The sequence below is a fragment of the Variovorax sp. GW822-FHT04E09 genome (assembly GCF_058800845.1).
This window is the reverse complement of the sequence record NZ_JBXAMR010000007.1, coordinates 57,386-113,153: the sequence shown is the minus strand read 5'-3', so window position 1 is coordinate 113,153 and position 55,768 is coordinate 57,386. Positions and strand designations below refer to the sequence as shown.

The 55,768-nt window shown below is 68.4% G+C and carries 50 protein-coding genes and 1 tRNA gene (2 of these 51 cut by a window edge); 30 read left to right on the top strand and 21 right to left on the bottom strand.

Features of this window, described 5'->3' with window-relative positions:
- Together AC1RL8_RS25135 and AC1RL8_RS25130 are read right to left on the bottom strand one after the other, a co-directional pair.
- Positions 1-651, bottom strand: the 5' portion of a protein-coding gene (locus AC1RL8_RS25135; protein ID WP_159272894.1) for a sugar ABC transporter ATP-binding protein. 948 nt of this gene lie to the left of the window's left edge; the window shows 651 of its 1,599 coding nt (coding positions 1-651); its start codon is at positions 649-651; the stop codon falls past the left edge of the window.
- 61 nt (positions 652-712) lie between these two features.
- The gene (locus AC1RL8_RS25130; protein ID WP_492686532.1) at positions 713-1,666 is read right to left on the bottom strand and encodes a sugar ABC transporter substrate-binding protein; all 954 of its coding nucleotides are present in this window, start codon (positions 1,664-1,666) and stop codon (positions 713-715) included.
- Between the two features lie 262 nt (positions 1,667-1,928).
- Between AC1RL8_RS25130 and ychF the strand changes: the two genes are divergently transcribed.
- Positions 1,929-3,020 carry a redox-regulated ATPase YchF gene (gene ychF, locus AC1RL8_RS25125; RefSeq protein ID WP_062479140.1) on the top strand — a complete coding sequence of 364 codons (1,092 nt, stop codon included), beginning with the start codon at positions 1,929-1,931 and terminating at the stop codon, positions 3,018-3,020.
- A gap of 132 nt (positions 3,021-3,152) precedes the next feature.
- Here the strand turns inward: ychF and AC1RL8_RS25120 are convergent, their stop codons facing one another.
- A complete protein-coding gene (locus AC1RL8_RS25120) occupies positions 3,153-4,142 on the bottom strand; it encodes a trypsin-like peptidase domain-containing protein (RefSeq protein ID WP_492686533.1) in 990 nt (329 codons plus the stop codon).
- A 134-nt stretch (positions 4,143-4,276) separates the two neighbouring features.
- Here AC1RL8_RS25120 and AC1RL8_RS25115 point away from each other — a divergent pair, with 134 nt between their 5' ends.
- Positions 4,277-4,951, top strand: a complete 675-nt coding sequence (locus AC1RL8_RS25115; protein WP_070062765.1) for a glutathione S-transferase — start codon at positions 4,277-4,279, stop codon at positions 4,949-4,951.
- Positions 4,952-4,970: 19 nt separating this feature from the next.
- On the opposite strand, the gene AC1RL8_RS25110 is transcribed toward AC1RL8_RS25115, so the two are convergent.
- Entirely contained in the window at positions 4,971-5,441 is a 471-nt protein-coding gene (locus AC1RL8_RS25110) for a YqaA family protein (RefSeq protein WP_062479132.1), read from the bottom strand.
- A gap of 183 nt (positions 5,442-5,624) precedes the next feature.
- Here AC1RL8_RS25110 and dusB point away from each other — a divergent pair, with 183 nt between their 5' ends.
- Genes dusB through purH form a run of 3 tightly spaced genes read left to right on the top strand, consistent with a single transcriptional unit; the run spans position 5,625 to position 8,568 of the window.
- Positions 5,625-6,683, top strand: a complete 1,059-nt coding sequence (dusB, locus tag AC1RL8_RS25105; RefSeq protein WP_070062764.1) for a tRNA dihydrouridine synthase DusB — start codon at positions 5,625-5,627, stop codon at positions 6,681-6,683.
- Positions 6,684-6,707: 24 nt separating this feature from the next.
- Positions 6,708-6,944, top strand: a complete 237-nt coding sequence (locus AC1RL8_RS25100; RefSeq protein WP_056577757.1) for a Fis family transcriptional regulator — start codon at positions 6,708-6,710, stop codon at positions 6,942-6,944.
- A 16-nt stretch (positions 6,945-6,960) separates the two neighbouring features.
- Positions 6,961-8,568, top strand: coding sequence for a bifunctional phosphoribosylaminoimidazolecarboxamide formyltransferase/IMP cyclohydrolase (gene purH / locus AC1RL8_RS25095; protein ID WP_492686534.1), 1,608 nt, complete (start codon positions 6,961-6,963; stop codon positions 8,566-8,568).
- A gap of 72 nt (positions 8,569-8,640) precedes the next feature.
- Here the strand turns inward: purH and AC1RL8_RS25090 are convergent, their stop codons facing one another.
- Complete coding sequence (locus AC1RL8_RS25090) at positions 8,641-9,117, bottom strand: hypothetical protein (RefSeq protein WP_062479124.1); 477 nt, start codon at positions 9,115-9,117, stop codon at positions 8,641-8,643.
- 143 nt (positions 9,118-9,260) lie between these two features.
- Positions 9,261-10,157: a LysR substrate-binding domain-containing protein gene (locus AC1RL8_RS25085; RefSeq protein WP_062479122.1), complete on the bottom strand. Its 897-nt coding sequence runs from the start codon at positions 10,155-10,157 to the stop codon at positions 9,261-9,263.
- A gap of 159 nt (positions 10,158-10,316) precedes the next feature.
- On the opposite strand from AC1RL8_RS25085, the gene AC1RL8_RS25080 reads away from it, so the two are divergent.
- Both AC1RL8_RS25080 and AC1RL8_RS25075 read left to right on the top strand, forming a co-directional pair.
- The gene (locus AC1RL8_RS25080) at positions 10,317-11,306 is read left to right on the top strand and encodes a Bug family tripartite tricarboxylate transporter substrate binding protein (protein WP_492686535.1); all 990 of its coding nucleotides are present in this window, start codon (positions 10,317-10,319) and stop codon (positions 11,304-11,306) included.
- A 45-nt stretch (positions 11,307-11,351) separates the two neighbouring features.
- Positions 11,352-12,758: an amidase family protein gene (locus tag AC1RL8_RS25075; RefSeq protein ID WP_492686536.1), complete on the top strand. Its 1,407-nt coding sequence runs from the start codon at positions 11,352-11,354 to the stop codon at positions 12,756-12,758.
- Between the two features lie 16 nt (positions 12,759-12,774).
- Here the strand turns inward: AC1RL8_RS25075 and hemL are convergent, their stop codons facing one another.
- Entirely contained in the window at positions 12,775-14,055 is a 1,281-nt protein-coding gene (hemL, locus tag AC1RL8_RS25070; RefSeq protein ID WP_070062759.1) for a glutamate-1-semialdehyde 2,1-aminomutase, read from the bottom strand.
- Entirely contained in the window at positions 14,055-15,020 is a 966-nt protein-coding gene (gene thiD / locus AC1RL8_RS25065; RefSeq protein ID WP_492686537.1) for a bifunctional hydroxymethylpyrimidine kinase/phosphomethylpyrimidine kinase, read from the bottom strand. Before thiD ends, hemL begins: the two co-directional genes overlap by 1 nt.
- A 111-nt stretch (positions 15,021-15,131) precedes the next feature.
- On the opposite strand from thiD, the gene AC1RL8_RS25060 reads away from it, so the two are divergent.
- The 6 genes from AC1RL8_RS25060 to AC1RL8_RS25035 all read left to right on the top strand — a co-directional run bounded on the left by AC1RL8_RS25060 (position 15,132) and on the right by AC1RL8_RS25035 (position 25,116).
- On the top strand, positions 15,132-15,302 hold the full coding sequence (locus tag AC1RL8_RS25060) for a rubredoxin (RefSeq protein ID WP_007838397.1): 171 nt from the start codon (positions 15,132-15,134) through the stop codon (positions 15,300-15,302).
- A gap of 81 nt (positions 15,303-15,383) precedes the next feature.
- On the top strand, positions 15,384-15,782 hold the full coding sequence (locus AC1RL8_RS25055) for a response regulator (RefSeq protein WP_021012487.1): 399 nt from the start codon (positions 15,384-15,386) through the stop codon (positions 15,780-15,782).
- Positions 15,782-16,147, top strand: coding sequence for a response regulator (locus AC1RL8_RS25050; RefSeq protein WP_062479114.1), 366 nt, complete (start codon positions 15,782-15,784; stop codon positions 16,145-16,147). Before AC1RL8_RS25055 ends, AC1RL8_RS25050 begins: the two co-directional genes overlap by 1 nt.
- 19 nt (positions 16,148-16,166) lie before the next feature.
- Positions 16,167-16,700, top strand: a complete 534-nt coding sequence (locus tag AC1RL8_RS25045) for a chemotaxis protein CheW (RefSeq protein WP_062479111.1) — start codon at positions 16,167-16,169, stop codon at positions 16,698-16,700.
- A gap of 42 nt (positions 16,701-16,742) precedes the next feature.
- Complete coding sequence (locus AC1RL8_RS25040) at positions 16,743-19,070, top strand: methyl-accepting chemotaxis protein (protein WP_095948039.1); 2,328 nt, start codon at positions 16,743-16,745, stop codon at positions 19,068-19,070.
- Between the two features lie 31 nt (positions 19,071-19,101).
- Positions 19,102-25,116, top strand: coding sequence for a hybrid sensor histidine kinase/response regulator (locus tag AC1RL8_RS25035; RefSeq protein WP_492686538.1), 6,015 nt, complete (start codon positions 19,102-19,104; stop codon positions 25,114-25,116).
- 68 nt (positions 25,117-25,184) lie between these two features.
- Here the strand turns inward: AC1RL8_RS25035 and AC1RL8_RS25030 are convergent, their stop codons facing one another.
- Complete coding sequence (locus tag AC1RL8_RS25030) at positions 25,185-26,687, bottom strand: cryptochrome/photolyase family protein (RefSeq protein ID WP_492686539.1); 1,503 nt, start codon at positions 26,685-26,687, stop codon at positions 25,185-25,187.
- On the opposite strand from AC1RL8_RS25030, the gene AC1RL8_RS25025 reads away from it, so the two are divergent.
- The 6 genes from AC1RL8_RS25025 to AC1RL8_RS25000 are packed head-to-tail and all read left to right on the top strand — an operon-like array spanning position 26,688 to position 31,278.
- Positions 26,688-27,287, top strand: coding sequence for a YqgE/AlgH family protein (locus AC1RL8_RS25025; protein ID WP_095948042.1), 600 nt, complete (start codon positions 26,688-26,690; stop codon positions 27,285-27,287). It abuts the gene before it with no gap.
- Positions 27,284-27,736 (top strand): Holliday junction resolvase RuvX, encoded by a 453-nt coding sequence (ruvX, locus tag AC1RL8_RS25020; RefSeq protein WP_070062755.1) that lies wholly within the window; start codon positions 27,284-27,286, stop codon positions 27,734-27,736. The genes AC1RL8_RS25025 and ruvX overlap by 4 nt, the downstream gene beginning before the upstream one ends.
- Complete coding sequence (gene pyrR, locus AC1RL8_RS25015) at positions 27,733-28,230, top strand: bifunctional pyr operon transcriptional regulator/uracil phosphoribosyltransferase PyrR (protein WP_492686540.1); 498 nt, start codon at positions 27,733-27,735, stop codon at positions 28,228-28,230. The genes ruvX and pyrR overlap by 4 nt, the downstream gene beginning before the upstream one ends.
- On the top strand, positions 28,230-29,192 hold the full coding sequence (locus AC1RL8_RS25010) for an aspartate carbamoyltransferase catalytic subunit (protein WP_056577783.1): 963 nt from the start codon (positions 28,230-28,232) through the stop codon (positions 29,190-29,192). Before pyrR ends, AC1RL8_RS25010 begins: the two co-directional genes overlap by 1 nt.
- Entirely contained in the window at positions 29,189-30,472 is a 1,284-nt protein-coding gene (locus AC1RL8_RS25005) for a dihydroorotase (protein ID WP_492686541.1), read from the top strand. Before AC1RL8_RS25010 ends, AC1RL8_RS25005 begins: the two co-directional genes overlap by 4 nt.
- A 59-nt stretch (positions 30,473-30,531) precedes the next feature.
- Positions 30,532-31,278 carry a lysophospholipid acyltransferase family protein gene (locus AC1RL8_RS25000; protein WP_492686542.1) on the top strand — a complete coding sequence of 249 codons (747 nt, stop codon included), beginning with the start codon at positions 30,532-30,534 and terminating at the stop codon, positions 31,276-31,278.
- A gap of 295 nt (positions 31,279-31,573) precedes the next feature.
- Here the strand turns inward: AC1RL8_RS25000 and AC1RL8_RS24995 are convergent, their stop codons facing one another.
- Positions 31,574-32,371, bottom strand: coding sequence for an IclR family transcriptional regulator (locus AC1RL8_RS24995; protein ID WP_070062752.1), 798 nt, complete (start codon positions 32,369-32,371; stop codon positions 31,574-31,576).
- 191 nt (positions 32,372-32,562) lie between these two features.
- Between AC1RL8_RS24995 and AC1RL8_RS24990 the strand changes: the two genes are divergently transcribed.
- Genes AC1RL8_RS24990 through AC1RL8_RS24945 form a run of 10 tightly spaced genes read left to right on the top strand, consistent with a single transcriptional unit; the run spans position 32,563 to position 43,708 of the window.
- On the top strand, positions 32,563-34,317 hold the full coding sequence (locus tag AC1RL8_RS24990; RefSeq protein WP_492686543.1) for an FAD-dependent oxidoreductase: 1,755 nt from the start codon (positions 32,563-32,565) through the stop codon (positions 34,315-34,317).
- Positions 34,318-34,350: 33 nt separating this feature from the next.
- Positions 34,351-35,127 (top strand): SDR family NAD(P)-dependent oxidoreductase, encoded by a 777-nt coding sequence (locus AC1RL8_RS24985; protein ID WP_095746777.1) that lies wholly within the window; start codon positions 34,351-34,353, stop codon positions 35,125-35,127.
- Positions 35,128-35,187: 60 nt separating this feature from the next.
- The gene (locus tag AC1RL8_RS24980; protein ID WP_492686544.1) at positions 35,188-36,387 is read left to right on the top strand and encodes an ABC transporter substrate-binding protein; all 1,200 of its coding nucleotides are present in this window, start codon (positions 35,188-35,190) and stop codon (positions 36,385-36,387) included.
- A gap of 56 nt (positions 36,388-36,443) precedes the next feature.
- Entirely contained in the window at positions 36,444-37,367 is a 924-nt protein-coding gene (locus AC1RL8_RS24975) for a branched-chain amino acid ABC transporter permease (protein WP_492686545.1), read from the top strand.
- Positions 37,364-39,145, top strand: a complete 1,782-nt coding sequence (locus AC1RL8_RS24970; RefSeq protein ID WP_099792889.1) for a branched-chain amino acid ABC transporter ATP-binding protein/permease — start codon at positions 37,364-37,366, stop codon at positions 39,143-39,145. The genes AC1RL8_RS24975 and AC1RL8_RS24970 overlap by 4 nt, the downstream gene beginning before the upstream one ends.
- A gap of 20 nt (positions 39,146-39,165) precedes the next feature.
- On the top strand, positions 39,166-39,876 hold the full coding sequence (locus AC1RL8_RS24965; protein ID WP_095746774.1) for an ABC transporter ATP-binding protein: 711 nt from the start codon (positions 39,166-39,168) through the stop codon (positions 39,874-39,876).
- Positions 39,877-39,904: 28 nt separating this feature from the next.
- Entirely contained in the window at positions 39,905-40,873 is a 969-nt protein-coding gene (locus AC1RL8_RS24960; protein WP_341887071.1) for an MBL fold metallo-hydrolase, read from the top strand.
- A 1-nt stretch (position 40,874) separates the two neighbouring features.
- Positions 40,875-41,798, top strand: a complete 924-nt coding sequence (locus tag AC1RL8_RS24955; protein ID WP_492686546.1) for a DMT family transporter — start codon at positions 40,875-40,877, stop codon at positions 41,796-41,798.
- Between the two features lie 9 nt (positions 41,799-41,807).
- Positions 41,808-42,992 carry an NADH:flavin oxidoreductase/NADH oxidase gene (locus AC1RL8_RS24950; RefSeq protein ID WP_492686547.1) on the top strand — a complete coding sequence of 395 codons (1,185 nt, stop codon included), beginning with the start codon at positions 41,808-41,810 and terminating at the stop codon, positions 42,990-42,992.
- The gene (locus AC1RL8_RS24945) at positions 42,989-43,708 is read left to right on the top strand and encodes an EthD domain-containing protein (protein WP_492686548.1); all 720 of its coding nucleotides are present in this window, start codon (positions 42,989-42,991) and stop codon (positions 43,706-43,708) included. Before AC1RL8_RS24950 ends, AC1RL8_RS24945 begins: the two co-directional genes overlap by 4 nt.
- Here AC1RL8_RS24945 and AC1RL8_RS24940 read toward each other — a convergent pair.
- On the bottom strand, positions 43,671-44,072 hold the full coding sequence (locus tag AC1RL8_RS24940; RefSeq protein ID WP_206167807.1) for a hypothetical protein: 402 nt from the start codon (positions 44,070-44,072) through the stop codon (positions 43,671-43,673). The two genes, AC1RL8_RS24945 and AC1RL8_RS24940, sit on opposite strands and share 38 nt — an antisense overlap.
- 210 nt (positions 44,073-44,282) lie before the next feature.
- Between AC1RL8_RS24940 and AC1RL8_RS24935 the strand changes: the two genes are divergently transcribed.
- Positions 44,283-44,798, top strand: coding sequence for a hypothetical protein (locus tag AC1RL8_RS24935; protein WP_492686549.1), 516 nt, complete (start codon positions 44,283-44,285; stop codon positions 44,796-44,798).
- 177 nt (positions 44,799-44,975) lie between these two features.
- Here the strand turns inward: AC1RL8_RS24935 and AC1RL8_RS24930 are convergent, their stop codons facing one another.
- The 10 genes from AC1RL8_RS24930 to AC1RL8_RS24885 all read right to left on the bottom strand — a co-directional run.
- A complete protein-coding gene (locus AC1RL8_RS24930) occupies positions 44,976-45,401 on the bottom strand; it encodes a surface-adhesin E family protein (RefSeq protein WP_492686550.1) in 426 nt (141 codons plus the stop codon).
- Between the two features lie 222 nt (positions 45,402-45,623).
- Positions 45,624-45,911 (bottom strand): zinc-ribbon domain-containing protein, encoded by a 288-nt coding sequence (locus AC1RL8_RS24925; protein ID WP_492686551.1) that lies wholly within the window; start codon positions 45,909-45,911, stop codon positions 45,624-45,626.
- Between the two features lie 541 nt (positions 45,912-46,452).
- A tRNA-Arg gene (locus AC1RL8_RS24920) sits at positions 46,453-46,527 on the bottom strand.
- Between the two features lie 73 nt (positions 46,528-46,600).
- Positions 46,601-47,236: a hypothetical protein gene (locus tag AC1RL8_RS24915; RefSeq protein ID WP_492686552.1), complete on the bottom strand. Its 636-nt coding sequence runs from the start codon at positions 47,234-47,236 to the stop codon at positions 46,601-46,603.
- Positions 47,237-47,304: 68 nt separating this feature from the next.
- Positions 47,305-51,399 (bottom strand): translocation/assembly module TamB domain-containing protein, encoded by a 4,095-nt coding sequence (locus AC1RL8_RS24910; protein WP_492686553.1) that lies wholly within the window; start codon positions 51,397-51,399, stop codon positions 47,305-47,307.
- Between the two features lie 8 nt (positions 51,400-51,407).
- Entirely contained in the window at positions 51,408-53,339 is a 1,932-nt protein-coding gene (locus tag AC1RL8_RS24905; protein ID WP_492686554.1) for an autotransporter assembly complex protein TamA, read from the bottom strand.
- A 58-nt stretch (positions 53,340-53,397) separates the two neighbouring features.
- Complete coding sequence (locus AC1RL8_RS24900) at positions 53,398-54,585, bottom strand: vWA domain-containing protein (RefSeq protein ID WP_489061630.1); 1,188 nt, start codon at positions 54,583-54,585, stop codon at positions 53,398-53,400.
- 21 nt (positions 54,586-54,606) lie between these two features.
- Positions 54,607-55,194, bottom strand: a complete 588-nt coding sequence (locus AC1RL8_RS24895; protein ID WP_492686555.1) for a GNAT family N-acetyltransferase — start codon at positions 55,192-55,194, stop codon at positions 54,607-54,609.
- A 46-nt stretch (positions 55,195-55,240) separates the two neighbouring features.
- Complete coding sequence (locus tag AC1RL8_RS24890) at positions 55,241-55,489, bottom strand: hypothetical protein (protein WP_159279304.1); 249 nt, start codon at positions 55,487-55,489, stop codon at positions 55,241-55,243.
- A gap of 3 nt (positions 55,490-55,492) precedes the next feature.
- Positions 55,493-55,768: the end of an AAA family ATPase gene (locus AC1RL8_RS24885; protein ID WP_095746764.1), read on the bottom strand. 579 nt of this gene lie beyond the right edge of the window; only the last 276 of its 855 coding nucleotides appear in the window; its start codon lies beyond the right edge, outside the window; the stop codon is at positions 55,493-55,495.

Below are 55,768 nucleotides of genomic sequence, written 5' to 3'. Positions count from 1 at the left end.
CACCGCCACGCGGTCGGCGATGCGCTGCAGCTCTTCGAGGCGGTGCGACACGTAGACGATCGCCACGCCGCGCAGCTTCAGCAGTTCGATCTGCTCGAAGAGGTGCGCGGTTTCGCGCGGCGTGAGCATGGCGGTGGGCTCGTCGAGCACCAGCACGCGCGTGTCGTCCTGCAGGTTGCGCGCAATCTCCACCATCTGCTGCTGGCCGATGCCCAGCCGCGCCACCGGCGTGGCCGGGTCGATGCCGTCCAGGCCGATCTTGGCGAGCTGGCGCTCGGCCAGCTCGTGCAGCGTGGCGCGGCGAATCCAGCCGCTCTTGTGCGGCAGGCGGTCGAGCAGCAGGTTCTCGGCCACCGACAGCGTGGTGACGAGGCCGAGTTCCTGCATGACCATGCGCACGCCCAGCCGCTCGGCATCGCGGCGCGAGGCCGGCGCGAAGGGCTGGCCATCGAGCAGCATGCCGCCGCGCGTGGGTTGCACCAGCCCACAGACGATCTTCGACAGCGTGCTCTTGCCCGCGCCGTTCTCGCCCGTGAGCGCGAGCACCTCGCCGGCGCGCAGTTCAAGAGAAACCCCGTCGAGCACCGGCGCCGCGTAGTCCTTGCCGACCGTGCTCAGTGCGAGCACGGCGGTGGGTAAGGGCGGATTCATGGCGGCGTCGGGTGCGGCAGTCAAAACGAGGTCTTCTTCTTTTTAGGGGGAGCGAAGCGGCTTACTTGGAGGACTTGGTGACGAGCACCACGTCGGTCTTCACTTCGGCCGGCATTTCCGATTGCTTCTTCTTGTCGGCGATGGCCTTCAGCGCGGTCTCGATGCCGAACACGGCCTGCTTGGCGGCGAACTGGTCGGCGGTGGCGAGCACGCGGCCGTCCTTCAGCATCGGCTTGATGGCGCCGATGTTGTCGTAGCCCACCACCAGCACCTTGCCGGTCTTGCCCGCGGCCTTGACGGCGGCCACGGCGCCCAGCGCCATGCTGTCGTTGCCGGCCAGCAGGGCCTTCAGGTCGGGGTGCTCGCGCATCATGCCGGCGGCCACGGTGTTGCCCTTGTCGATTTCCCACTGGCCCGACTGCACGCCGACCACGGTCATGCCGCCGGCCTTCATGGCGTCCTGGTAGCCCAGCGTGCGCTGCTGCGCATTGAAGGTGGTCGACACGCCTTCGATGATGCCGACCTTGTCGCCCGACTTCAGCTCCTTGGCGAGTGCGTCGCCCACCAGCTTGGCGCCGGCACGGTTGTCGGGGCCGACGAAGGGCACCTGGATGCCCTTTTCCTTCAGGGCGTCGGCGTCCAGCCGGTTGTCGATGTTCACGACCAGGATGCCCTTGTCGATGGCTGCCTTGATCACCGGCACCAGCGCCTTCGAATCGGCCGGCGCGATGACCAGCGCGTTGATCTTCTGCGCCACCATCTGCTCGACCATCTTGATCTGGGCGGCGGTGTCGGTCTCGTCCTTGATGCCGTTGGCCACCAGCGTGTACTGCGCGGGGTGGGCCTTCTGGTGCGCCTTGGCGCCGTCTTCCATGGTGCGGAAGAACTCGTTGGCCAGCGACTTCATGACCAGCGCGACCTTCGGCTTGTCCTGCGCGAAGGCGGGCGTTCCGGCGATGGCGCCCAGCAAGGTCAATGCGGCAGCGCTTTGCAGGGTACGGCGGGTGAACTTCATGGTGGATGTCTCCTGAAATGAGGGGTCAGAGCGGAACGCCGGTCTGTGCCGGGGGCCCCGATGTTAATCGAGGGAAACGTTTGCGCAAACGTTTGCCAGTCGGGTCAAACCCTGAGCCTTTCAGCCCTCGAAGCCGCTGCCAGAGGGCTTTCGGGCAGGGTCGGGCACGTCGGAAAACGCGCGCCGGCGTGGCGGGAAGGGCGCCCGACCCGGGGGAGAACCCGGTCAGCCTAAAATCGGGGGTTACCCAAGAGGACCTCCCATGAGTTTGCAATGCGGCATCGTCGGCCTGCCCAACGTCGGTAAATCCACCCTTTTCAATGCGTTGACCAAGGCCGGCATCGCAGCGGAAAACTATCCGTTCTGCACCATCGAGCCCAACGTGGGCGTGGTGGAAGTGCCCGATCCGCGGCTCGACCAGCTGAGCGAGATCGTCAAGCCCGAGCGCGTGGTGCCCGCCATCGTCGAGTTCGTCGACATCGCCGGCCTGGTGGCCGGTGCCAGCACCGGCGAAGGCCTGGGCAACAAGTTCCTGGCGCACATCCGCGAGACCGACGCCACCGTGAACGTGGTGCGCTGCTTCGACGACGAGAACGTGATCCACGTGGCCGGCAAGGTCGACCCGATCTCCGACATCGAGGTGATCCAGACCGAACTGTGCCTGGCCGACCTCGCCACGGTCGAGAAGGCGCTGCACCGTCACACCAAGGTGGCCCGCTCGGGCGACAAGGACGCGCAGAAGCTCGTCGGCCTGCTCGAACGCTGCCAGGCTGCGCTGAACGAGAACACGCCGGTGCGCGCGCTCGAGTTCACGAAGGAAGAGCTGCCGCTGGTGAAGAGCTTCACGCTCATCACCGCCAAGCCCGCGATGTTCGTCGGCAACGTGTCGGAAGACGGTTTCGAGAACAACCCCTACCTGGACCGTCTGCGCGAGTACGCCGCCAAGCAGGGCGCGCCCGTGGTCGCCATCTGCGCCAAGATCGAAGCCGACCTGGCCGAGATGGACGACGAAGACAAGAAGATGTTCCTGGCCGAAATCGGCCAGGAAGAGCCGGGCCTGAACCGACTGATCCGCGCGGCCTTCAAGCTGCTGGGCCTGCAGACCTACTTCACCGCCGGCGTGAAGGAAGTGCGCGCCTGGACCATCCACATCGGCGACACCGGCCCGCAGGCCGCCGGCGTGATCCACGGCGACTTCGAAAAGGGCTACATCCGCGCCCAGACCATCGCGTTCGACGACTACATCGCCTTCAAGGGCGAGCAAGGCGCGAAGGACGCGGGGAAGATGCGTTCGGAAGGCAAGGAATACGTTGTCAAGGATGGCGACGTGATGAACTTCCTGTTCAGCTCGTAATTGAGCTCGCCCCCAGGCTGCGCGCACTTCGTGTCGCTACGCCAACCCCCTACCGGGGGCAACACCTGAGGCCCGGCGAAGCCGGTTCCTCGGTGTTTCACGAAGGGGCTTCGCTGTCGCTTGCCTCGTCGATCAGTTGGTTTTCTGCTTGCCCCACACCACCGTGTCGTCCACCGCATAGGCCGCGCACGTCACCTTGCGTTCGGTGCAGCCTTTCAGATGCTCGGTCAGCGCGGCCGAGCTGGTGGCAGTGCCGAACTTCTGGTCGCTCGTGATCAGGAAGATGCGGGGCCGCGCCTGCAGCAGGAACTGGCGGTAGGCATTGCGCACCGGGGTCGGGTCGGCGCCGATGGGCGGCAGGGCTTGCAGGTCCGACAGCTCGGCGTGGCCGGAAGGCGCGGGTTCCCCGTTGGGGCCGAACACCACGCCGGTGGTCTTCAGCAGATCGCGCCATGTCGCCAGCTCCTTGGTCACGCGCTGCGGCAGTTCCATCACCCATTGCGCCGGATAGGCAAAGCCAAGGTTCGCGCCGCCGGGCGCCACGCTGTCGGTCACGCCGACCAGCCGGCCCTCGGTGTCGAACAACCCGCCGCCGCTGGAGCCTGAAGATACGGGCGCCGACGTTTGCACGATCGGCAGTTGCCCGGGCGCGCGCGGACGCAGCGCCGAGATCAGGCCCTCGCTCAGCGTGCGTTCGAGGCCATGCGGGCTGCCGACGGCGAACACGCGCTGGCCGACGCGCAACTCGGCGGCGGGCACGATCTGCACGGCGGGCAGCTGCAGCGGCGTTTCGCTCGTGAGCACGCACAGGTCGCGCGACGGGTCGGGGTCGCGCACGATGCGGGCGATGCGCAGCGTGGTCGGGCTCTGCTCCACGGTGACGGCGACCGCGCCGTCGACCACGTGGCAGGCCGTGGCCAGCGCGCCCGAGGTCACGGCCACCGCGCTGCCGATGGCGGTCTGGTTGTTGCCGCGTTCGCCCTTCACGGTCCAGACGGCGGGCGCGACCTTGCGGAACACCTCCTCGGGCGTGAGTGCCCAGGCCTGGCAGGCCGCAAGGCCGAGCCAGAGTCCGGCGATGAACAGCGAGATGCGGCGGCGCCGCGTGAAGTGAGGAGCCATCCGGGTCAGTGTAGGAAGCGGCCCTACGGTTTGCCGTAGGCGATGACGCTGTCGCAGCGGGCGCCTGAAGCCCGCACATGTTGTGGTTAGACTGCGCGCCCGCTGCATCCTCCGCCGGAAGGCTTTCATTTGCCATGCTCACTGTCCACCATCTGAACAACTCGCGCTCGCAACGTGTGCTCTGGCTGCTCGAAGAACTCGAGCTGCCCTACGAGATCGTCCACTACCAGCGCGACCCCAAGACCATGTTGGCGCCCGCTTCGCTGAAGGCCGTGCATCCGCTGGGCAAGTCGCCCGTGGTGACGACCGACGACGGCGCGACGCTGGCGGAATCGGGCGCGATCATCGAGTCGCTCATCGAGCGCTACGGCCAGGGCCGGCTCGCCCCCGCGCCGGGTTCGCCCGAAGCCTTGCGTTACCGCTACTGGCTGCACTTCGCCGAAGGCACGGCGATGTCGCCGCTGCTGCTCAAGCTGGTGTTCGACCGCATCGAGACGAGCAAGATGCCCTTCTTTGCCAAGCCGATCGCCAAGGCCATCGCGGCGAAGGCGAAGTCGGCCTTCATTCATCCGAACATCACGGGCCATCTGAATTTCATGGAGGCCGAACTCGGCCGCAGCGAGTGGTTCGCGGGCAATGAATTCACGGGCGCCGACATCCAGATGAGCTTCGTGGTCGAAGCCTCGCAGGCGCGCGGCGGGCTCGATGCGCGGCGGCCCAAGCTCATGGCCTACCTGGAGCGCATCCATGCGCGCCCGGCCTACAAGCGCGCGCTGGAGCGCGGTGGCCCCTACGAACTGCTGAGCTGAGTTTTTTCGACCGCGCGCTTCATGACGGGAAGACGTAAAGAAGCGCGTAGGTCATCGTCACGTAGCGCAGGAACTTGCCGATCGCCATGTAGCCCACGCAGGGCCAGAACGGCAGCTTGAGCCAGCCGGCGACCGCGCACAGCGGGTCGCCCACGATCGGCAGCCAGCTCAGCAGGCAGGCCTTCGGGCCCAGCCGCTCGAGCCAGCCGAGCACGCGCAGGTGGTGTTTCGAGTGCGAGTACTTGTCGGCCACCTTGTGCGCGCCGTAGCCCATCCACCAGTCGACCGCGCCGCCCAGCGTGTTGCCCACGGTGGCCACGGCGATGGCCTGCCAGAACATCTCGGGGTTGAGTTTCAGCAGGCCGAACAGGATCGGTTCGGAGCCCACCGGCAGCAGCGTGGCCGACACGAAGGCCGCGATGAACAGCGTCGAAAGTCCGTACTGGGGGAGCGCGAGGAGCGCCAGGAGTGCGTCGAGCCAGGCTTGCATAAGGTCGGCGAAGTATAGGCAGCGCTCACGTCGCAACCGCGTGGGAGAAGGCCCCGCGAAATACTGGTGTTTACGCCTGTGTCGCAAGCGCAAAAAGGCGTAAATCGTTTCAGTCGCTGAAATGCCACGTGGCTACAATCGTGCCTCATTTTTCAGCAGCCGACCCGCACAGCACTCCTTCCCATGACCTTGCAGATCGGCACCCACACGCTGGAAAACCGGCTGTTCGTCGCGCCCATGGCCGGCGTGACGGACCGGCCCTTCCGCATGCTGTGCCGCGAACTCGGCGCGGGCTATGCGGTCAGCGAGATGGTCACCTCGCGCAAGGAACTCTGGAACACGCTGAAGACCTCGCGGCGCGCCAACCACGACGGCGAGCCGGGCCCCATTGCGGTGCAGATTGCCGGCACCGACGCGGCCATGATGGCCGAGGCCGCGGTCTACAACATCGAGCGCGGCGCGCAGATCATCGACATCAACATGGGCTGCCCGGCCAAGAAGGTCTGCAACAAGTGGGCCGGCTCGGCGCTCATGCGCGACGAGCCGCTGGCGCTCGAGATCGTCCAGGCCGTGGTCGACGCGGCGCAACCATTCAACGTGCCGGTCACGCTCAAGATGCGCACCGGCTGGAGCGAAGACCACCGCAACGCGGTGAAGCTCGCACGCGATTTCGAATCGGCCGGCGTGCAGATGCTCACGGTGCACGGGCGCACGCGCGAGCAGGGCTACAAGGGCCACGCCGAGTACGACACCATCGCCGCCGTGAAGGCCGCGGTGCGCGTGCCGGTGGTGGCCAACGGCGACATCCGCTCACCCGAGAAGGCGCGCGACGTGCTCGCGGCCACGGGCGCCGACGCCGTGATGATCGGCCGCGCCGCGCAGGGCCGGCCGTGGATCTTCCGGGAGATCGCGCACTTCCTGGACACCGGCACCCACCTGGCGCCGCCGCTGGTGGCGGAGGTGCGCCGGCTGCTGCTCGACCACCTGGTGGAGCACTACGCGCTGTACGGCGAGTTCAGCGGCGTGCGCACGGCGCGCAAGCACATCGGCTGGTATGTGCGCGCGCTGCCCGATGGCGAGGCGTTCCGCGCACGGATGAACGCCATCGAAGACTGCGCCGGCCAGCTGCGCGCGGTCGACGACTATTTCCAGGGGCTTGCGGACCGCATGGACCGCATGCCCGCCCCGACGGCAGACGAGGAGCCGGCGGGAGAAGAGGAGACGGCCTGCGCCGTCGATTGAGCGAAGAGAAAAAGAGAAGAAGCAATGAGCAAGAAACACATCGAGGACTGCGTTCGCAGCAGTCTGGACAGCTACTTTCGCGATCTGCGGGGCACCGAACCCGACGGCATGTACGAGATGCTCGTGCGCGTGGTCGAGAAACCCCTGCTCGACGTCGTCATGACGCGCGCCGAAGGCAACCAGTCCCGGGCCGCCCAATGGCTGGGCCTGAACCGCAACACGCTCCGCAAGAAATTGGTCGAGCACAAACTTTTGAAATAACTCCACGGCATATCCCATGGCTCAGACCGCACTCCTTTCCGTTTCCGACAAGACCGGCATCCTTGAATTCGCGCAGGCCCTGCATGGCCTGGGCGTCAAGCTGCTGTCCACCGGCGGCACCGCCAAGCTGCTGGCCGACGCCGGCCTGCCGGTGACCGAAGTTGCCGACCACACCGGCTTTCCCGAAATGCTCGACGGCCGCGTGAAGACGCTGCACCCGAAGATCCACGGCGGCCTGCTGGCGCGCCGCGACCTGCCCGCGCACGTTGCCGCCATCAAAGAGCACGGCATCGACACCATCGACCTGCTGGTGGTCAACCTGTACCCGTTCGAAGCCACCGTGGCCAAGCCCGGCTGCACGCTCGAGGACGCCATCGAGAACATCGACATCGGCGGCCCGGCCATGGTGCGCAGCGCCGCCAAGAACTGGAAGGACGTGGGCGTGCTCACCGACGCCTCGCAGTACGCCGTGGCGCTGGCCGAGCTCAAGGCCGACGGCAAGCTCAGCGACAAGACCAAGTTCGCGTTCTCGGTGGCCGCGTTCAACCGCATCGCCGACTACGACGGCGCGATCAGCGACTACCTCTCGGCCATCGACTTCGACGCCAGCATCGGCCAGCCCGCGCCCACGCGCTCGCTGTTCCCCGCGCAGAGCAACGGCCGTTTCGTGAAGGTGCAGGACCTGCGCTACGGCGAGAACCCGCACCAGCAGGCTGCGTTCTACCGCGACCTGTATCCGGCGCCCGGTTCGCTCGTGTCGGCCAAGCAGCTACAGGGCAAGGAGCTCAGCTACAACAACATCGCCGACGCCGATGCCGCGTGGGAATGCGTCAAGAGCTTCGACGTGCCCGCCTGCGTGATCGTCAAGCACGCCAACCCCTGCGGCGTGGCCGTGGGCGCCGACGCGCTCGAGGCCTACAGCAAGGCCTTCAAGACCGACCCGACCTCGGCCTTCGGCGGCATCATCGCCTTCAACCGCCCGGTCGACCTGGCCACCGCGCAGGCCGTCAACAAGCAGTTCGTCGAAGTGCTGATGGCACCGGGCTACACGCCCGAAGCGCTGGAAGTGTTTCAGGCCACCAAGGCCAAGCTCAACGTGCGCGTGCTCGAGATCGCGCTGCCCCAGGGTGGTGCCACCGACTGGGACAACGGCCGCAACGCGATGGACGTCAAGCGCGTCGGCTCGGGCCTCTTGATCCAGACCGCCGACAACCACGAGCTGGCGCTGGCTGACCTCAAGGTGGTCAGCAAGAAGCAGCCCACGCCGCAGCAGCTGCAGGACCTGCTGTTCGCCTGGAAGGTCGCGAAGTACGTCAAGAGCAACGCGATCGTGTTCTGCGCCGACGGCATGACCATGGGCGTGGGCGCCGGCCAGATGAGCCGCCTCGACTCCGCGCGCATCGCCAGCATCAAGGCCGAGCACGCGGGCCTGTCGCTCAAGGACACGGCCGTGGCGAGCGACGCCTTCTTTCCGTTCCGCGACGGCCTCGACGTGGTGGTGGACGCGGGCGCGGGCTGCGTCATCCAGCCGGGTGGCTCGATGCGCGACCAGGAAGTGATCGACGCGGCCGACGAGCGCGGCGTGGTGATGGTGTTCTCGGGCGTGCGCCACTTCCGGCACTGAGCCTGCGGCCCTGCGGGGCCTGCCCGAACAAGGCCAGGGTCGCTCACGCGGCCCTGGCCTTTTTTGTGGCCGCTACTCGTGCGTGCCGAAGCGGTACTTGAGCTGGAAGCTGATCGCGCCGTAGAGGCGGTTCCTGATCGTCGGCACGTAGGCGATGTTCAGGCCCCAGTTCTTGCCCTCGATGGCGGCCGTCGGAATGATGGCCGGAAACCAGTTGCCGTTGCGATAGTCCGGGTAGCCGTCGAAGCCGCCCACCACCGCGCCGAACTTCACGCCGTAGAACTCGAAGGGCAGGATGTACAGGCCGACGTAGTGCGACTGGCGCCGGTTGCTGTTGTGGAAGGTGCCGGCCGTGACGCGGTAGGTGTCGTTCAGGGGGTACTCGAAGCCCAGGCCCGGGTTGGCGTTTTCCAGGCCCTTGCCGCTGTCGAAGTGGGCCGAGTAGAAGCCGGGGTTGACCCAGATGTTCTTCGGCTCGAAGGACTGCGCCAGCGCGAGGCCGGGCAAAAGAAGGGCACTCAGCAGCGGCAGCATGCGCAAGGGGGTCATGGGCGGGGCATCCTGAAATTGGTCTGTCTCGCGGCTTCGATGGTGGCTGCGATGACGGCTTCCCTTGGGTCTGCGCGCGGGGGCACGGCCCCGCGAACGCCGGCGCAATATACACGCGGCGATCGCGAAAACGATGACATCGCTCAGGCGGGCCGCGCCAGGTACTTGCGAAACAGCTCGGCCAGCCGCAGCGCCGCCAGCGACAGCGGCTTGCCGCGCGGCGAGACGATGCCCAGCTCCAGCGGCGGCACCGGCATCGCGAGCGGCACGCGCTCCACCAGATCGGCATACGGCGGCATGGTGAGCATGCCGGCCGGCCCGACCATCAGCGCGTCGCTGCGGGTCAGCAGGCCCCAGCTCACGCCGAACGACGCCACCTCGATGCGGTGCTCCGGCAGCGGCAGGCCCTGCGCGGCGTACTGCTCGAGCAAGAAGGTGTGCTGGCTGCCCGGCGCCAGGTGCATCAGCCATTCGGCGCCCGCCACTTCTTCCCAGCGGGTGGCGCGGTTCAGCGGATGGCCGCGCCGGCAGAGCACCGCCATCTCGATCATGTCGAGCCGTTCGAACGCGAAGTCGGCGTCGAGCGCCGCGGCGACCGGGCCCGCCACCGCGAAGTCGATCGTGCCTTCGCGCAGCAGCGGCAGCACCTGGGGAATCAGGCCGTCGAAGAGTTTGAGCTGCGCATGCGGCATCGCCTTGCGGAAGGCGCGCACCACCTCGGGCAGCACGCCCAGGAACACCATCGGCGTCACCGCGACGGCCACGCGCCCGTGCTGGCTGCCCTGCAGGATGCGGATGTCCTGGCGCGCGAGTTCGAGCTGCTGGTGCGCCAGCCGCGCGCGCACGGTGAGCTGGCGGCCGCACTCGGTGAACTCGATGCCGCGCGAGCTGCGCAGCACCAGTTGGGCGTCGACCTCGGCCTCGAGTTCGCGGATCGCCTTGGTCACGGCCGCCTGGCTCAGGTGCAGGCTGCGCGCGGCGGCGCGGATGCTGCCGGTGTCGGCCAGCCGCAGCCAGGCCTTGAGCTGGTGGTCCTTCATGCGGCGCATTCTGCCGCCCGGCGCCACCGGGTGATCCCCAGACAAACGCAGGTTGTCATCGCGACAAGCGATTGTCTTTTCCGGCGCGCGGCCGATTTCTAGACTTTGCGCACCGGTCGTCTCATGGTGAGCGGCGGGACTCTCACAGGAGATCGCTTCGTGCCTGCACTGTCATTCGCGTGGACCCGCCGCACCGTCCTGGCCGGGCTGGCCGCCGTTGCCCTGGGCGCCTCGATGGGCGCCTCGGCCCAGTTTCCCGAGCGTCCGCTGAAATTCATCGTGCCCTACGCCGCCGGGTCGGGCGTGGACGTGGCGGTGCGGCCCGTGGCCGATGCGATGGGCCGCGAGCTGGGCCAGGCCCTGGCGGTGGACAACCGCCCCAGCGCCGGCGGCATCGTCGGCACGCAGGCGCTGGCCACCTCCGCGCCGGACGGCTACACGGTCGGCTACGGCAACCTCGTCACGCTGAGCATCAACCCGGCCTTCTTCTCGAAGCTGCCCTACGCGCCCGAGAAAGACCTGGTGCCGGTCGGCCTGATCTCGAGCAACGCCTACGTGCTGATCGTGCGCAAGGACCTGCCGGTGCGCAACCTGCAGGAGCTCATCGCCTACGGGCGCGAGCATCCCGGCAAGCTCTCGGCCGGCTCGCCCGGCATCGGCAGCGCGGGCCACCTGACCGGCGAGCTGCTCAAGGCCGAGACCGGACTGACGATGGTGCAGGTGCCCTACAAGACCGGCACGCAGGCGGTCGGCGACATGGTCAACGGCCAGCTCGACGTGACCATCGAGAACATCTCGGCGGTGCTGCCGTTCATCCAGCAGGGCCGGGTCAAGGCGATCGCCGTGACCAGCGCCAAGCGCGCCGGCGTGCTGCCCGAGGTGGCGACGGTGGCCGAGAGCGGCGTGCCCGGTTTCGAGGTGGTGGCCTGGGGCGCACTGATGGCGCCGGCGGGCACGCCGCGCAAGACGGTCGACCGGCTCAACACCGCATTGCGCACCGCGCTGGCCGACCCGGCCGTGGTGCGCGCCAACGCCGCGCTGTCGATCGAGGCGCTGCCTTCGAGTCCCGAGGAACTCAGCGCGCTGATGAAGCGCGAGAAGCCGCGCTGGGCCGACGCCGTGCGGCGCGCGGGTGTCAAGGGCGACTGACGCGCGGCCGATCGATCGATTTCAATTTTCCCAAGGAGACAACGCATGCAACTCTGGCAACTGGAAGCCGCCGACCTGGCGCAGCGCATCAAGGCACGCGAGGTCTCGTGCGTCGAAGCGGTGCGCAGCAGCCTGGCGCGCCTGGAGGCCGTCAACCCGCGGGTGAACGCGGTGGTCGATGGCTGCGCCGACGAGGCCCTCGGCGCGGCGGCGCAGGCCGATGCCGTGCTCGCGAAGGGCGAGGCGACCGGGCCACTGCACGGCGTGCCGGTCACCATCAAGGTCAACGTCGACCAGCGCGGGCATGCCACCACCAACGGGGTGGAGGCCTACCGCAGCGTCGTGGCGAAGGACGACAGCCCGGTGGTCGCGAACCTGCAGCGCGCCGGCGCGATCGTGGTCGGCCGCACCAACACGCCCGCGTTCTCGATGCGCTGGTTCACCGACAACGCGGCCCACGGGCGCACGCTGAATCCGTACAACGCCGACGTCACGCCGGGCGGTTCAAGCGGCGGCGCGGCGGCGGCGGTCGCGGTCGGCATCGGCGCCATCGCGCACGGCAACGACCAGGGCGGATCGATCCGCTACCCGGCCTATGCCTGCGGCGTGTACGGCCTGCGCCCGAGCTTCGGGCGCGTGCCGGCCTTCAACCCGTCAGGGGCGGGCGAGCGGCCGATGGTGGTCCAGCTCACGTCGGTACAGGGGCCGCTGGCGCGCAGCGTGCGCGACCTGCGGCTGGCCTTCGCCGCGATGGCGCAACGCGATGTGCGCGATCCGTGGTGGGCGCCCGCGCCGCTGGAGTCGGCCCCGTCGAGCAGCCCCGTCAGCGTGGCGCTGTGCACCGAGCTGCCCGGCTACGCCTGCGACCCCGAAGTGGCCGATGCGTTGCAGCGCGCCGCACGCCGGCTGGAGCGCGCCGGCTACCGTGTCGAGCCTGCGCAGCCGCCGCGCCTGCGCGAGACGGCCGACCTCTGGCTGTCGCTGACGATGGCCGACAGCCGGCTGCTGGTGGAAGAGGCACTGATGCGCGACGGCGACGACACCATCCGCCAGGCCTATCGCGCCATGGACGCGCACGCGCCGCAGTTCGACACGGTGAGCTACATGCGCGCCCTGGCCGCGCGCACCGGGCTGATGCGCGAATGGGCGCTGTTCCTGCAGCGCCATCCGCTGCTGCTGATGCCGGTGTCGTGGCGCCATCCGTTCCCGGTCGACGCCGACCAGCGCGGCAGCGCCGCGATGCGGGAGATCCTGGATGCGCAGAGCCCGCTGCTGTCCACCGCGATCCTGGGATTGCCGGGGCTGTCGGTGCCCATGGGCTTGCGCCACGGGCTGCCCACGGGCGTGCAGCTCGTGAGCGACCGCTTCCGCGAAGACCTCTGTCTGGCCGCGGCCGAAGTGCTCGAAGCCGAGGCCGAGGCCGGGCCGGTGGCGGCGATCGACCCCGCCTGAGCGGGGAGGGCGCGCGTCAGCGCTTACTGAAGATGTCGCGCGCCGCCTCGATGGTGGCCGCGATGTCGTCCTCGCTGTGCGCGGCGCTCACGAAGCCTGCTTCATAGAGTGCCGGCGCGATGTACACGCCGCGATCGAGCAGCCCGTGGAACAGCGCGTTGAACTGCGCGTTGTCGGTGGTCATCACCGTCGCGTAGTTCTGCGGCAGTTCGTTCATCAGGAAGAAGCCGAACATGCCGCCTTCGCTGTCGGCGTTGAAGGGCTGGCCCTCGGCGGCCGCGGCGGCCTTCAGGCCGTCGACCAGTGTGCGGGTCTTCTTGGCCAGTGCTTCGTAGAAGCCGGGCTTCGAGATTTCCTTCAGCGTGGCCAGGCCGCAGGCGGTGGCCACCGGGTTGCCCGACAGCGTGCCGGCCTGGTAGACCGGGCCCAGCGGCGCGAGCTGTTCCATGATGGCGCGCGGGCCACCGAAGGCCGCCAGCGGCATGCCGCCGCCGATCACCTTGCCGAGCACCGTGAGGTCGGGCGTGATGCCCAGCACGCCTTGCGCGCCGTGCAGGCCGACGCGGAAGCCCGTCATCACCTCGTCGAAGATCAGCAGCGCGCCGTGCTGCGTGCACAGCTCGCGGCAGCGCTTGGCGAATTCGGGCGTGGCGCGCACGAAGTTCATGTTGCCGGCGATCGCCTCGATCATCAGGCAGGCGATGTCCTTGCCGTGCAGCGCGAAGGCCTCTTCGAGCTGCTGCAGGTTGTTGTACTCGAGCACCAGCGTGTGCTGCACCACTTCGGGCGGCACGCCGGCCGAGGTCGGGTTGCCGAAGGTGGCGAGGCCGGAGCCGGCCTTCACCAGCAGCGCGTCGGCATGGCCGTGGTAGCAGCCTTCGAACTTGACGATGGTCTTGCGGCCGGTGGCGCCGCGCGCCAGGCGCAGTGCGCTCATCGCGGCCTCGGTGCCCGAGCTCACGAGGCGCACCATTTCCATCGACGGCACCAGGGCCAGGATGGCTTCGGCCAGCTCGATCTCGCGCTCGGTCGGCGCGCCGTACGAGAAGCCTTCGAGCACGGCTTTCTGCACCGCCTCGACCACGGCGGGGTGGCCGTGGCCCAGGATCATCGGACCCCAGGAGCCGATGTAGTCGATGTAGCGCTTGTCGTTGGCGTCCCAGAAATAGGCGCCTTGCGCGCGCTGGATGAAACGGGGCGTGCCGCCGACGGCCTTGAAGGCGCGCACGGGCGAGTTCACGCCGCCGGGGATCACGGCGCGGGCGCGCTCGAAAAGAAGGTCGTTCTGGTCAGTCATCAGTGTCGCGTGTCGTGCGGGGGTAAAGCGAAATCGGGGGGAGTGTCGGGCGCGTCGTCATCGTCTTCGTCGTCCTCGGGCTCGGCCCAGAACAGACGGTCGGGCAGCACGTGGCCCATGCCGGGGCGAAAGCCCGCGTCGAGGCAGCGGTCCATGTAAGCGAGCGCTTCGGTCGTGGCGGCCACGAGGTCGGTGCCGCTGGCGAGCAGGGCAGCGAGCGCGGCCGAGAGCGTGTCGCCGGCGCCGGCGAAGACGGCTTCGAGCCGTTCGTACTTCTCGCTGGCCAGCACCGACTGCGGCGAGGCCAGCACGTTGTCGATGAACTGGTCGGGCAAGACCATGCCGGTGACTAGGGTGTAGGGCACGCCGAACTCGCCGGCGGCTTTGGCGATGTCGCGCGCGCCGGGCGGGCGCTCGCCGCTCCAGTCGGGCAGCAGCCAGCGCCACAGGGTGCTGTGGTTTCCAACCAACACCGTGGTCTGGGGCAGCACGAGGTCGCGGAAAGCGTCGAGATAGGCCTCGATGAGGTTCTCGTCCCACCACGACAGGTTGGGCATGTAGGCCACCACGGGCACGTCGGGATAGTCGGCGGCGGTCTCCGCGATGGTGCTCAGCGCCTCGGGGGTGCCGGCAAAGCCCACCTTGATCAGCTGGACCTCGACGTCTTCCAGGATGGCGCGCGCCTGCTCGGCCACGGCCTCTTCCTCGAAGGCGAAGTGGTCGAAGATCTCGGCCGTGTCGCGCGCATAGGCGCCCGTCACCACCGGCAGGATGTGAGCGCCCACCGATCCCATGGCCAGGGCGTCGGCGCCCAGGCCGCCCGCGCCGCTCGGATCGCTGGCATTGAACACCAGCACGCAGGGGGGATTCAGGTCGCGTTCGCTCAGCGCCTCGTCGTCCTGCGAGGGGTCGTTAAGATTGCCCGGTTTGCGGGCGGTCTCGTCTGGATGTAAGTAGATGGTCATACGCCTAGCGAAATCCCCTGGATGGTGGCATAGGCGCGACGTTTACGGTCTGCCAGTGAGATACGCATAGATACACTCGTTGCATTTAATGAACAAGGACTTTAAGCTCCGATGAACACGAAAACTTGGATGTGCCTGATTTGTGGGTGGATCTATGACGAAGCGGTTGGTGTACCGGAAGACGGCATCGCGGCAGGCACGGCCTGGGCCGATGTGCCGATGAACTGGACCTGTCCTGAGTGCGGTGCGCGCAAGGAAGACTTCGAAATGGTTGAGATCTGACAAGCATGGCATAGGGCTACGCGATCTGCGTCGATGTTCGGCGCGGCGGGCATCCAAGTCTCATGAGCAGGAGCGTTTGCAATGGGCCCGAATGGATCTGGTTACAAGGTGCTGGTCATCGATGACAGCAACACCATCCGGCGCAGTGCCGAGATTTTTCTGAAGCAGGGTGGGCACGAGGTTCTTCTCGCGGAAGACGGCTTCGACGCGCTCTCCAAGGTTAACGACCACAAGCCTCACCTGATTTTCTGCGACATCCTGATGCCTCGCCTCGACGGCTATCAGACCTGCGCCATCATCAAGCGCAACGCGCATTTCTCCAATGTCCCGGTCGTCATGCTGTCTTCGAAAGATGGCGTATTCGACAAGGCCCGCGGCCGCATGGTCGGGTCCCAGGACTATCTCACCAAGCCATTCACCAAAGACCAGCTGCTGCAGGCCGTGCAGCAGTTTGGCATTGTTCAACAGGAAGTGCAGTAATGCCCATTCGAAAAATCCTCGTCGTCGACGACTCCAAGACGGAACTGGTGTTCCTGACCGACCTCCTCCAGAAGAACGGTTTCTCCGTGAAGACGGCCGAAAACGCCGACGACGCGATGCGCCGCCTCGAGGAAGACCACCCCGACCTGATCCTCATGGACGTGGTCATGCCCGGCCAGAACGGCTTCCAGCTCACGCGCGCCATCGCCCGCGACCCGAAGTACGCGGCCATCCCGATCATCCTGTGCACCAGCAAGAACCAGGAAACCGATCGTGTCTGGGGCATGCGCCAGGGCGCACGCGACTACATCGTGAAGCCGGTCAACGCGGCCGATCTGATGTCCAAGATCAGCGCGCTCGCCTGAGCGGGAACCTGCGCACTCCATGGCGAATCGCGACGCGCTGCGCGCCTTCCAGTCCCGGCTTGCGAGCCGCCTCCAGGCCGCGCGCACCACAGGCGTGGCCGCGAGCTGGCTGGCGGTCGAGGCGGGCGAGGGCAAGTACCTCTTTCCGCTGGCGCACGCCGGCGAAATCTTTCCCTGGACGCCGCCCCAGCCCGTGCCCTACACGGAGCCCTGGTTCCTCGGCGTCGCCAACCTGCGCGGCGGCCTGTACGGCGTCGTGCAGCTGTCGGCGTTTGCGTCCGGTGCGCCGGGCGCCCCCGCCGCCACCGAGGCGGCACGCATCCAATCGCGGCTCGTGGCATTCAACGAGCTGCTCGAAGTCAACTGCGCTTTGCTGGTCGATCGACTGGCGGGGTTGCGGGGTGCGGAGGCCTTCACGGCCGCCGACGCCCCGGGCGCAGAGGCCCCGGCCTGGCACGGGCATCTGTACACCGACGCAGCAGGAGAGCGCTGGCAGGAAGTCAACCTGCAGGCGCTTTCGCAGCAACCCCAGTTTTTGAGTATTGGTGCGTAGTGCTTCGGCACATGGCACTGGCAACCACCTGAAGGACCGACCGTGAGCTCGATCGCCGACAAGTTCAAGAAATTACTCCCCGCGACCAACGGGAACGACAAGGCCCGCGTCGACGGCTCCGGTTCGATATCGCTCGACGATGTCGACACGGTTCAGGTTCCGGACGAAAAAACGATCCGCCTCGCCAAGAAGGGCGAGGGGGCATCCGCCGCCACAGCCGACACCGGCTTCGGCGGCATCGACGCGCTGGGCGACCCGGCGTCCGTCGAAGCCGCCAACGCGGCCACGCTCGAAGCGGTGCCGCTGGCCCCCGCCGCGGGCGGCGGCATGGGCGCCAACCCCGCCAAGCAGCAGCGCGTGCTGGCGATCATGCTGGCCATCGTGGTGCTGGCGCTGTTGCTGGTGGCCGGCTCCGCCATCCTTCGCGCGGAACGCCTGGCGCAGCAGGTGGCGGCCACCGGCCAGTCGCTGATGCAGTCGCAGCGCCTGGCCAAGTCGATCTCGCAGGCCCTCGTCGGCAGCGCCTCGGCGTTCGTCGAAGTGAAGGACAGCGCCGACGACCTCTCGCGCCGCGTGCAGGGCCTGACCAACGGCGACGACGCCTTGCGCCTGGAAGCCGTCGGCAACCAGTACGACGAGGAGATGAACAAGATCAACCCGCTGGTCGCCCGCGCCGACACCAGCGCCAAGGCCGTGCTGGCCCAGCGCCAGATCCTGACGCAGGTGGGTGCCGCCTTGCGCGACATCAACCAGCAGTCGTCCACGCTGCTCGAAATGACGGAAACCGTCGCGTCGCTGAAGATGCAGCAGAACGCCACGCTGCCCGAGATCTCGGCCGCCGGCCAGCTCGTGATGCTGACGCAGCGCATCGGCAAGTCGACCAACGAGTTCTTCACGGTCGAGGGTGTGAACCCCGACGCCGTGTTCCTGCTGGGCAAGGACCTGAACACCTTCCAGGAAACCACCCGCGGCCTGCTCGACGGCAACGCGCAGCAGCGCTTCCCCGGCTCGAAAGACCCGCAGACCCGCCAGCAGCTCGAAGCCATCCTGAAGACCTACGAGCAGATGCGCACACAGGCTTCCGCCATTCTGGGCAACCTGCAAGGTCTGGTGGCCGCGCGCGAAGCGCAGGCGTCCATCCTGACCGACAGCGAGCCGCTGCGTAAGTCGCTGGGCGAACTGCAAGAGAAGCTGTCCGCACGTACCGGCCTGGGCGCCGGGACCATCGTGCTGCTGTTCGTGCTGTCGCTGGCCGCCCTGGCTCTGGCCGGCGCCATCGGTTTCGTGCAGGTGCGCGAAGGCCGCGAACGTGCCGCCGTCGCCGAACGCGAGCGTCTGGCTGCCGAGCAGGCGTCCGAAGAAGCCGGCCGCGTGAACAACGCCAACCAGGCCGCCATTCTTCGCCTGATGAACGAACTGCAAACGGTGGCCGAAGGCGACCTGACGCAGGAAGCGACCGTGACCGAGGACATCACCGGCGCCATCGCCGACTCGGTGAACTACACGGTGGAAGAACTGCGCTTGCTGGTGGGCAACGTGCAGAACACGGCGACCCGCGTGGCGCAAACGACGTCGCAGGTGGAAAACACCTCGACCGAACTGCTCGCCGCCTCGACCGAACAGCTGCGCGAAATTCGTGAAACCGGCCAGTCGGTGCTGACCATGGCCGAGCGAATCAACGGCGTGTCCTCGCAAGCGCAAGAGTCCGCCACGGTGGCGCGCCAGTCGCTGCAAGCCGCATCGTCGGGTCTGCAGGCCGTGCAGAACGCCATCGGCGGTATGAACTCCATCCGCGACCAGATCCAGGAAACCTCCAAGCGGATCAAGCGCCTGGGCGAATCGTCGCAGGAGATTGGCGAAATCACCGAGCTGATCTCGGACATTACCGAACAGACGAACGTGCTGGCCCTGAACGCCGCCATTCAGGCGGCATCCGCCGGTGAAGCCGGCCGGGGCTTCTCGGTGGTGGCGGAAGAAGTTCAGCGACTGGCCGAACGCTCCGCAGACGCCACGCGCCAGATCTCGGCGCTGGTGAAGGCGATTCAGACCGACACGCAGGACGCGGTGGGCGCCATGGAGCGTTCCACGCAGGGTGTGGTCGAAGGGGCCAAGCTGTCCGACAACGCGGGTACCGCGCTGTCCGAGATCGACCGCGTGTCGCGCCGACTCGCTGACCTCATCGAGCAGATTTCGCAGTCCGCCTCCCGCGAGGCCGATTCGGCCAACGTGGTGGCCGCCAACATCCAGCACATTTTTGCGGTGACGGAACAGACCGGAGAAGGCACGCGGACCACGGCCCAGCAGGTGCGCGAGCTCTCGCAGATGGCCGAAGAACTGCGTCGCTCGGTGGCCCGTTTCAAGATCGCGTGACAACAGATAGATAAGAACGGCGAGCAACCACGTGTCGATTCAAACCCCTGCCACGGCCCCCCTCGCCGGCAACATGCCGGCCACCGAAGACCTCGGGCCGCTGGCCTGGGTGCTGGGAGAAATCCAGAAGTCCCTCGACGGTGTCGGCAAGTCGCTGCGGCGTTTCGTGCGCGACGTGGGCAGTGCCACGGAGCCCGAGAGCGGTCCGCTGCAGATGGCCCGCCAGCAACTGCACCAGGCCGTCGGCGCGCTGCAGATGGTCGGCCACAGCTCGCCCGCCCTGGTGCTCGGCACCATCGAATTCGCGGTGCAGGGCTTCATCGCCGAACCGCAGCGCTGTACCGAGAGTGCCGTGCACAAGATCGAGCGTGCCGGCTTTGCCGTCACCGATTTCCTCAGCGCACTGCTGGCCGGCAAGGCCGTGTCGTCGGTGGCGCTGTTCCCGCAGTACCGCGACGTGCTGGAGCTGGGCGGCAATGAGCGCGTCCATCCGGCGGACCTGTGGAGCACGGCGTGGCGCTGGGTCGAGGTCAAGCCAGCCCTCACGCAAGCCGCGCTCGCTTATGACCCGGCCGTGCGTTCGCGGCTCGACCGCGAGGTGCTGCAGCTGGTCAAGAGTGGCGACGCGCAGGCCGCGCGACGGCTGCATGCGCTGTGCCTGGGGCTCGGGCGCGGTGCGCTGCTGCCGCGCGTCGCGAGCTTCTGGACGCTGGCCGCGGGCTTCTTCGAAGCCCTCGCGCTGGGCCTGATTCCCGCCGACACCTACGTCAAGCGCGCCGCCTCGCGCGTGCTGCTGCAGTACGCCACGCTGGCGCGCGGCGACAGCGTGGTGTCCGACCGCCTCGGCCAGGACCTGCTCTTCTTCTGCGCCCAGGCTGTGCCCGGCGCACAGGACGACGCCGCCACGCTGCGCACCGTGCGCAGCGCCTGGGGCGTGACGCAGGAACCGCGCGTCGACTACACCGTGGTGCAGTTCGGCCGCTTCGACCCGCTGGTGCTCTCGCAGGCGCGCAAGCGCATCGAGACCGCCAAGGAAATGTGGTCGGCGCTCTCGGGCGGCGACATCACGCGCACGCGGCAGGTGGCCGACACCTTCGCGCAGCTCGGCGAATCGCTGCTGAAGCTGCACCCGCCGAGCCAGCCGATGGTGCAGGCGCTGACGCACGCCGTGGACGCCTCGGTGCGTTCCGGCCAGCCGCCCGACACCGAACTGGCGATGGAAGTCGCCACCTCGGTGCTCTACCTCGAAGCCGCGCTCGAAGACCTCGACCCCAGCGACCCGCAGCTCACGGCCCGCACGCTGCAGCTGGCCGGCCGCATCGAGCGCGTGCGCGACGGCGGCCGCTCCGAGCCGCTCGAGCCGTGGATGGAGGACCTGTACCGCCGCGTCAGCGACCGCCAGACCATGGGCACCGTGGTCGACGAGCTGCGCAGCCACCTGAGCGAACTCGAGAAGTCGCTCGACCAGTATTTCCGCCGCCCGGCCGAAAAGCCGCTGCTGCGCACCGTGCCCACGCAGCTCATGCAGATGCGCGGCGTGTTCTCGGTGCTGGGGCTCGAGCAGGCCGCGCACACCGTGCAACGCATGCGCGACGACGTCGAGCAGATGCTGCAGGTCAACCGCTCGCCCGTCGAGGAAATGGCCACCTTCGACGCGCTCGGCAACAACCTGGGCGCGCTCGGTTTCCTCATCGACATGCTGGGCTACCAGCCCGCGCTGGCCAAGCGCCTGTTCGTGTTCGACGCCGAAGCGGGCGAACTCAAGCCGCTGATGGGCCGCCAGGCCATCGATGCCGCGGCCCCGGCCGAAGGCGCTGCCGCACCGGCCGCCGAGCCCGTGCTCAGCATCGAGGAAGTCGACGCGCAGATCGCCTCCAAGCTCGCCGCATTGGCCACGCCCAACCGCAAGACCAAGCCGTCGCCGCTGGAGGAGTTCAGCCGCAAGGCCGAGAGCTGGACCACCAAGATCACGGGCCCGTCGGCGCTGCCCGACACCGAGGTCACCGAGCTCGAAGAAGACGACCTGCAGAACATCTTCCTGGACGAAGCCCGCGAAGTGGTGGGCAACGGCCTGGCCGCCATCGCCGCGCTCGGCAACCGTCCCGGCGACACCGAAGAACTCACCATCCTGCGCCGTGCGTTCCACACGCTCAAGGGCAGCTCGCGCATGGTCGGCCTCACCGACTTCGGCGATGCCGCCTGGTCGCTCGAGCAGGTGCTCAACACGTGGCTGGCCGACCAGCGCGATGCCACGCCCGAGCTGCTGTCGAGCACCGAGCGCATGCTCCGCGATTTCAGCCAGTGGGTCGAAGCCATCGCCGCCGGCGATGCGGGCACCTGGCACTCGGCACCGTTCAGCCGCGTGGCCAATGCGCTGCTGGCCGGCGAGCCCGTGCCCGCACCGGTGCGCGTGGCCGACGCCGAAGCGCTCGCGGTGGCCGCGCGCCACATCGCCGCGGAGCCGGCGCCGATTGCACTGCCGGAGCTGCCTGAGCTCCCCGACCTGTCGCTGACGCCGCAAGATGTCGCAGTCCCTGACGCCACGTTGGACTTCTCCGATTGGCAGCAGGCGCAAGAAGCGCCACACGCACCGACCAAGCCTGTCACACCCGAGCCCGACGACGATTTCGCCTCCACCGACTTCCTCGACTTCGAAGGCAAGCAGAGCACCGCGCCCGCACCGCTCGACGTGCTGCCCAGCGGCGACGAGTTCGATTTCCTCGCGCCCCCGAAGACGCATGCACCGGCCGAGCCTGCCGTGTCGCACGCCGAACCCGAGCCCGTCCCGGAAATCGAAGCGACGGTGCCGACCGCATCGGGCCTGCCCGATCTCGAATGGGCGCCGGAGCCGCTGCCGCTGGCTGCTGCTGAGCCTGTCGCCGAGACGGTGGCACCTGTCGAGGTCATCGAAGCGGCCGAAGAACTGCCGGCGCTGGAAGTGCCGGCTGAACTGCAGCCGGAACCTGTGTCGGCGGCCATCGAAGTTGCCCCCGAGGCCCCCGCTGTCGTCGAAGAGCTGCCAGCCGCCGTCGTGACCGAACCGGAACCCGTGTCGGAGCCCGAGCCCGTGCTGGCCGAGGCGGTTCCCGAGCCCGAGTCTTCCATCGCCCCGAGCGCCGAAGACCAGGTCAAGGTGATCGGCCCGCTGCGCATCGGCATCGCGCTGTACAACGTCTACCTCAACGAAGCCGACGAATGGTCCCGCCAGCTGGCGACCGATGTCGGCGAATGGGCGCTCGAAACCCACGAGCGCCTGCCCGACTCGACCATCGCGCTGGCGCATTCGCTGGCCGGCAGCTCGGCCACCGTCGGCTTCCACAGCCTCTCGGGCATGGCCCGCCTGCTCGAATCGGCGCTGCAGCACCTGCAGATGCAGGGCAGCGGCACGCGCGAGCAGGGCGTCGTGCTGGTCGCCGCGGCCGACGAGCTGCGTCGCCTGTTGCACCAGTTCGCCGTCGGCTTCCTGCGCGATCCGTCCGAAGCCACGCTGCAGGCGCTGCGCGAAATCGCCGCCGCGCCGATGCCGCCCGAAATTGCCGCGGCCCGTTTCGAGACGCTGCTGCCCAAGCAGGTCGTCGCCAACGACGCCTTTGCCGACGTGGTACTGGACGACAACGAAGACGCCATCGACCTGGCCGACGCGGTGGACGTCGACCTGTTCCCGATCTTCGAGGAAGAGGCTGCCGAACTGATGCCCCAGCTGGGCGAGGCGCTGCGCCAGTGGTCGCACCACCCCGACGACGCCGCGCCGCGCGCCTCGGTGCTGCGCACGCTGCACACGCTCAAGGGCAGTGCCCGGCTGGCCGGCGCCATGCGCCTGGGCGAGCGCGCGCACCGCATGGAGTCCGAGATCGAGCTCCTGGGTTCCCAGGGGGCGGAGCGGGCCGACATCGAGAAACTGCTCACGCGCCTGGACACGCTGCAACACACCTTCGACGCCCTGCGCGCGGCCGACGACGCCGCCCAGGTCGAAGTGGCCCAGCTGATCGCCACCGCCAGCCCGACCGCACCCGCCATCCAGCGCGTGCAGGCGGCGCCCGAGGTTCGCGAGTCGGCGAATGACGACCAAGCCGAAGCGGCTTCTGCCGAATCCGCCGTGGAAGCCCCGTCGTCCCTGCTGCCGCGCCCCGCGCCGGCCCTGCTCGCGCCGCTGCGCGCGGCCTCGGGTCAGGCAGTGCGCATCCGCACCCAGCTGCTCGACCGCCTGGTCGCACAGACCGGCGAGGTCATCATCACGCGTTCGCGCCTCGAGGCCGAACTCGGCCAGCTGCGCGGCTCGCTCGCCGACCTCACGGGCAACCTCGACCGCCTGCGCCAGCAGCTGCGCGACATCGAGGTGCAGGCCGAAAGCCAGATGCAGTCGCGCCTGGCACAGGCCAAGGATTCGCAGCAGAGCTTCGACCCGCTCGAGTTCGACCGTTTCACCCGCGTGCAGGAACTCACGCGCATGATGGCCGAGTCGGTGAACGACGTGGCCACCGTGCAGCGCACGCTGCAAAAGACCGTGCAGGCCACGGAAGACGACCTGAGCGTGCAGGCACGCCAGACGCGCGAACTGCAGCGCGGCCTGCTGCGCACGCGCATGGTGGAGTTCGAAGGCATCTCCGACCGCCTGTACCGCGTGGTGCGCCAGGCCTCGAAGGACACCGGCAAGCAGGTGCGCCTGGACATCGTCGGCGGCTCCATCGAAATGGACCGCGGCGTGCTCGACCGCATGACGCCCGCCTTCGAACACCTGCTGCGCAACTGCGTGGCGCACGGCATCGAGGATGTGGCGGCGCGCGAGAAGGCTGGCAAGGACGCCAGCGGCCTCATCGTCATCGACCTGCACCACGAAGGCAACGACGTGTCGGTGAGCTTCCGCGACGACGGCGCCGGCCTCGACCAGAAGCGCATCGCCGAACGCGCCCGCGCCCTCGGCCTGCTCGGCCCCGACCAGGACCTGTCGCCCGAAGAAGCCACCGAGCTGATCTTCAAGCCCGGCTTCTCGACGGCAGGGCAGGTGTCCGAGCTGGCCGGCCGCGGCATCGGCATGGACGTGGTGCGCGCGCAGATCGCCGCGCTCGGCGGCCGCATCGAAACGCACAGCACGCCGGGCCAGGGCACCACCTTCAAGCTGGTGCTGCCGCTGACCACCGCCGTGACGCACGTGGTGATGCTGCGCGCGGGCGAGGTGTCGATCGGCGTGCCATCGAACCTCGTGGAACTCGTGCAGCGCGTGAGCGGTGCCGACCTCGAAGCCGCCTACCTGAACCACAGCTTCGCCTTCGGCAGCGAGCAGGTGCCGTTCTACTGGGCCGGCGCGCTGCTGCAGCACTCCATCCGCAGCGAGCACGCCGCCACCAAGAACAACACGCTGGTGATCGTGCGAAGCGCGGCGCAGCGCGTGGCCCTGCACGTGGACGAAGTGCTGGGCAACCAGGAAGTCGTGGTGAAGAACCTCGGCCCGCAGCTCGCGCGGCTGCCCGGCCTGGCCGGCATCTCGGTGCTGGCTTCGGGCGCGGTGGCGCTCATCTACAACCCGGTGGCGCTGGCCGCGGTGCACGGCGACCAGGCGCGTGCGCGCCAGACCGCCGCGCTGGCCGCGCCGACGCATGCCGCTTCGGTGGACACCGGCGCGCCGCAGACACCGGCCGCCTTTGCCCCGGTGGTGCCGCAGATTCCGCTCGTGCTGGTGGTGGACGACTCCATCACCGTGCGCCGCGTCACGCAGCGCCTGCTGCAGCGCGAAGGCTATCGCGTGTCGCTCGCGGCCGACGGCCTGCAGGCGCTCGAGCGGCTGCAGCAGGAGCGCCCGGCGGTGGTGCTGTCGGACATCGAGATGCCGCGCATGGACGGCTTCGACCTGGCCCGCAACATCCGCGCCGACGTGGCCCTGGCCGAGCTGCCGATCATCATGATCACCTCGCGCATCGCCGAGAAGCACCGCGAGTACGCCCGCGACCTGGGCGTGAACCACTACCTGGGCAAGCCGTACTCGGAAGAGGAGCTGTTGCGCCTGGTGCGTGCCTACACGAGCGAGCCGGCCGCGCTGGCGGTGGCCTGACCGGCCTCGGCCGCGCCGGCAGTCGGTGCGCAAAAGAAAAGGGCCCTTCGGGGCCCTTTTTTCTTGGCTTACGGCTTTTGCAGCGCCTTGGCCCGCGCCGCCGCATAGCGCTGCATGGTCTTCTCCCGCGCCTCGGCGTGGTCCACCACGGGCTTCGGGTAGTTCTCGCCCAGCCTGACGCCTGCCGCCTCCAGCTCGACCGGCGAGGCCATCCACGGCGCATGGATCGCCACGTTCGACAGCCCCGCGAGCTGCGGCAGGTAGCGGCGGATGAACTTGCCCTCGGGGTCGAAGCGTTCGCTCTGCGTCACCGGGTTGAAGATGCGGAAGTAGGGCTGGGCGTCGCAGCCGGTCGAACTGGCCCATTGCCAGCCGCCGTTGTTCGAGGCCAGCTCGAAGTCGTTCAGGTGCAGCGCGAAGTAGCGCTCGCCGCGCCGCCAGTCCAGCCCCAGGTCCTTGCACAGGAAGCTCGCCACCACCATGCGCAGCCGGTTGTGCATGTAGCCGCTCTGGCGGATCTGCAGCATCGCGGCATCGACCAGCGGGTAGCCGGTGCGGCCCTCGCACCAGGCGTCGAACAGCTGGTCGGCGTGCTTGCCGTGGTGCCAGGCGATCTTGTCGTACTCGGGGCGGAAGCTCTTCGATTCGCCGTTCGCGTGCACGTGCGGGAAGTGCGCCAGGATCTGGAAGTAGAAGTCGCGCCAGACCAGCTCGCTGAGCCAGGTCGCGGCGCCGGTGTTGCCCTGCAGCGCCAGCTGGTGCGCCACGCTGGCCAGTTGCCGGATCGACACCGTGCCGAAGCGCAGGTGCACGCCCATGTAGCTGGGCCCGCGCACGGCCGGGAAGTTGCGCGCCTCGTCGTAGCGGTCGATGCGCTCGAAAAAGTCTTCGAACAGCGCGCCCGCGCCGCGCGTGCCGGTGGGAATCTCCAGCGTCTGGAGGTTGGTGCTTTCAAAGCCGATCTCGCCCAGCGTGGGCACCGGCCCGTTCAGGGCCGGCGGTGGCGGGGCGAGCGCGTCGGCGTGGCTGCGCACGGGGTACGACTTCAGGAAGAACGAATCCACCTTCGCCAGCCAGGCCCGCTTGTACGGCGTGAACACCGTGTAGGGCAGGCCGGCCTTGGTCATGACCTCGTCGCGGTCGAAGACGGTGCTGTCCTTGAAGGTGTGGAAGCTGATGCCCGTATTGGCCAGCGCGCCGAGCACGCGGGCGTCGCGCGCCAGGGCGTCGGGTTCGTCGTCGCGGTTGGCGAACACCGCCTGCACGTCGAGCGTGTGGGCCAGCGCCGGAATCTCTTCGGCGGCCACCGCGTGCCGCACGATCAGCCCGCTGCCCAGGCCGCGCAGCTCGGCTTCGAGCTCCACCAGCGATTCGCGGATGAATTCGACCCGCCGGTCCGCCCGGGGCAGGGCGTCCAGGATTGCCCGGTCGAACACGAAAATGCACACCACCTGCCGGCAGGCCCGCAGCGCCCGGTACAGCGCTGCGTTGTCGTCCACCCGGAGGTCCCGGCGAAACCACATGAGCCCTTTGGGATAGGTCTTATCGACGGCCAGTAAAATCGGGGGCATATGGCTGCCGATTCTGCCCCGATGAACCTGACGCATCACTTTCTGATCGCGATGCCGGGGATGGAAGACAAAACTTTCAACCGCAGCGTCGTTTACCTCTGCGAACACAGCGAGCGCGGTGCGCTCGGGCTGGTGATCAACAAACCCAGCGACATCAACCTCAAGGTGCTGTTCGAGAAGATCGAGCTGCATCTGGCCCGCCCCGAACTGGGCGACGCGCCCGTTTTCCAGGGCGGCCCGGTGCAGACCGAGCGCGGCTTCGTGCTGCACGAGCCGGTGTTCACCCAGGCCGAGAAGCCCGAGGAATCGGTCTACGCCTCGACCATGACCATCCCCGGCGGGCTCGAAATGACCACCTCCAAGGACGTGCTGGAGGCCCTGGCCACCGGCGCCGGCCCGCGCAAGGTGCTGGTCTCGCTGGGCTATTCGGCCTGGGGCGAGGGCCAGCTGGAGTCCGAACTGGCCGAGAACAGCTGGCTCACCGTGCTGGCCGACCCGGCCGTGATCTTCGATACGCCGGTGGAAAAGCGGTACGACAAGGCGTTGATGCTGCTGGGGCTCGAAGCCTGGACCTTGTCTCCCGACGCGGGTCACGCATGAGCGACGTCATGTCCGACGCGCCTGCATCCGCCCCTGTTCCAGTCCCCGCCGCCGTTCCCGCGCATTTCCAGAGCTTCCTGGCCTTCGACTTCGGCGCCAAGCGCACCGGCGTGGCCAGCGGCAACCGGCTGCTGCGCACGGCGACCCCGCAGGCCACCATCAAGGCCGAGGGGGCCGATGCCCGTTTTGCCCAGGTCGAGGCGCGCATCAAGGAATGGCAGCCCGACGCCCTGGTGGTCGGCGTGCCCTACCACCCGGACGGCGCCCCGCACGAGAACACCCGCCGTGCGCAGAAGTTCGCGCGCCAGCTGCGCGGCCGTTTCAATCTCCAGGTGTTCGAGGTGGACGAGCGCTACAGCACCACCGAGGCCTTGTCGTCCGGCGCCCGCGATGCCGACGCCGCCTCCGCCTGCATCATCCTGGAACAGTTTTTGAGGAGTCTCCCGTGAGTTCAATCCCCGATGCCGAAGCGCTCTACACGACGCTGCTGTCCGGCGCGAAGGCGCTGATGCGCCCCGAGACGAAACTGGTGGGCATCACCTCCGGCGGCGCCTGGCTGGTCGAGCGCCTGCAAAAAGACCTGGGCCTGGCCGGTGCTCCCGGCGTGATCTCGTCGGCCATGCACCGCGACGACTTCGCGCGCCGCGGCCTCTCGGCCAGCGCGCAGACCGCGCTGCCCTTCGACGTGAACGGCGCCGACGTGCTGCTGCTCGACGACGTGCTCTACACCGGCCGCACGATCCGCGCGGTGCTCAACGAGCTGTTCGACTTCGGCCGCCCCGCCTGTGTGCGGCTCGCCGTGCTGGTCGATCGCGGTGGCCGCGAACTGCCCGTGGCCGCCGACTTCGCGGCAACGACGCTCAAGCTGCCCGACACCCAATTGCTCGCTCTCGCGCGCGCCGACGACGGCGCCTTCAGCCTCAAGGTGGAGGACAACAAGTAATGCTCTACAAGCGAAACCCGCAGCTCAACAAGAACGGCGAGCTGATCCACCTGCTGTCGATCGAGGGCCTGCCCAAGGACATCGTCACGCACATCCTCGACACGGCCGCCAACTTCACGAGCGTGAGCGACCGCGAGGTGAAGAAGGTGCCGCTCTTGCGCGGCAAGAGCGTGTTCAACCTGTTCTTCGAGAACAGCACGCGCACGCGCACCACCTTCGAGATCGCGGCCAAGCGCCTGTCGGCCGACGTCATCAACCTGGACATCGCGCGCTCCTCGGCCACCAAGGGCGAGTCGCTGCTGGACACCATCGCCAACCTGAGCGCCATGGCCGCCGACCTGTTCGTGGTGCGCCACAGCGAGTCGGGCGCGCCGTACCTGATCGCGCAGCACGTCGCGCCGCACGTGCACGTGGTGAACGCCGGCGACGGCCGCCACGCGCACCCGACGCAGGGGCTGCTCGACATGTACACGATCCGCCACTACAAGAAAGACTTCTCGAACCTCACGGTCGCGATCGTCGGCGACGTGCTGCACTCGCGCGTGGCGCGCTCCGACATCCACGCGCTCACCACGCTGGGCTGCGCCGAAGTGCGCGTGGTCGGCCCCAAGACGCTGGTGCCCGCCGACATGGCCGGCATGGGCGTGCGCGTGTGCCACACGCTCGAAGAAGGCATCAAGGACTGCGACGTCGTCATCATGCTGCGCCTGCAGAACGAGCGCATGAGCGGCGCGCTGCTGCCCTCGTCGCAGGAGTTCTTCAAGACCTTCGGCCTCACGCAGGAAAAGCTGCAGCTGGCCAAGCCCGACGCCATCGTGATGCACCCGGGCCCGATCAACCGCGGCGTGGAGATCGACTCCGCCGTGGTCGACGGCAAGCAGAGCGTGATCCTTCCGCAGGTCACCTTCGGCATCGCGGTCCGCATGGCCGTGATGAGCATCGTGGCAGGGAACGAAGCATGAACATCCTCATCACCAACGGCCGCGTGGTCGACCCCGCCTCGAGCACCGACAAACAAATCGACATCGCCATCGCCGACGGCAAGATCGCCGGCATCGGACGCGCACCGGCGGGCTTCAAGCCCGAGCGCACCCTCGACGCCACGGGCTGCATCGTCACCCCCGGCCTCGTCGACCTCGCCGCGCGCCTGCGCGAGCCCGGCTACGAGCACGAAGGCATGCTCGAAAGCGAAATGGCCGCGGCCATCGCGGGCGGCGTGACCAGCCTCGTGTGCCCGCCCGACACCGACCCCGTGCTCGACGAGCCCGGCCTGGTCGAGATGCTCAAGTTCCGCGCCGAAAAGCTGCAGTGCGCGCGCCTGTTCCCGCTCGGCGCGCTCACGCGCAACCTGGCCGGCGGCGTGCTCACCGAGATGGCCGAGCTCACCGAGGCCGGCTGCATCGGCTTCGGCCAGGCCGACGTGCCGCTGGCCGACACGCAGGTGCTGCAGCGCGCGCTGTCGTACGCCAGCACCTTCGGCTACACCGTGTGGCTGCGTCCGCAGGACCGCGACCTGGGCAAGGGCGTGGCCGCCAGCGGCGCGCTCGCCACGCGCCTGGGCCTGGGCGGCGTGCCGGTGGCGGCCGAGACCATCGCCATCTTCACCATCATCGAGCTCATGAAGAGCACCGGCGCGCGCGTGCACCTGTGCCGCATCTCCAGCGCTCGCGGCGTGGCGCTGGTGCGCGAGGCCAAGGCGCAGGGCCTGCCGATCACGTGCGACGTCAGCATCAACTCGCTGCACCTGGCCGACACCGACATCGGCTTCTTCGACAGCCGCGCGCGCCTGAACCCGCCGCTGCGCCAGCAGGGCGACCGCGACGCGCTCTCGGCCGCGCTGGCCGACGGCACCATCGACGCGCTGGTGTCCGACCACACGCCGGTCGAGGCCGACGCCAAGACCCTGCCTTTTGCCGAAGCCGAACCCGGCGCCACCGGCCTCGAACTGCTGCTGCCGCTCGCGCTGCAGTGGGGCGAGCGCAGCGGCGCGGGCCTGTCGCGCGCCATCGAGGTGGTCACCTCGGCGCCGGCGCGCCTGCTGAACGCGGCCGACGCGGCCAGCGGCATCGGCCGCATCGCCGAGGGCGGCGTGGCCGACCTGTGCATCGCCGATCCGTCGCTCGAATGGCAGGTGGTGCCCGAGGCGCTGCGCAGCCAGGGCAAGCACACGCCGTTCTCCAGCTACCCGATGCAAGGGCGCGCGCGCCACACGCTGGTGGCCGGTCGCGTCGTGCACGGCTGAGCGACAGCCGCCCGCCACACGGCACGCCGTCAAAAAAGAAGAAGAGGGCCCGCGTCCAGATGCTGCACTCGTTGAAGGCCGGCTGGCGCCTGCTGCATGCGGCCTCGCATGCGCTGTCGGGCTGGTGGACGATCCGCTTCACCTTCCCCCGCCTGCCGCAGGACGAGCGCAACGCGCGCGTGCAGGCCTGGTCGCAGCGCATGCTGCAGATCATGGGCGTCACGCTGCGCGTGCAGGGCGAGCCGCCTGCGCACGGGCCGGCGCTGCTCATCTGCAACCACCTCTCGTGGCTCGACATCACCGCCATCCATGCGGCGCGCCATGTGCGCTTCGTGTCGAAGTCGGACGTCAAGCAGTGGCCGGTGATCGGCACGCTCTCCACCGGCTCGGGCACGCTCTACATCGAGCGCGAACGCCGGCGCGACGCCATGCGCGTGGTGCACCACATGACCGAGGCGCTGCGCGGCGGCGACCTGATCGGCGTGTTCCCCGAAGGCACCACGAGCGACGGGCGCGGGCTGCTGCCGTTCCACGCCAACCTGCTGCAGGCTGCGATTTCCTCGGGCGCGCCGGTGATCCCGGCCGCGCTTCGCTTTGCCGATGCCGCCACCGGCGAAACCAGCCAGGCGCCGCGCTACATCGACGACGACAGCCTGCTGGCCTCGGTGTGGAACACGCTGCGCGCGCCGCCGCTCTTGGCCATCGTGCGCTTCGGCGAGCCGCAGCCTTCGTACAGCCGCGAACGCCGCAGCTGGGCGCATTCGCTGCATGAAGACGTGCAGCAGCTGCGCCGCGACACGTACTGACCGGATCGATCCGCAAAAAAAAGCGCCCCGGGAGGGGCGCTGTAACGACGCAAGAAGCGCCGTGAGGAGGAAGCGGGATCGTTCGTCGTGGCGCGTGGCCGGTCAGAGAATGCCGAACACCTTCAGCCCGATGATCACGATCAGCGGGACGCCGCAGAGCCAAAGGATGATGCTTTTCATGACCGGTCTCCGTGAGGTAGGTAGGCCTCTACGGTGGCCGCGTCTGCGGCCCGCGCGTGCGGGATAAGGCAAACCAAGCGCGTGAGCGCCTGCCTACACGGCACGGGCCGGCGGTTCAGCCCGCTTCGTCGGTGGGCACGAAGCCCAGGCGGCGCGAGATTTCCAGCGCGCAGGCCTTCAGCGGCACGGCCACGCGGCCGTTCCAGTCGCTGTCGAAGGTGGCCTCGGGGCCCATGGCCGTGATGCCCAGCACCAGGTTGTTGGTCGAGTCGAACACCGGCGCGCAGAAGGCGTCGATGCCCGGAATCGGCTGGCCCAGCGTGCGCGAGATGCCGTGCAACCGCGTCTCGACCAGGAGCGCCTCGATCTGCGACTTCGACAGCTCTTCGCTGGCGCCGCGCCCGTCGGCCGGGCGCGTGCGCGCCAGGTCTTCGAGCATCATTTTTTCCACCACCTTCGGCGGCAGGTAGGCCGCGAACAGCCGGCCCGTGGCCGTGTAGGCCAGCGACATCACGGTGCCGGTGCGCAGGTTCACGTGCAGCGGGTGGATCGGTTCTTCCAGCCGCACCACGGTCGGCCCGAAGTTGCCCCAGACCGCGACCGCGATGCTCTGTTCGGTCTCGGACGCGAGCGCCTCGATGAGCGGCGAGGCTTCCTTGATCGGGTCGAGCCGCTGCAGCTTGGCCAGGCCCAGCTGCAGGGCCAGCGGGCCCAGCTCGTAGCGGCCGGTGCCGTCCTGCACCACGAAGCCGACCTTCAGAAAACTCACCAGGTAGGGGTGCGCCTTGCCGACCGGCACGCCGGCGGCCTTGCCGAGATCGCGCAGCGCCATGGGCGCCACGTGCCGGCCGAGCGCGACCAGCAATTGCGTTCCGATTTCGACGGATTGAATGCCACGTCTTGGCTTTTCCATGGGGCGCCCGGCGTGGGGGTTGAGAGTGGGAGCGAGTATAGCCATCAGGGTTTCTACTGATATTGTCGTGTTCAATCGACGATGACTGATCATCTGATAGTAACTAAACGACTTGACCATATCAACATCGCTGCCTACACTCCGCCGCAACTTAAGTCGTACACACAACACGAGAGCGAACAGAGGCAGAGATGGAACAGAACACGTGGGAATGCGATGTCCTCGTCGTCGGCAGCGGCGCATCGGGCATGGCCACCGCCGTCACGGCGGCGTCGCAGGGTTTGAAGGTGCTGGTGGTCGAGAAAGAGCCGCGCTTCGGCGGCACCACCGCGCGCTCGGGCGGCTGGCTGTGGATTCCGGGCACGCGCCTGGCCACGGAGCAGGGCATCCATGAGCCGCCCGGTGCGGCGCTCGACTACATGAAGCACGAGACCACGACGCACTTCGATGCGGCGCGCGTCGGCGCCTTCCTCGACATGGGCCCCAAGGCCATCGACTTCTTCACGCGCAACACCTGCGTGCAGTTCGACATGCCGGCCGTCTTCCCCGACTACCACGCCGAAGCGCCCGGCGGCCAGCCCGGCGGCCGCTCGATGGTCACGCGCCCGTTCGACGGCCGCGAGCTCGGTGCGCGCATCAAGCACCTGGCACCGCCGCTGCCCGAGCTCACGGTGTTCGGGATGATGTTGGGCTCGGGCCCCGAGATCAAACACTTCATGCGGGCCTTCAAGTCGCCGACCTCGTTCTGGTACGTGACCAAGCGCCTGACCCGACACTTCCTGGACGTGGTGCGCCACGGTCGCGGCATGACGCTGACCAACGGCAACGCGCTGGCCGGCCGGCTGGCCAAGGCCGCGATGGACCTGGACATTCCCGTGTGGCTTTCGTCGCCCGTGAAGAAGCTCGTGGTCGAGTACGACGGCGTCTCGGGCGCCGTGGTGCAGCACGAAGGCAAGACGGTGCGCATCACCGCCAGGCGCGGTGTGGTGCTGGCCTGCGGCGGCTTCCCCTACGACGTGGAGCGCCGCAAGCAGCTGTTCCCGCACGCACCGACCGGCAAGGAGCACTACTCGCCGTCGCCTTCCACGAACACCGGCGACGGCCTGCGCCTGGCCGAAGCCGTGGGCGGCCGCGTCGACGGCACCATCCCGCACGCTGCGGCCTGGGTGCCGGCGTCGGTCACCACGCGGCCCGACGGCAGCAAGGGTGTCATGCCGCACTTCATCGACCGCGCCAAGCCCGGCGTGATCGCGGTCACGCCCAAGGGCAAGCGCTTCGCCAACGAAGGCAACTCGTACCACGACTTCGTGCAGGCGATGGTCAAGGCCTGCGAGGGCGAGCCCGAGGTCACGGCCTGGCTGCTGTGCGACCACAAGGCACTGCGCGACTACGGCCTGGGCTGCGTCGCGCCCGCGCCGCTGCCCATCGGCCGCCACCTGAAGACCGGCTATCTGAAGCGCGGCGCGAGCATCGGCGAACTGGCGAAGGAAATCGGCATCGCCCCCGCCGCGCTCGAAGCCACCGTGCAGGAGTTCAACCAGGGTGCGCGCACCGGCGACGACCCCGCCTTCGGCAAGGGCAGCAAGGCCTACAACCGCTACCAGGGCGACGCCAACGTCACGCCGAACCCCTGCGTCGCGCCGCTGGACAACGGGCCGTACTACGCGATCAAGCTGGTCATCGGCGACATCGGCACCTTCGCCGGCCTCGTCACCGACGAGAAGACGCGCGTGCTCGACGCCGACCGCCAGCCGATCAAGGGCCTGTACGCCGTCGGCAACGACGCGGCCAGCGTGATGGGCGGCAACTACCCCGGCGCGGGCATCACGCTCGGCCCGGCGCTCACCTTCGGCTATGTCGCGGGCCTGCAGGTCGCGCAGGCCGAGGTCGCCGTGCCCCTGCACGTCGAGCAGCGCGAAGCCGTGGCCGTGCCGCGCGGCGCCTGACCCCGTTCCGATAGTCAACCCAAGGAGCCGACCATGCCCTTTCCTCCTCACGTCGCACCGCGCCTGCTCGAAGGCCGTCTCGCGCTGATCACCGGCGCCGGCCAGGGCAACGGCCGCGCGCTCGCGCTCGGCCTGGCCCAGGCGGGCGCGCGCGTCGTCGTCACCGACATGAACGAAGCCACCGTGGCCGAGACCGCGCAACTGGTGCGCGCCGAAGGCGGCGAGGCCTGGTCGTTCGTGCTCGACGTCACCGCGCCCGAGGCCTGCCAGGCGCTGGCCGCGCGCGTGGCGCAAGAGGTCGGCAACGTCGACCTGCTGGTGAACAACGCCGGCATCATCATCCGCGAGACCACCAGCAGCCCGAACGCCGCGGCCAACTGGAAGAAGACCATCGACGTGAACGTGCACGGCACCTTCAACACCACGCTGGCCTTCATCCCCGTGCTCAAGCAGACGAAGGGCTCGATCATCAACATCGCCTCCATCGCCGCCTACGCGGGGCAGGCCGCGAGCCTGGGCTACTCGCCCTCGAAGGGCGCCATCAAGATGCTCACGCAGTCGCTGGCGCAGGAGCTCGCACCGGCCGGCGTGCGCGTGAACGCACTGGCACCCGGCGTGATCGAGACGCCCATGACCGCCGCCACGCGCGAGAACCCGCAGCGCCTCGAGTCGTTCATGACGCGCATCCCGCTGGGCCGCGTCGGCCAGACCGAAGACCTGGTGGGCCCGGTGATCTTCCTGGCCAGCGACATGTCGCGCTACGTCACCGGCATCACGCTGCCGGTGGACGGCGGCTTCCTCGCTGTCTGAGCCACGCCTCTTCCTTTTCGATTTCCCGTTCCCCGTCCGTCAACCCTTAGGAGACAAAGAATGAAAACGATCCGTCTGTACAAGACCCTGCTCGCGACCGCTGCCTTCGCTGCGTTCTCGGCAGGCGCGTATGCGCAAGACATCAAGCTCGGCTACAACGGCGACCTCTCGGCTTCGCCCTCGGCACAGAGCGGCCAGGCCGCGGTGCTGGGCATGGAAGCGGCCATTGCCGACCTGAACGCCGCCGGCGGCGCGCTCGGACGGAAGTTCACGCTGGTCACGCGCGACGACGTCTCGGCACCGCCGAAGTCGATCCAGAACATGAGCGACCTGGTCGACAACGAGAAGGTCGTCGCCGTGTTCGGCCCCACCAACTCGGGCAACGCGATGGCCTGGAAGCACATCGCCAACCAGAAGAAGATCCCCGTGCTGGGCAACGTGGGTTCGGGCACCGACATCACCAAGCCGATGAGCGCCGGCGCCGACAACTACATGTTCCGCGTCTCGATGGTCGACCGCGAACAGGTCGCCGCGCTCATGGCCTACGTGAAGCGCAACACGGCCGGCTCCAAGGTCGTGGGCCTCATGGCCGAGACCACCGGCTACGGCCAGGGCGGCCTGAAGGACATGGAAGAAATCGCCAAGCTGCAGGACATCAAGATCGCGGCCACCGAGCGCTTCGGCGTCGGCGACACCGACATGACCTCGCAGCTGAGCAAGATGAAGGCCGCCAACGTCGACACCGTCGTGGTGTGGGCGCAGGGCACGCCCATCGCGCAGTTGGTGCGCAGCATGGAGAAGATCAACTACTTCCCGCTGACGCTCACCTCGTGGGCGGCCGACAACATCACCTTCTACGACGCGGCCGGCAAGGCGCTGGCCGAGAAGCCGATCTTCATGCGCACCGTGAGCGAGACGCGCACGCCCGTGCAGCAGAAGCTGTTCGACCGCATCGGCAGCAAGCTGAAGGCACCGGGCTCGTTCTCGTTCGCGCTGCACGGCTACGACTCGGTGCTGCTGCTGGCCCAGGCCATGAAGCAGGCCAACAGCACCGACGGCGCGGCCGTGCGTGCCGCGCTCGAAGACCTGAAGGCGCCGGTGCAGGGCGTGCTCAAGACCTACGAGAAGCCCTTCAGCAAGACCAACCACGAAGCCCTCACGGCCAAGGACCTGGTCTGGATCCGCTGGAAGGACGGCAAGCTGCTGCCCTACAGCGACGCGCTGATCGGTGCGCTCAAGCCGGCCGACTTCAAGCAATAAACGTCTGAGACAAAAGGAACGGGGCACCGCCTCGTTCCGCAACGGAGATACACACCATGGTTGAAGCGCTCCTGCAGGCGCTCATCAGCGGGCTCGCCGTCGGCGGTGCCTATGCGCTGGTGGCGCTCGGATTCAGCATCACGTTCACGACGACCAAGACGCTGAACTTCTCGCACGGCGAGTTCGTCTCGGCCGGCGCGTTCATCGGCATGAGCGCGCTGTTCCTCGTGCTGGGCAAGCCGCTCAGTTCCACCACCTTCGGCGATGCCGTGCCCGGCGCGGGCGCGCAGCTGTTCGCGCTGGTCGCCGCGCTCGGCGTGATGGGCCTCCTGGGCTGGCTGCTCTACGTGCTCGGCGTGCGCCCGTTCGCGGGCCGCCCCGGCATGGCCTGGGTCATGAGCACGCTGGGTTTCGGCGTCATCCTGCAGAGCGTGGGCCTGGCCATCTGGGGCCCGAAGCCCGTGGTGGTGCCCGCGCCCGCGGGCGACACCGTGATCCGCATGTTCGGCGTGGGCGTGCGCCCGCAGGAACTGCTCACGCTGGGCGTGGCCGTGGTCGTGATGATCGGCTTCGACCGCGTGATGAACCGCACCATGATCGGCAAGGCCATGCGCGCCGTGGCGCAGAACGGCAACGTGGCGAGCCTCATGGGCATCAACACCAACGCCATGATGATCGGCGCCTTCGTCGTCAGCTCGGCGCTGGCGGGGCTGTCGGGCTTTCTGCTCGCGCCCATCGCGCAGGCCTCGCTGTTCATGGGGCTGACCGTGGGGCTCAAGGGCTTCTCGGGCGCCATGATCGGCGGCCTGAGCAACCCGCGCGGCTGCGTCATCGGCGGCTTCCTGCTGGGCGTGCTCGAGTCGATGGTGAACCTCTGGCAGGCGCAGTGGCGCGAGGTCGCGGTGTTCGCGCTCGTGATCCTGGTGCTGGCCTTCCGGCCCACGGGCCTGTTCGGCCGCTCGACGGTGGAGAAGGTATGAAGCGCCTCGCCCATCCCGCCGCCGTGGTGCTGGTGGCGGCCGTGCTGTGCGGCCTCGTCTCGCTGTCCGGCAACGACTACTACCTGCGCATCGCCTTCATGATGTGCGTCTACTACCTGTGCGCCGCCGGCATGAACGTGCTGGTCGGCTATGCAGGACAGAAATCGCTGGGCCAGGCCGGCCTGTTCGCGGCCGGCGCCTACGCGGTCGCGCTCATCACCTCGCGCACCGAGCTGAGCCCGTGGCTCGCGCTGGTGATCGCGGCTGTCGTCTCCGGCGTGTGCGGCGTGCTCATCGCGCTGCCTTCGCTGCGCGTGAAGGGCCCCTACCTCGCGATGGTCACGCTGGCCTTCGGCATCGTGGTCGAGAAGCTCGTGGGCGAATGGACCGACGTGTTCGGCGGCGCGCAGGGCATCTACGGCATCCGCCCGCTGACCTGGAACGGCCAGCCGCTGAGCAGCGTGCAATGGGTGATCCTGGGCATCGTGCTCAGCGCCGCGCTGCACCTGCTGCTGCGCAACCTGCTGCAGGGCCGCTTCGGCCGTGCGCTGCTGTCGCTGCAGGCGGACGAGATCGCCTCGTCGTCGGTGGGCGTGCGCGTGTACCGCGCCAAGGTCATGGCCTTCGTGGTCGCGGCCGTCACCTGCGGCATCGCGGGCGCGCTCGTGGCGCAGCAGAACCAGTACATCAACTCCGACTTCATCACCTTCCACCTGTCGATCTTCATCCTGCTCTTGGTGCTGTTCGGCGGCGCGGGCTCGATGTACGGCCCCATCGTGGGCGCGGTGCTGCTCACGGCGACCGACGCGCTGCTCGCGCGCTGGCCCTCGGCGCAGCACTTCCTGTACGGCTTCCTGCTGCTGTTCGCGCTGTACGTGATGCCGGGCGGCGTGGTGGGCCTGTTCAACAAGTGGTTCCTGAAGTCGCGCCACCGCGGCGAAGGGGCGGCCGGCAACGGCGTGCCGGGCCAGATCGGTCCCGGCGGCGAAGGCGAGCTGCTGGTGGTGCAGGGCGTGACCAAGTCGTATGGCGGCGTGAAGCCGGCGCAGGACGTGTCGTTCCGCCTGCAGCGCGGCCACATCCATGCGCTCATCGGCCCGAACGGCGCCGGCAAGAGCACCATGATCAACATGCTCACCGGCGTGGTCGAACCCGACGCGGGCGTGATCCGCTTCCTGGGCCGCAACATCGTGGGCCAGCCGGCGCACACCATCTGCTGCCTGGGCATGGGCCGCACCTTCCAGAACCTGCGCCTGTTCGCCGACCTCTCGGTGCTCGACAACGTGATGCTCGGGCGGCACAGCCGCATGAGCAACGGCTTCCTGTCGTCGCTCGTGGCCTGGCCCACGGCCGGCAAGCAGGAGCGCGCCACGCGCGACCGCGCGCTGCAGTTGCTCGATCTCGTGGGCCTGGGTCACCTGGCGCACTGGCCCGCCGGCAGCCTGCCCTACGGCCTGCAGCGCCGCGTGGAACTGGCGCGTGCGCTGGCCACCGAGCCGCAGCTTCTGCTGCTCGACGAGCCCGCCGCCGGCCTCAACCCGCAGGAGACCGCCGAGCTCGGCGAACTGCTGGTGCGCATCGGAAAGTGCGGCGTGTCCATCCTGATGGTGGAGCACCACATGGACCTGGTGATGTCGATTTCCGACCACGTGATCGTGCTCGACTACGGCGTGAAGATCGCCGAAGGCAAGCCCGCCGAGGTGCAGTCGAACCCGCGCGTGGTCGAGGCCTACCTGGGCGTGGACGACGAAGAAGACATGGCCGCCGTGCCCGCCTGAGCCAGAGGACCGAAACCATCATGTTGAAAATCGAATCGGTGAAGGTCTCGTACGGCGCCATCGAGGCCGTCAAGGGCGTGAGCCTGGAAGTGCGCGCGGGCGAGGTCGTCACCATCATCGGCGCCAACGGCGCCGGCAAGAGCACGCTGCTCAAGAGCATCGTCGGGCTGGAGCCCGTGGCCGAAGGCCGCGTGCTCATCGACGGCAAGGACTGCACGCACGTGCCCGCGCACCAGCGCGTGGGCCTGGGCGTGGCGCTGTCGCCCGAGGGGCGCGGCGTGTTCCCCGACCAGACCGTGCGCGAGAACCTGATGCTGGGCGCCTACTCGCGCCGCAACGACAAGGCCTTCGTGGAGCGCGCCATCGAACGCGAGTTCGCACGCTTTCCGCGCTTGAAGGAACGCGCGCATCAACTGTCCGGCACGCTGTCGGGCGGCGAGCAGCAGATGCTCGCGATTGCGCGCGCGCTCATGAGCGAGCCGCGCCTGCTGCTGCTCGACGAGCCCTCGCTGGGCCTGGCGCCGCTCATCATCAAGGACATCTTCGACGCCATCCGCCAGCTGCGCAGCTCGGGTCTCACGATCCTGCTGGTGGAACAGATGGCCAAGCAGGCGCTGGGCGTGGCCGACCGCGCCTACGTGCTCGAAACCGGCTGCATCACGCTCGAAGGCTCCGGCCGCGAGCTGCTCGACAACCCCAAGGTGAAGTCCGCCTATCTCGGCACGCACTGACTTTTCCTCTCACTTCAAAGGACCACTCATGACCACCAAGAAATTCGCCAGCCAGGCCGACCTCGAAGAAAAGAAGGTCTCGTTCACCCGCCTCTCGGAGAACGCCTACGCCTACACCGCCGAGGGCGACCCCAACACCGGCGTCTTCATCGGCGACGAGGCCGTGATGGTGGTCGACACCCAGGCCACGCCCGCGATGGCGCAGGACGTGATCCGTCGCATCCGCGAAGTCACGCCGCTGCCCATCAAGTACGTGCTGCTGAGCCACTACCACGCGGTGCGCGTGCTGGGCGCGTCGGCGTACTTCAAGGAAGGCGCCGAGCAGATCATTGCCAGCCGCGACACCTACGACCTGATCGTCGAGCGCGGCGAGCAGGACAAGGCCAGCGAGATCGGCCGCTTCCCGCGCCTGTTCCGCAACGTCGAGTCGGTGCCTGCTGGCCTCACCTGGCCCACCATGACCTTCGACGGCACCATGAGCGTGTGGCTGGGCAAGAAGCTCGAGGTGAAGATCGCGCAGGTCGGCCGCGGTCACACCAAGGGCGACACCATCGCCTACCTCGAAGACCAGAAGATCTGCTTCGCCGGCGACCTCGTCGAGTACCAGAGCACCGCCTACGCGGGCGACTGCTACTTCCGCGACTGGCCCACCACGCTGGACCGCCTGGCCGGCTTCGGCTTCGAGAAGCTGGTGCCCGGCCGCGGTGCCGCACTGGAAAACGCCGCCGACGTGCGCAAGGCCATCGCCTCCACGCGCGCCTTCATCTCCGACGTCTACACGCTGGTGAACAACGGCGTGGCCGAGGGCAAGTCGCTCAACGTGATCTACAAGGAAACCGTGGCCGCGCTGCGCCCGACCTACGGCCACTGGGTGATCTTCGACCACTGCATGCCCTTCGACGTGACGCGTGCCTACGACGAAGCCACCGGCCATGTGCACCCGCGCATCTGGACCGCGGAGCGCGACATCGAAATGTGGAACGCCCTCGAGAGCTGAGGTGAACCAACCCGCGCCTTCGCACGGCGCCACGCCCGCGTCCGTGCAGGGCTGGATGCTGCTCGCGATGCTGGTGTGGGGCGTGAACGTCTCGGCCGTGAAGGCGCTCACCGGCTCCTTCGAGACGCTGCCGCTGGCGGCATTGCGCATGGGCGTGGCGTGCATCGCGCTCAGCGCCATCGTGCTGTGGCGGCGCGGCGGCGTGCCCCGGCTCACGGCGCGGCAGCTCGCGGTGATGGCGGGCTGCGCCTTTCTCATGGTCTACGGCAACCAGATCCTGTTCGCGCAGGGGCTGCTGCGCTCCACCGCCACCAACGGCGCACTCATCATGGCGCTGAGCCCGCTGGTGTCGGCGCTGATGGCCGCGCTGGTCTTCGGCGAACGCTTCACGGCGCGCCGCATGGTGGGCGTGGCGCTGGGCTTCGCGGGCGTGGCGGCGGTGGTGCTGAGCCACCCGGGCGCGGGGCTGTCGAGCGCCGGCGTCGGCGACCTGATGCTCGCGCTGTCGGTGGTGAGCTTCGCGGTCGGCGGCGTGGGCGTGCAGCGGCTGGCGCGGCAGATCGATCCGCTGTCGATCAGCTGGGTCATCTACCTCATCGGCACGTTCATGCTCGTGGTGCACACGCTGCTCGGGCCGTCGCGGCTCGGTGCGGCGCAGCTCTTTCCCGGCCTGTGGCCGTGGGCGCTGGTGCTGTTCTCGGGCATCGCGGCCACCGCCGCGGGCAACCTCATCTGGAACCGTGCGATCTCCGTCATCGGCGTGGCGCGCACGGCCGTCTTTCTCTACTGGGTGCCGGTGTTCGGCGTGCTGTTCGCGGCGCTGCTGCTGGGCGAGGTGCTCACGTGGTGGCACCTGTTCGGCTTTGCCGCGGTGATGAGCGGCACCTGGCTCGGCACGCGGCCCGTGGCTGCGCCGGCCCCTTGATTTCTTCACATGCCTGATTCATCTCTTCCCCTGCTGTTCCAGCCTTTGCAGCTGCGCGAGCTCACGCTCGCCAACCGCATCGTCATCTCGCCCATGTGCCAGCACGCCGCCGAGCGCGGCCATGCCACGCCGTGGCACCTGGTGCACCTGGGCAAGTTCGCGCTCGGCGGCGCGGGCCTGATCCTCACCGAGAGCACCGCCGTCGATCCGCGCGGACGCATCGGCACCGCCGACCTCGGCCTGTGGAACGACAGCCAGATCGCGCCATTGAAGGCCGTGGTCGATTTCGTCCACGCGCAAGGCAGCGCCATCGGCGTGCAGCTCGCGCATGCGGGCCGCAAGGCCGGCAGCGAGCCGCTGTGGGAGGGCGGGGCGGCCATCGACCCGGCGCGCATGGCGGCCGACGACGAACCCTGGGAGCGCCTGGGCCCCAGCGCGCTCGCGGCCGGCCCCGGCTGGTCGGCGCCGCGCGCGCTCGATGCGCAGGACATGGCCAAGGTCGTGCAGCGTTTCGTCGATGCCACCGTGCGCGCCGACCAGGCCGGCTTCGACGTGGTCGAGCTGCACTTCGGCCACGGCTACCTGGTGGCGAGCTTCCTGTCGCCCAATGCCAACCACCGCGACGACGCGCTCGGCGGCAGCCGCGAGAACCGCATGTCGCTCGCACTCGAAATCGCGCAGCGCGTGCGCGCCGCATGGCCCGCCGGCAAGCCGCTGTTCTGCCGCCTCTCGGCCGTGGACGGCACGCTCGACGGCTGGAGCCTCGACGACTCGGTGGTGCTCGCGCGCGAGCTGAAGCGCTGCGGCGTCGACGTGATCGATTGCTCGTCCGGCGGCCTCACCGAAGAGACGCGCGCACTGCCCGTGCCGCGCGGCTTGGGCTTCCAGGTGCCGTTCTCTGAACGCATCCGGCGCGAGGCCGACGTCGTCACGCAAGCCGTCGGAATGATCGTCGACGCGCAACAGGCCGAGGCCGTGCTCGCCGCCGGGCAGGCCGACCTCGTCGCGCTCGGCCGCGAAGCCCTGTTCGACCCTTACTGGCCGCATCACGCGGCCGCCGCGCTCGGCGCCGACCCGCAGTACCAGCGCTGGCCCGTGCGCCACGGCGTGTGGCTCGCCAAACGTGCGCCCGGCCTGGCGCGTGCGCGCGCCGAAGCGCAGAACGCGCAACCCCACAAGGAGACCGACCGATGACCGAACCCACGACGACGACCCTGCGCATGGGCCTGATCCGCAAGCAGCCCGGCTGGACCGACGAGGCCTTCAGCCGCCACTGGCGCGAACGCCACGGCCCGCTCGTCGCGCGGCTGCCCACGCTGCGCGCCTACCGCCAGAACCGCGTGACCGACCGCCTGCAGCGCGGCATCGACTTCGCGCGCGGACCGTGGGACTTCGACGGCTTCTCGCAGCTGCAGTTCGATGCGGCGGCACAGGCCGATGCGGCCTTCAACACGGGTGAGCAGGCTGCAGAGATCCGCGCCGACGAGCGCCACTTCCTGGGCGGGCTGCACATCGTGACGGTCGAGCAGACCGAGGTCATCGCGCCACCGTCGCCCGCATCGTCGGCGGGGCCGGCGATGCTCAAGCGCATCTCGACCCTGCGCCGCCCGGTCGCGCAGTCGGAAGAAGACTTCCGCCGCGAATGGAAGGTGCACGCCGACCACGTGCGCCGCATGCCCGGCGTGGCCGGCTACCGCCAGAACGTGGTGGTCGCGCGCGAGTTCGAGAAGGGCACGCCCTGCGGCTACGCCGAGCTGCCGATCGACGGCATCGTGGAACTGTGGTTCGAGAACACCGACACGCTGAACGCCGCGTTCGCCTCGCCCGAAGGCCAGCGCACCATGGCGCACGCCAAGACCTTCCTGGCGGAGATCACGGCCTTTGTGGTGGAGGAGTTTCGGGTGGTGTGAAGGCCGACGCGAGCCCGTAGTGCACCGAGGTGCTCAGGGCCGGGATCACCGGGTGGTGCGAGACAGGATGCGATGCACGCGCGGGCACTGTGCCGATGGGCGCGATCTCGCGGGGTCGCGGCACCGGCGCAGCCTCCGCTTCGTCGCTGCGCCCGGGCGGCTCGGGCAGGAACACCCCGCGCCGCAATGACCAGATGCAGGCGCCGAGGCGCAGCAGCTTCTCGACCTTCACGTCATGCGCCGGATCGTCCGGAGACTCCTGCGCGATCAGCTCGCCCAGCTGCGTGAGTGCATCGGCGGGCGTCATGCCGCGCCCGATCCGTGCCACTTCCACCATGGCCGCCAAGGCCTCGGTCTTGTTCATCGCTTGCCCCCTGTTGCTTGTCTCTTGCTACGAAGGACAGCATGCCGTTACGCGGTGCATCCAAAAGTAGTCCGGCGCGCCGTCGGGTCGTCGATTGAAATCGCGTCCGTGCGCGAGGCGGGGCGTACGCGACGTGCCGCTGCCTTAGCATCGTGCGGCACCACAACAAGACCAGGGGAGCGCCGCACCATGTCATCCAGAGCATTTCGCTTGTACGCATTCGCCATCGCCGCCGCTGCAGTACTGAGCGCCTGTGAAACACCGTACCGTTTGCCGACCGAGCAGGAAAGCCGGGCGCAGGTCACCGTCGAGTCGAAGGACGACGTGGTCATCAACAACCTCAATGCAGAGGGCTGCTACCGCGGACGCACCGAACTCAAGGGCGCGATGTTCATCCGCGCGGGGGAAGAGGCGCTCATCGAGTACCACGGCCGTGCCGCGTGCCGGATTTCGTTTTCGTTCCTGCCCGAGGAAGGCAAGCGCTACCGGATCGTCGGGCAGTCGTTCCGAAACCTGCGCGAACGCTTCGAGGCGCGCCGCGACATCGAGAGCAAGCAGGGCATCGCGTACGAAGCCTGCGGGGTGAACCTCTATCGGGAAGAGGAGAACGCGCAACTCGTTTCAATGAAGCCGCAGCGGCGCGTCATCAGCGCACTGCCGACCTGCGCAAAGTTCATCACGCCGGAGGAGCGGCAGCAGGTTCGGGTGCCGCCGCCGTTCAAGTAGACGGGGCGGCGGTGTTCGATTCAGTGCGCGCTATTTGCCTCGGATGGCCGGCAGGCCAGACACTGACGCAAGGTTGCGCTTCCTGAGTGTTGAAGCGAGCGATGCACGAGACGTGTGTGCATCTAGGGTTCGTCCGAGTTTTGGCGGCTGCGAGGCAGACGCTGCGGTCAACAGCAGTCACTTCGGGGCGGTGCGGAGCTCTTCGAGCTGCTCCGCGACCGTCTTGCAAAACAGGTCCGATATCACGCCCATGATGCTGCCTGGAGGAAAGTAAGACGGCTGCTGTGGTTCTGGATGAGTCATGGTCACACGGCCATCACCCATCGCACCCGAATATTGGATATTGGAAAGCGTTTGCACGCTCTCCTTTTGGCAATCGATTTCGTAGAAAGACTTGTACGACCGATACCCGCTCTTTTGCGCTTGCTTGAAGGACCAGAGTGTCCACATGCGATAGACGTCGTCCGCGGGCAATCGAACCGACTTGATATCGACGTAGATCGCGAGATCGCTCTCGGTGTAGATCTTTTTCCACTCGGCCTCGGCCTGTGATGCTGTCGCCGAAAGTGCAAGAGCGACTGCTGCCAGTAGGTGCTTGACCAATTCTTCTCCTCGTTTGGAACCTCGACACCACAACGCGCCGCCAAGATAGCGCCGCCGACTGCAATGCGCGGATTGGGTCCTTCCTATCACGGGCCGCGGCCTTCCGGTAGCCGGGGGTGAGTTCTTCGCTGCGCTGAACATGTAAGCCCTCTCCGGAGGGCTTTTTCTTGTCGTCACCTCACCGGAAATTCTTGCGGGCGAGGAGCACGGCGCAACTCTTGACTAGCGGTTTTGCTGCCCGCGCGCGAGTGCTCTGTCGTACTGCCGATCACATTCGCTCAACGAAGCGACGCCGCCCGACATGAATGCCGTCTCACACACCTTTCGCGCCGCCATTGCATCAGCCTTGTACTGAGGGATGCTCGCGCCGAAGGCCAGGAACGCCAAGAAGATCGCGAGCGGCCCCCAGAGCCACCACTTGAAGCGCTTGAACTTCGCGCCGCACTGCGGGCACGCGGCTGCCTTGTCGCTGATTTCGGCGCCACACTCTTTGCATTTGACCAATGCCATTTCCTCGCTCCTTTCGTTCGAGCCACCATCGTAACCTTCGGTTGTGGAGCCCTGCGGCTCGGGGTTGTGTAGCGTTCAGAGGGGGTGAGATCGCCGCCGCTTTCATGCTGCGCGACGCGATGTGACACGGGGGCGGAAGGATGCCGTTGGACTACCTTGCACTGCCCCATGTGCATCCGAGCCAAGTGCAAATCCCACGTGGTACCAAATCCCGGTTTTGGTCTTCCTGTGAGTTGGATTGAGTTCAGAAGCGAAATCCCTAGGAGGCTAGCGACCCAAGAAATCAGGTTGGAAAGTAGCGCTAGCGGGAAAACGATCCCGTGCCAGATGCCGGAGAGGAGGCCGCAGGGATCGGCCACCGCATCGGCGGTGTAGTGAGTCGCGCACCAGCGTCTTGCGCTTGCCGCTGACTGAATGGTCCATCCGGCAGTACTTCCCAGCCGCCTTCACCAGCTGCGTCGTCGTGAGGCAAAGAAAAACCCGCTACGCCTTGGAGCGTGCGGGTTTCTGATGTGGCGTGAGACGCCGTGATCCGGGTCTTTGGTGCCTTCGACAGGAATCGAACCTGTATCTGAGTCTTAGGAGGACCCCGTTCTATCCATTGAACTACGAAGACGGTGTACTCGCTGGCCGTGCGAGGGGGTGCAGTTTATCGCGTCGGGAATGTGTCCCACCGGCCTGCCTGCTATTTAGCGGATGTTCGAGAGAAGGTCTTTCTCCAACTGGCCGGTCGATCGGCAGCTGACCGGCTCGCTCGAATTGTCAGCGCGCGGGAAGCTGGCCGATGTGTTTGTGTTGAATGCGACGTTGGTCGCTCCATTGTTGACCGAGCGACCGTGGACGTCGCGTGTCGTCTGCTCGAGCCGCAGTGCGTATCGCGTATTGGCTGAAACACGCGTTTGTTCCGGACCGATCTCTTCGAAGATCAGGTTGACGCGCCCGTCGAGATTCATTTGCCTGCTCAGGAAGAACAAGTTGGACGTCATGATCTCGTAGTCCATCTGCTGCCTGGCGGCTGGGAAGTCATAGGTCCGTTCGCCGCGCGCATTCTTGACATAGGAGACGATGCGCCCGCAGTCCACATACTTTTCCGGGTCGCCGGAATAACTGATATTGATCAGGCCGGACGACTTGTCCAAGTTGTTGATCACGAAGAATTCCTTCCCCAATTGGGGAACCGCTGCATCCCATACGGCTTGGCGCGATTTGTTGATGACCTTCGTGTTCTCCACGGACGTCGGCGTTGTCGGACGGACGTAATCCAGCTTTCCGGCGCAGCCGGCAATGACCGCCAATGAGGCAAGGGCGGTAGCGACTCTGATCATTTTTTCTCCTCGTTGAGCCGTTACTGTAACAACGACTTTCACGTGCCCCGCACGGATCGCCCCCACCCTCAGTCGTACTTCACCGTGTAGATCAGGTCCACCCCGCTCGTCTGCCCCGCCTGGCCCCGCAGCGTGAGGCGCTTGGTCAGGTCGTAGAAGATGAAGAGGGTGCCGAAGGTGCCGCCCAGGCTGCGCTCGTAGGTGATGTAGAAGTCCTTGGACAACCGCTTGCCCAGCGTGACGGCCGACTCGCGCAAGTCGCCGCCGTTGCCGGGGCCCTTGAAGCCGAGTTCGTCCAGGCCGAAGCGGCTGGCCAGGCTGCCGCCGGTGGTGGTGCCGCCGATCTTGCCGAGCAGCGACAGGGCGGCCTGCTGCAAGAGGGCCGACTCGCCACCGCTGGTGGCTGAGGCGCGGCCCAGGATGACCCATGACAGCGTTTCGGCGTCGGACAGCGCGGGCTCCGCATAGAGCTTCACGCGGGGCGACTGCGCGGAGCCGGTGATCTGCACGCCGGCGCGCTGTGCGATGTTCGGGCGGATGGCCAGGATGTCGAGCGCGGGGTTGTCGAAGGGGCCGTTGAAGCGCGCGATGCCGGTCTCGACGTCGAGCTGCTGGCCGTAGGCGCGGTACTGGCCCTTCACGGTCTTCACTTCGCCGGTGATGCGTGGCGGGGCATCGAGGCGGGTGCTGCGGATTTCCAGTTCGCCCTCGAGCCGCGTGGTGATGCCGCGGCCCTGCACGGCGAAGTCGTCGCCGAGGTCGAAGGTGACGACGATGTCGGGCGGCTTGGCGGTCTGGGGCTTGGCGGCCTTGGCCGCCTGGGCGTCGGCCTTGGCGGATTCGCGCTGCGCGGCCTCGGCGGCGGCCTTGTCCTTGGCGGCCGAGCGCACGACGACGTCGCTGCCCAGGCTGGGTGCGGTCTCGTCGGGCAGGATGATGACGGCGCGGTCGGTCTTGAGCTTGCCGCGCACGTTGAACTGGCCGTCGTCCAGCCGCGCCTGCAGGTTGCCCGACAGCGACACCTGGCGGTCGGTGCGCACCAGCACGCGCAGGGCGCGCAGCTCGGCCTGCAGGGCCATGCGGATGCCGGTGCTGGTCGTGCTGTTGTTGCTGCCCCAGCTGAGGTCGCCGCGCGCGGTGAGCGAGCCGCCGTCGGTGCGCGCTTCGCTGGCGGCGGTGCTGCGGTTGCCGCTCTGGCCGCCGATGCGCGCGTTGCTGCCGGCGCCGCCCTTGAGCGTGAACTCGGTGATCTCCAAGCGGTCGCCGGTGAGCGAGGCGCGCAGTCGGCCGTCGCGCAGGTCGAGGCCTTCGACCGGGGCGCGCAGCGCGAGCTGGTCGGCGCCGAGCGTGCCGTTCCAGCGCGGCGCGGTGCGGCTGCCCGACAAGGTGGCGTTGGCGTCGAGCGTGCCGGCGATGCGCCAGCCGGGCGGCGCGAGCATGGACCACACGCCCAGGTTGGGCAGCGCGGCGCGCAGGGTGCCGTTCAAGGGCGCGTCGGGCGCCCACTGCCAGCCGCCGCTGCGCTGCTGCATGCGGGTGCCGAGCTCGGCGTCGAGGCGGCCGGCGCGTTCGCTGTCCCAGGCCAGGGTGGCGCGCACGGCGTCGCCTTGCGCGTCGAGCTGCAGTTCGGCGCGGCGCAGGCCGGCCGGTGTGGCAGTGACGTCGACGCCGTTGACCTCGTTCTTGCCGCTGGCCGAGCTCATGGTGCGTTCGCTCGCGGTGCCGGTTCCGGTGCTGGTGATGCGGGTGACGAGCGCGGCCTCGCCGGCCTGCACGCGGATGTCGCCGCTCTGGCGTGCGAGCCGGGCCTTGGCGCGCAGGGTGTCGCCGGCGTCGATGTCCCAGTCGCCGTTGAACAGCAGGTCGCCGCTGATGCCGAGTTCGCTCAGCGTGGCGTTGGCGCCGAACGCGCCGGCCCAGGCCATCGGCAGGCCCTGCATCTGGCCCTTGGACTGCAGGCGGAACACGCGGTTGGGCGCGGCGCCGCTCTGGTTGAAGCGCAGCGGCTGCCAGTCGATGCGCACGGTGCCGGGCAGCGGGCCGCGCAGGGTGGCGTCGGCGGCGGAGGCTTCGACGTCGAGGCGGTTGTCGGCGGCGCGCACGGTGGCCGTGACTTCGCGGCCCAGCTCCAGCACCCAGGGGCCCTGGCCGGGGCGCGCGGTGGCGGTGTCTTGCGCCTGCAGGCGCAGGCTGGCGAGGGTGGCGCGCCACTGGTTGGCGCTGGCGAGGCCGCCGCTGGCACGGGTGTCGAGCGCCAGCTTCTGCGTGCCGGTGGTGGCTTCGCCCTTGAGCGTCAGCGTGGCCTGGGCGATGCTGCCGGCGAGGTCGGCCTGCAGTGCGCGCAGTTGCACATTGGTGGCCGTGCCGCCGGGCTGGGCGGCGGGCAGGTTCAGATCGAGGCGCGGCACGGCGAGCGCGGCCTTGAGGCTGGGCTCGGCGTTGCCGCGCGCGGCAGCGCCGGGGTTCTCGATGCGGCGCTGCACGGTCTGCCAGCCGCCTTGCCAGCTGGCGTCGAGGCGGGCGCTGCCCTTGGCGCTGGCGTTCGCGAACACGGCTGACAGGCCCGGCAGGCCTTGCACCCAGCGCTGCAGCACCTCGGCGTCGTCGATGCGCGCCTGGAGGTCGCCGCCGCCGGTGGTGGGCGCGATGCGGCCGTCGAGCTGCGCGCTGCCGCCCGGCAGCGAGAGGGCGAGCTTGCCGCTGGCGGCCTGCTCGGCCACGCGCACCTGCAGCTTGCCGTCGATGCTGGCGCGCATCGCTTCGACACGCAGCGTGCGCAGGTCGAGCACCTGGTCTTTCCACTGGCCCTGCGCCAGCGCGCGGTCCAGGCCGAAGCCGGGCAGCGCTTTGCTGCCGGCGCCGCCGTTGCCTTCGGCGCGGAGGGCCACGTCGAAGACGAGGGTGTCGGAGTCTTCGGCCTGCCGTGCGCTGATCTGCCCGCCGACGGGCGCGCCCGACAGCTCGCTGTACAGCGCGCCGGGCCGCACGCCGCGCACGGTGGCGCGCACCTGCCAGGGCGAGGGCGCGGGGCTCCAGCTGCCTTCGGCGTCGATGCGGCCGCCGCCCGCGCGCACGGTGGCTTCGGGCACGGTCCAGGTCGTGCCGTCGAAGCCGACCTGCGCCTGGACCTGCTCGACCGGCAGTTTCTGTTCGTCCCACGGGCCGGCGACGGCGTTGCGGATGTCGGCCGAGGCCTTCCACGCGGCGGGGCCGGTGGCGGCGTCGGGTGCGAGCTCGACGGTGCCGGTGAGCCGGGTCCGGGGCGCGCCGGGCCAGAGGCTGGCGGCGTCGACGTTGCGCAGGTCGGCCTTGGCGTCGACCACGGGCTGCGGCAGCCAGGGCGCGATCTGCGCGCGCAGCTGGGCGGTCATGGGCGCTTCGGTGTCGGGCTCGGTGGGCTGCAGGTCGGCGGCGACCTGCAGGCGCGCCTCGGGGCCGGCCAGCGTGCCGTTCACGGAGGCCTTGGCCTGCACCTCGATGTGACGGTCTTCGGCGAGCGGGGCTTTCACGCGGCCGTCGAGCGTGGCGTCGAGCGCCATCGGCGCGGGGCCTTGCAGCCGCACGCGGGCGCTGTAGTGGCCGTCGGCGATGTCGACGCCTTCGATGTCCAGCGCGTGCTGCGCGCCGAGGTAGCTGTAGCGGCCTGCGAGGCCTTTGGCTTCCAGCGCGGGCGGTCCGGCCCAGCGCACCTCGTCGATGCGGAAGGGCACTTCGGCCACTTCGACGGGCAATGCAACCTGCGTGAGCGGCTCGGTCGGCGTGTCGCTGGGCGGGCCGCGGCGTTCGATCGACAGGCTCGCCGCGTGGATCTCGCCGAGCTGCACCTTGCGCTGGAACAGCGGGGCGAGTTGCCAGCCGAGCGTGGCGTCGTTCACCTCGACCGCGAGGCTCTCGCTTTGCCACTTGAGCCAGCCGATGCGACCGCCGGTGCGCAGCGAGCCGGTGACGTCGCGGCTCTCGAGCGTCTGGCCTGCGGGCAGGCGCTGCGCGGCTTGGGCGAGCGCGAAGGCCAGTGAGGTGTTCGAGCCGAGCCACCACCAGGTGCCCGCGGCGAGCAGCAGCACGACGAGCAACAGACCCGCCAACGTCCAGCCCAGCGCGCGCAGCACGCGGCGGGTGCGCGAGCGGGGACGGGGCGTGGCTGTGGCGGGCGTGGACGGCATGAAGCGGGTCAGAAGGTGAAGCCGAGACGGAAGTGCAGGCGGAATTTCTTCGAGTCGACGCCGTAGGCCAGGTCGGCCTGCACCGGGCCGACCGGGCTGCGCCAGCGCGCGCCGACGCCCACGCCGACCTTGGGCTTGAGCTCGCCGGGCTTGTCGGCCACGGCGCCGGCATCCACGAACACCACGCTCTCCCATTCGGTGAGCTTGTCCTTGTAGACGAAGGGGCGCTGCCATTCGAGGCTGGCCACGCCGAGGTAGCGGCCCGCCACGGTCTTGCCGTCGGCGCGCACGGTGCCGATCTGCTTGTAGCTGTAGCCGCGCACGGTGGTGTCGCCGCCGGTGAGGAACATCAGCGTGGACGGGATCTGCGCGCTGTCCTTGGCCGCGACGGCGCCGGCCTCCAGGCGCATCTGCAGCCGGCTGCGGCGCGCGCGGGCGTTCCTGTCGTCGGCCGCGCCCAGCGGCAGCACGCCGAGCCAGCGCGCGTAGGTGCGCGTGAAGGGCACCTGCTGGCCGGTGAGCGTGTAGCCCGCGGCCATTTCGAGCGCCAGGCCGTAGCCGCGCGAGGGCGCCGCGTTGTCGTCGAAGTAGCGCCCGGTCCAGCCCCAGTTGGCGGTGACGGCCGAGGCCGAGGGCGGGGCGTCGGTGCCGCGGTTGTGGGCGTAGTCGTACTGCAGGAAGTAGCTGCGGTCGATGTGGTCGCTGGACTTGTTGCGCCCGCCGCGCAGCCGGCCGCTGTCGACCACGTAGCTGCCCGACTGCTCGCTCTTGAGTTCGCCGCCGGCGAACCAGCGCCAGCCCCGGTCGTCGGGCACGGCGTTCCACTCGGTGCCCAGCGACTGGATGTCGTTGTCCAGCGAGAGCCGCGACACGGCGCGCCAGCCGAGCAGCGGCATGCGGTTGTGGGTGTGGTCGATCGACAGGCGCGGGCCGTTGTCGGTGGTGAAGCCCACGCCCATCACCACCTTCTGCAGCGGCGCTTCGCGCAGCTGGGCGATCACGGGCGCGGCCAGCGGCGTGTGGCTGTCGGTGTCGAGCGTGAGGAACACCGAGTCGTAGTAGCCGCTGCTGGCCAGGCGTTGCTGGGCGTCGAGCAGCTTCTGCTGGTCGTAGTCGGTGCCGGTGGGCAGGCGCGCGATGCGGCGCGCGGCATCGGCGTCGTAGCGCTCCACGCCGCGCAGCACCAGCGGGCCGAACTTGTAGGCCGGGCCCGATTGGTAGGTCACGCCGAGGCGGGCCTCGTGGCGGTCGGCGTCGATCTCGGCGCGGCTGATTTCCACGCTCCCGGTGGGAAAGCGTTTGGCCGTGAGGCTGCGCAGCGCGGTGGTCTTGGCGTCGTCCCACGCGCCTTGCGTGAAGGGCTCGCCGGCGCGCAGCGCCCAGCCGGTGCGGATGGCGTCGCGCTGGGCTTCGGCGCTGGGGTCGTTGGCGATCTGGCCGGCGTAGCGGATCTGCACGGTCGACACCTTCGTTCGCTCACCGGGCGCCACGGTGATGACGACCTCGCGCGGGGCCTCGGTGCTGTCGGGCGTTTCGTTGAGTTCGAGCGTGAGCGTGGGCGTGAAGTAGCCCAGCGTGCCCAGCAGCTCGCGCGCGTTGGCCTCGGCCGCGACCATGAGGCGCGAGACCTCGGTCACGCCCAGGTCGTCGAGTTCGCGGTAGCGCTGGATTTCGAGGTGGCGCGCGAGGTAGTCGCGCTCGGTTTCGGGGCCGCGCACGTCGACGCTGAAGGCGTTGCGCCGGCCGTCGGCCTTGGCCTTGTCGTCGTCCTTGGCGGTGTCTCCGTTGGTGTCGCCGCTGCGCACCACGCCCGCGGTGGACGCGCCCGTGTCCGCCGCCTCTTTTTTAGGCAGCAGGCTGCAGCCTTGCAAAAGCAGGACGCCGGAAAAAAGCAAAGCCGGCCACAACGCCGGCGAAAGAACGGATGCCACCCTGACCATGGGGGCATTCTGACAGCACCCGTGTGGCGGCTGCCCCCCACTTGTGCGGGGCCGCGGGTTACTTGGACAGCATGCGCATCGCCTCTTCGAGGCCGCGCAACGTGAGCGGGTACATGCGGTTGGACATGAGCTGCTGCATCACCGCGATGCTCTGGCGGTACTGCCACACGCCCTGGGGCTCGGGGTTGATCCAGGCGAACTTGGGGAAGGTGTGCGTGAGGCGCTGGATCCATTCGGCGCCGGCCTCTTCGTTGTTGTATTCGACGCTGCCGCCAGGTTGCAAGATTTCGTAAGGACTCATCGTGGCGTCGCCCACGAAGATCAGCTTGTAGTCTTTGTTGTACTTGCGCAGGATGTCCCAGGTCGCGAACTTCTCGGAGAAGCGGCGCTTGTTGTTCTTCCACATGAAGTCGTAGACGCAGTTGTGGAAGTAGTAGAACTCCAGGTGCTTGAACTCGGTCTTCACGGCCGAGAACAGTTCTTCGACGCGCTGGATGTGCTCGTCCATCGTGCCGCCCACGTCCATCAGCAGCAGCACCTTGACGTTGTTGTGGCGCTCGGGCCGCATCTTGATGTCGAGGTAGCCGGCGTTGGCGGCAGTCGAGTGGATGGTGTTGTCCAGGTCCAGCTCTTCCACATGGCCTTCGCGCGCGAACTTGCGCAGCCGGCGCAGCGCGACCTTGATGTTGCGCGTGCCCAGTTCCTGCGTGTCGTCGTAGTCCTTGTACGCGCGCTGGTCCCACACCTTCACGGCACTGCGGTTCTTGCCGGCGCCGCCGATGCGGATGCCCTGCGGGTTGTAGCCGCCGTTGCCGAAGGGCGAGGTGCCGCCGGTGCCGATCCACTTGCTGCCGCCTTCGTGGCGTTCCTTCTGTTCTTCGAAGCGCTTCTTGAGCGTTTCCATGAGCTCGTCCCAGCCCATCTTCTCGATCTTGGCCTTTTCTTCGGCGGTGAACTCGCGCTCCAGCGTCTTCTTGAGCCAGTCGAGCGGCACTTCCTTCGTGAAGTCGGTGAGCATCTCGACGCCCTTGAAGTAGGCGGCGAAGGCGCGGTCGAACTTGTCGTAGTGCTTCTCGTCCTTCACGAGCGCGGTGCGCGAGAGGTAGTAGAAGTCGTCGATGCCGTAGGCGCCGTCGGAGTTCGGGCCCACCACGTCGGACTTGAGTGCCTCGAGCAGCGTGAGGTATTCCTTGACCGACACCGGCAGCTTGGCCGAACGCAGGGTGTAGAAGAAGTCGATGAGCATGGAGCGCTCCTTGTGTTTCGTTCAGCCGCGCGGCTTGTCGAGCAGGTACAGCAGCTGGGCCTTCACCTCGGGCCATTCGCCCGCGCGCAGGCTGTACATGACGGTGTCGCGGATGGTGCCGTCGCGGCGCATCACGTGGCCGCGGATCACGCCGTCTTTCTTCGCGCCCAGGCGCTCGATGGCGCGCTGCGAGGCGAAGTTGAAGTTGTCGGTGCGCCAGCCCACCACGTTGCAGCCCAGCGTGTCGAACGCGTGCGTGAGCATCAAGAGCTTGCAGGTGGTGTTGACGTGGGTGCGCTGGCAGCGCTCGGCGTACCAGGTGTAGCCGATCTCCACGCGCTTCACGCCCGGCAGGATGTCGTGAAAGCTGGTGCTGCCCAGCACGGTGCCGCTGGCTTCGTCGGTGACGGCGAAGGCGAAGCGGTCGGCCGCCTTCAGGGCGGTCTCGATGTAGGCGCGCGTGTCCTGCGGCTCGGGCACGGAGGTGACGCGCAGCTTCCACAGCTCGCCATCGGCAGCCGCGGCGCGCAGGCCGTCTTCGTGGGTGAGTGCCAGCGGCACCAGCGCGAGGCCGCGGGCCTTCAGCGTGACGGGTTCGACGAACGCCATGTGCAAACTCTCCGTGTCTCCGTGCGGGTCTCGATGGATCTGGGGCTCAGCCGCGCGGGTCGCCGTACTTGTGCACGTACCACGCGCGCGCGGCCTGCGCACCGGCGCCGCCGCCCAGGCCGATCAGCGCAATGCCGACGATCTCGCGCGTGCCGTACTTGCTGTCAGTGCCGAAGGCGTCGAGCCCGAGCAAGAGCCCGATCCCGCGCCCGATCAGCGCGCCCACCACGAACAGCACCGCCTGGGCGATGCCCAGCTTCATCAGCTGTCTGGTGGAATGCGGTTGCCGGCTCATGGCCTAGCGGTTGTTGCGTTGCATGAAGACGAGCTTCTCGAACAGGGTCACGTCCTGCTCGTTCTTGAGCAGCGCGCCCACCAGCGGCGGCACGGCGACCTTGTCGTCCTTGCTCTGCAGGGCTTCGAGCGGAATGTCCTCGGCCACGAGCAGCTTGAGCCAGTCGAGCAGCTCGGAGGTCGAGGGCTTCTTCTTCAGGCCGGGCAGGTTGCGCACGTCGTAGAAGGTCTTCATCGCGGACGTGAGCAGCTCCTGCTTCAGGCCCGGGAAGTGCACGGC

What these genes read in the sequence shown, in the direction of transcription:
- AC1RL8_RS25130 (WP_492686532.1), bottom strand. Translation starts at nt 1,666, where the DNA reads ATGAAGTTCACCCGCCGTACCCTGCAAAGCGCTGCCGCATTGACCTTG.
- ychF (WP_062479140.1), top strand. Translation starts at nt 1,929, where the DNA reads ATGAGTTTGCAATGCGGCATCGTCGGCCTGCCCAACGTCGGTAAATCC.
- AC1RL8_RS25120 (WP_492686533.1), bottom strand. Translation starts at nt 4,142, where the DNA reads ATGGCTCCTCACTTCACGCGGCGCCGCCGCATCTCGCTGTTCATCGCC.
- AC1RL8_RS25115 (WP_070062765.1), top strand. Translation starts at nt 4,277, where the DNA reads ATGCTCACTGTCCACCATCTGAACAACTCGCGCTCGCAACGTGTGCTC.
- AC1RL8_RS25110 (WP_062479132.1), bottom strand. Translation starts at nt 5,441, where the DNA reads ATGCAAGCCTGGCTCGACGCACTCCTGGCGCTCCTCGCGCTCCCCCAG.
- dusB (WP_070062764.1), top strand. Translation starts at nt 5,625, where the DNA reads ATGACCTTGCAGATCGGCACCCACACGCTGGAAAACCGGCTGTTCGTC.
- AC1RL8_RS25100 (WP_056577757.1), top strand. Translation starts at nt 6,708, where the DNA reads ATGAGCAAGAAACACATCGAGGACTGCGTTCGCAGCAGTCTGGACAGC.
- purH (WP_492686534.1), top strand. Translation starts at nt 6,961, where the DNA reads ATGGCTCAGACCGCACTCCTTTCCGTTTCCGACAAGACCGGCATCCTT.
- AC1RL8_RS25090 (WP_062479124.1), bottom strand. Translation starts at nt 9,117, where the DNA reads ATGACCCCCTTGCGCATGCTGCCGCTGCTGAGTGCCCTTCTTTTGCCC.
- AC1RL8_RS25085 (WP_062479122.1), bottom strand. Translation starts at nt 10,157, where the DNA reads ATGAAGGACCACCAGCTCAAGGCCTGGCTGCGGCTGGCCGACACCGGC.
- AC1RL8_RS25075 (WP_492686536.1), top strand. Translation starts at nt 11,352, where the DNA reads ATGCAACTCTGGCAACTGGAAGCCGCCGACCTGGCGCAGCGCATCAAG.
- hemL (WP_070062759.1), bottom strand. Translation starts at nt 14,055, where the DNA reads ATGACTGACCAGAACGACCTTCTTTTCGAGCGCGCCCGCGCCGTGATC.
- thiD (WP_492686537.1), bottom strand. Translation starts at nt 15,020, where the DNA reads ATGACCATCTACTTACATCCAGACGAGACCGCCCGCAAACCGGGCAAT.
- AC1RL8_RS25060 (WP_007838397.1), top strand. Translation starts at nt 15,132, where the DNA reads ATGAACACGAAAACTTGGATGTGCCTGATTTGTGGGTGGATCTATGAC.
- AC1RL8_RS25055 (WP_021012487.1), top strand. Translation starts at nt 15,384, where the DNA reads ATGGGCCCGAATGGATCTGGTTACAAGGTGCTGGTCATCGATGACAGC.
- AC1RL8_RS25050 (WP_062479114.1), top strand. Translation starts at nt 15,782, where the DNA reads ATGCCCATTCGAAAAATCCTCGTCGTCGACGACTCCAAGACGGAACTG.
- AC1RL8_RS25045 (WP_062479111.1), top strand. Translation starts at nt 16,167, where the DNA reads ATGGCGAATCGCGACGCGCTGCGCGCCTTCCAGTCCCGGCTTGCGAGC.
- AC1RL8_RS25030 (WP_492686539.1), bottom strand. Translation starts at nt 26,687, where the DNA reads ATGCCCCCGATTTTACTGGCCGTCGATAAGACCTATCCCAAAGGGCTC.
- AC1RL8_RS25025 (WP_095948042.1), top strand. Translation starts at nt 26,688, where the DNA reads ATGGCTGCCGATTCTGCCCCGATGAACCTGACGCATCACTTTCTGATC.
- ruvX (WP_070062755.1), top strand. Translation starts at nt 27,284, where the DNA reads ATGAGCGACGTCATGTCCGACGCGCCTGCATCCGCCCCTGTTCCAGTC.
- AC1RL8_RS25010 (WP_056577783.1), top strand. Translation starts at nt 28,230, where the DNA reads ATGCTCTACAAGCGAAACCCGCAGCTCAACAAGAACGGCGAGCTGATC.
- AC1RL8_RS25005 (WP_492686541.1), top strand. Translation starts at nt 29,189, where the DNA reads ATGAACATCCTCATCACCAACGGCCGCGTGGTCGACCCCGCCTCGAGC.
- AC1RL8_RS25000 (WP_492686542.1), top strand. Translation starts at nt 30,532, where the DNA reads ATGCTGCACTCGTTGAAGGCCGGCTGGCGCCTGCTGCATGCGGCCTCG.
- AC1RL8_RS24995 (WP_070062752.1), bottom strand. Translation starts at nt 32,371, where the DNA reads ATGGAAAAGCCAAGACGTGGCATTCAATCCGTCGAAATCGGAACGCAA.
- AC1RL8_RS24990 (WP_492686543.1), top strand. Translation starts at nt 32,563, where the DNA reads ATGGAACAGAACACGTGGGAATGCGATGTCCTCGTCGTCGGCAGCGGC.
- AC1RL8_RS24985 (WP_095746777.1), top strand. Translation starts at nt 34,351, where the DNA reads ATGCCCTTTCCTCCTCACGTCGCACCGCGCCTGCTCGAAGGCCGTCTC.
- AC1RL8_RS24980 (WP_492686544.1), top strand. Translation starts at nt 35,188, where the DNA reads ATGAAAACGATCCGTCTGTACAAGACCCTGCTCGCGACCGCTGCCTTC.
- AC1RL8_RS24975 (WP_492686545.1), top strand. Translation starts at nt 36,444, where the DNA reads ATGGTTGAAGCGCTCCTGCAGGCGCTCATCAGCGGGCTCGCCGTCGGC.
- AC1RL8_RS24970 (WP_099792889.1), top strand. Translation starts at nt 37,364, where the DNA reads ATGAAGCGCCTCGCCCATCCCGCCGCCGTGGTGCTGGTGGCGGCCGTG.
- AC1RL8_RS24965 (WP_095746774.1), top strand. Translation starts at nt 39,166, where the DNA reads ATGTTGAAAATCGAATCGGTGAAGGTCTCGTACGGCGCCATCGAGGCC.
- AC1RL8_RS24960 (WP_341887071.1), top strand. Translation starts at nt 39,905, where the DNA reads ATGACCACCAAGAAATTCGCCAGCCAGGCCGACCTCGAAGAAAAGAAG.
- AC1RL8_RS24950 (WP_492686547.1), top strand. Translation starts at nt 41,808, where the DNA reads ATGCCTGATTCATCTCTTCCCCTGCTGTTCCAGCCTTTGCAGCTGCGC.
- AC1RL8_RS24945 (WP_492686548.1), top strand. Translation starts at nt 42,989, where the DNA reads ATGACCGAACCCACGACGACGACCCTGCGCATGGGCCTGATCCGCAAG.
- AC1RL8_RS24940 (WP_206167807.1), bottom strand. Translation starts at nt 44,072, where the DNA reads ATGAACAAGACCGAGGCCTTGGCGGCCATGGTGGAAGTGGCACGGATC.
- AC1RL8_RS24925 (WP_492686551.1), bottom strand. Translation starts at nt 45,911, where the DNA reads ATGGCATTGGTCAAATGCAAAGAGTGTGGCGCCGAAATCAGCGACAAG.
- AC1RL8_RS24915 (WP_492686552.1), bottom strand. Translation starts at nt 47,236, where the DNA reads ATGATCAGAGTCGCTACCGCCCTTGCCTCATTGGCGGTCATTGCCGGC.
- AC1RL8_RS24910 (WP_492686553.1), bottom strand. Translation starts at nt 51,399, where the DNA reads ATGCCGTCCACGCCCGCCACAGCCACGCCCCGTCCCCGCTCGCGCACC.
- AC1RL8_RS24905 (WP_492686554.1), bottom strand. Translation starts at nt 53,339, where the DNA reads ATGGTCAGGGTGGCATCCGTTCTTTCGCCGGCGTTGTGGCCGGCTTTG.
- AC1RL8_RS24900 (WP_489061630.1), bottom strand. Translation starts at nt 54,585, where the DNA reads ATGCTCATCGACTTCTTCTACACCCTGCGTTCGGCCAAGCTGCCGGTG.
- AC1RL8_RS24895 (WP_492686555.1), bottom strand. Translation starts at nt 55,194, where the DNA reads ATGGCGTTCGTCGAACCCGTCACGCTGAAGGCCCGCGGCCTCGCGCTG.
- AC1RL8_RS24890 (WP_159279304.1), bottom strand. Translation starts at nt 55,489, where the DNA reads ATGAGCCGGCAACCGCATTCCACCAGACAGCTGATGAAGCTGGGCATC.